Origin of the sequence: Streptomyces narbonensis (assembly GCF_014649015.1) — a bacterium.
GTDB lineage: Bacteria > Actinomycetota > Actinomycetes > Streptomycetales > Streptomycetaceae > Streptomyces > Streptomyces narbonensis.
Genome location: NZ_BMSF01000016.1, coordinates 1 through 55,213 on the forward strand (window position 1 = coordinate 1; position 55,213 = coordinate 55,213).

General features: G+C 72.4%; 55 protein-coding genes (1 of these 55 cut by a window edge). 20 read left to right on the top strand and 35 right to left on the bottom strand.

All coding sequences use genetic code 11. The features are described 5' to 3' along the window. From IE124_RS26540 to IE124_RS26580, 9 genes are all read right to left on the bottom strand, one after another. A partial coding sequence (locus IE124_RS26540) for an AMP-binding protein (RefSeq protein WP_189511106.1) occupies positions 1 to 524 on the bottom strand: 524 nt, incomplete at its 3' end. 113 nt (positions 525 to 637) lie between these two features. Beyond that, the gene (locus IE124_RS26545) at positions 638 to 853 is read right to left on the bottom strand and encodes an MbtH family protein (RefSeq protein ID WP_189511108.1); all 216 of its coding nucleotides are present in this window, start codon (positions 851 to 853) and stop codon (positions 638 to 640) included. 136 nt (positions 854 to 989) lie between these two features. Beyond that, positions 990 to 2,438 carry an amidase family protein gene (locus IE124_RS26550; protein ID WP_229832894.1) on the bottom strand — a complete coding sequence of 483 codons (1,449 nt, stop codon included), beginning with the start codon at positions 2,436 to 2,438 and terminating at the stop codon, positions 990 to 992. Beyond that, positions 2,431 to 3,843: an MFS transporter gene (locus IE124_RS26555; protein WP_189511110.1), complete on the bottom strand. Its 1,413-nt coding sequence runs from the start codon at positions 3,841 to 3,843 to the stop codon at positions 2,431 to 2,433. Before IE124_RS26555 ends, IE124_RS26550 begins: the two co-directional genes overlap by 8 nt. Then, on the bottom strand, positions 3,840 to 5,171 hold the full coding sequence (locus tag IE124_RS26560; protein WP_370468827.1) for a glutamate synthase-related protein: 1,332 nt from the start codon (positions 5,169 to 5,171) through the stop codon (positions 3,840 to 3,842). Before IE124_RS26560 ends, IE124_RS26555 begins: the two co-directional genes overlap by 4 nt. Before the next feature lie 314 nt (positions 5,172 to 5,485). Beyond that, entirely contained in the window at positions 5,486 to 6,505 is a 1,020-nt protein-coding gene (locus tag IE124_RS26565) for an asparagine synthetase A (protein ID WP_189511112.1), read from the bottom strand. A 7-nt stretch (positions 6,506 to 6,512) separates the two neighbouring features. Then, positions 6,513 to 8,015 carry a methylaspartate mutase gene (locus IE124_RS26570; protein ID WP_189511114.1) on the bottom strand — a complete coding sequence of 501 codons (1,503 nt, stop codon included), beginning with the start codon at positions 8,013 to 8,015 and terminating at the stop codon, positions 6,513 to 6,515. Further along, positions 8,012 to 8,449 (bottom strand): cobalamin B12-binding domain-containing protein, encoded by a 438-nt coding sequence (locus IE124_RS26575; RefSeq protein ID WP_189511116.1) that lies wholly within the window; start codon positions 8,447 to 8,449, stop codon positions 8,012 to 8,014. The genes IE124_RS26570 and IE124_RS26575 overlap by 4 nt, the downstream gene beginning before the upstream one ends. Positions 8,450 to 8,833: 384 nt before the next feature. Continuing rightward, on the bottom strand, positions 8,834 to 10,159 hold the full coding sequence (locus IE124_RS26580) for a helix-turn-helix domain-containing protein (RefSeq protein ID WP_189511120.1): 1,326 nt from the start codon (positions 10,157 to 10,159) through the stop codon (positions 8,834 to 8,836). Between the two features lie 305 nt (positions 10,160 to 10,464). Here IE124_RS26580 and IE124_RS26585 point away from each other — a divergent pair, with 305 nt between their 5' ends. The 8 genes from IE124_RS26585 (at position 10,465) to IE124_RS26620 (ending at position 25,257) form a co-directional block, all read left to right on the top strand. Continuing rightward, the gene (locus tag IE124_RS26585; protein WP_189511122.1) at positions 10,465 to 13,623 is read left to right on the top strand and encodes a type 2 lanthipeptide synthetase LanM family protein; all 3,159 of its coding nucleotides are present in this window, start codon (positions 10,465 to 10,467) and stop codon (positions 13,621 to 13,623) included. Positions 13,624 to 13,717: 94 nt separating this feature from the next. Beyond that, complete coding sequence (locus IE124_RS26590) at positions 13,718 to 13,948, top strand: hypothetical protein (RefSeq protein ID WP_189511388.1); 231 nt, start codon at positions 13,718 to 13,720, stop codon at positions 13,946 to 13,948. Between the two features lie 145 nt (positions 13,949 to 14,093). Further along, entirely contained in the window at positions 14,094 to 17,015 is a 2,922-nt protein-coding gene (locus IE124_RS26595; RefSeq protein ID WP_189511124.1) for a helix-turn-helix transcriptional regulator, read from the top strand. Positions 17,016 to 17,030: 15 nt separating this feature from the next. Beyond that, positions 17,031 to 18,173, top strand: a complete 1,143-nt coding sequence (locus IE124_RS26600; protein WP_189511125.1) for an AI-2E family transporter — start codon at positions 17,031 to 17,033, stop codon at positions 18,171 to 18,173. Positions 18,174 to 18,310: 137 nt separating this feature from the next. After that, positions 18,311 to 19,996 (top strand): GMC oxidoreductase, encoded by a 1,686-nt coding sequence (locus IE124_RS26605; protein ID WP_229832896.1) that lies wholly within the window; start codon positions 18,311 to 18,313, stop codon positions 19,994 to 19,996. Then, the gene (locus tag IE124_RS26610; protein WP_189511129.1) at positions 19,993 to 21,537 is read left to right on the top strand and encodes a patatin-like phospholipase family protein; all 1,545 of its coding nucleotides are present in this window, start codon (positions 19,993 to 19,995) and stop codon (positions 21,535 to 21,537) included. Before IE124_RS26605 ends, IE124_RS26610 begins: the two co-directional genes overlap by 4 nt. A gap of 13 nt (positions 21,538 to 21,550) precedes the next feature. After that, entirely contained in the window at positions 21,551 to 23,428 is a 1,878-nt protein-coding gene (locus IE124_RS26615; protein WP_189511131.1) for a hypothetical protein, read from the top strand. Positions 23,429 to 23,535: 107 nt separating this feature from the next. After that, positions 23,536 to 25,257 carry an alpha/beta hydrolase gene (locus IE124_RS26620; RefSeq protein WP_189511133.1) on the top strand — a complete coding sequence of 574 codons (1,722 nt, stop codon included), beginning with the start codon at positions 23,536 to 23,538 and terminating at the stop codon, positions 25,255 to 25,257. Positions 25,258 to 25,281: 24 nt separating this feature from the next. Here IE124_RS26620 and IE124_RS26625 read toward each other — a convergent pair whose 3' ends face one another. Beyond that, positions 25,282 to 26,025: a CPBP family intramembrane glutamic endopeptidase gene (locus IE124_RS26625; RefSeq protein WP_189511135.1), complete on the bottom strand. Its 744-nt coding sequence runs from the start codon at positions 26,023 to 26,025 to the stop codon at positions 25,282 to 25,284. Between the two features lie 89 nt (positions 26,026 to 26,114). Then, on the bottom strand, positions 26,115 to 26,297 hold the full coding sequence (locus tag IE124_RS26630) for a CsbD family protein (protein WP_229832897.1): 183 nt from the start codon (positions 26,295 to 26,297) through the stop codon (positions 26,115 to 26,117). 231 nt (positions 26,298 to 26,528) lie between these two features. Here IE124_RS26630 and IE124_RS26635 point away from each other — a divergent pair, with 231 nt between their 5' ends. Further along, a complete protein-coding gene (locus IE124_RS26635; RefSeq protein ID WP_189511138.1) occupies positions 26,529 to 27,302 on the top strand; it encodes a polysaccharide deacetylase family protein in 774 nt (257 codons plus the stop codon). Positions 27,303 to 27,387: 85 nt separating this feature from the next. Here the strand turns inward: IE124_RS26635 and IE124_RS26640 are convergent, their stop codons facing one another. The 3 genes from IE124_RS26640 to IE124_RS26650 all read right to left on the bottom strand — a co-directional run bounded on the left by IE124_RS26640 (position 27,388) and on the right by IE124_RS26650 (position 30,380). After that, positions 27,388 to 28,692 carry a glycosyltransferase gene (locus IE124_RS26640; protein ID WP_189511140.1) on the bottom strand — a complete coding sequence of 435 codons (1,305 nt, stop codon included), beginning with the start codon at positions 28,690 to 28,692 and terminating at the stop codon, positions 27,388 to 27,390. Between the two features lie 47 nt (positions 28,693 to 28,739). Further along, complete coding sequence (locus tag IE124_RS26645; RefSeq protein WP_189511142.1) at positions 28,740 to 29,741, bottom strand: GNAT family N-acetyltransferase; 1,002 nt, start codon at positions 29,739 to 29,741, stop codon at positions 28,740 to 28,742. Positions 29,742 to 29,837: 96 nt separating this feature from the next. Next, positions 29,838 to 30,380, bottom strand: a complete 543-nt coding sequence (locus tag IE124_RS26650) for a carboxymuconolactone decarboxylase family protein (RefSeq protein WP_189511144.1) — start codon at positions 30,378 to 30,380, stop codon at positions 29,838 to 29,840. Between the two features lie 80 nt (positions 30,381 to 30,460). Here IE124_RS26650 and IE124_RS26655 point away from each other — a divergent pair, with 80 nt between their 5' ends. Further along, a complete protein-coding gene (locus IE124_RS26655; protein WP_189511146.1) occupies positions 30,461 to 33,367 on the top strand; it encodes an AfsR/SARP family transcriptional regulator in 2,907 nt (968 codons plus the stop codon). A gap of 31 nt (positions 33,368 to 33,398) precedes the next feature. On the opposite strand, the gene IE124_RS26660 is transcribed toward IE124_RS26655, so the two are convergent. Further along, complete coding sequence (locus IE124_RS26660; RefSeq protein WP_189511148.1) at positions 33,399 to 33,623, bottom strand: DUF6458 family protein; 225 nt, start codon at positions 33,621 to 33,623, stop codon at positions 33,399 to 33,401. 461 nt (positions 33,624 to 34,084) lie between these two features. Here IE124_RS26660 and IE124_RS26665 point away from each other — a divergent pair, with 461 nt between their 5' ends. Together IE124_RS26665 and IE124_RS26670 are read left to right on the top strand one after the other, a co-directional pair. After that, positions 34,085 to 34,255, top strand: a complete 171-nt coding sequence (locus tag IE124_RS26665; RefSeq protein WP_189511150.1) for a hypothetical protein — start codon at positions 34,085 to 34,087, stop codon at positions 34,253 to 34,255. A 32-nt stretch (positions 34,256 to 34,287) separates the two neighbouring features. Next, positions 34,288 to 34,548: a GlsB/YeaQ/YmgE family stress response membrane protein gene (locus tag IE124_RS26670; protein ID WP_189511152.1), complete on the top strand. Its 261-nt coding sequence runs from the start codon at positions 34,288 to 34,290 to the stop codon at positions 34,546 to 34,548. A gap of 102 nt (positions 34,549 to 34,650) precedes the next feature. Here IE124_RS26670 and IE124_RS26675 read toward each other — a convergent pair whose 3' ends face one another. From IE124_RS26675 to IE124_RS26710, 8 genes are read right to left on the bottom strand one after another with little or no spacing between them, the layout of a single operon-like run. Beyond that, positions 34,651 to 35,049 carry a gas vesicle protein K gene (locus tag IE124_RS26675; RefSeq protein WP_189511154.1) on the bottom strand — a complete coding sequence of 133 codons (399 nt, stop codon included), beginning with the start codon at positions 35,047 to 35,049 and terminating at the stop codon, positions 34,651 to 34,653. Then, the gene (locus IE124_RS26680) at positions 35,046 to 35,318 is read right to left on the bottom strand and encodes a gas vesicle protein (RefSeq protein ID WP_189511156.1); all 273 of its coding nucleotides are present in this window, start codon (positions 35,316 to 35,318) and stop codon (positions 35,046 to 35,048) included. Before IE124_RS26680 ends, IE124_RS26675 begins: the two co-directional genes overlap by 4 nt. Beyond that, positions 35,315 to 36,187, bottom strand: a complete 873-nt coding sequence (locus IE124_RS26685) for a GvpL/GvpF family gas vesicle protein (RefSeq protein WP_189511158.1) — start codon at positions 36,185 to 36,187, stop codon at positions 35,315 to 35,317. The genes IE124_RS26680 and IE124_RS26685 overlap by 4 nt, the downstream gene beginning before the upstream one ends. Next, positions 36,184 to 36,615, bottom strand: a complete 432-nt coding sequence (locus IE124_RS26690) for a gas vesicle protein (RefSeq protein WP_189511160.1) — start codon at positions 36,613 to 36,615, stop codon at positions 36,184 to 36,186. Before IE124_RS26690 ends, IE124_RS26685 begins: the two co-directional genes overlap by 4 nt. Beyond that, positions 36,612 to 36,881 (bottom strand): gas vesicle protein GvpG, encoded by a 270-nt coding sequence (locus IE124_RS26695; protein ID WP_189511162.1) that lies wholly within the window; start codon positions 36,879 to 36,881, stop codon positions 36,612 to 36,614. The genes IE124_RS26690 and IE124_RS26695 overlap by 4 nt, the downstream gene beginning before the upstream one ends. 47 nt (positions 36,882 to 36,928) lie before the next feature. After that, positions 36,929 to 37,639 (bottom strand): GvpL/GvpF family gas vesicle protein, encoded by a 711-nt coding sequence (locus IE124_RS26700; RefSeq protein ID WP_189511165.1) that lies wholly within the window; start codon positions 37,637 to 37,639, stop codon positions 36,929 to 36,931. Positions 37,640 to 37,642: 3 nt separating this feature from the next. Next, positions 37,643 to 38,113 (bottom strand): gas vesicle structural protein GvpA, encoded by a 471-nt coding sequence (locus tag IE124_RS26705; protein ID WP_189511167.1) that lies wholly within the window; start codon positions 38,111 to 38,113, stop codon positions 37,643 to 37,645. A 30-nt stretch (positions 38,114 to 38,143) separates the two neighbouring features. Continuing rightward, complete coding sequence (locus IE124_RS26710) at positions 38,144 to 38,548, bottom strand: gas vesicle protein GvpO (protein WP_189511169.1); 405 nt, start codon at positions 38,546 to 38,548, stop codon at positions 38,144 to 38,146. Between the two features lie 183 nt (positions 38,549 to 38,731). Between IE124_RS26710 and IE124_RS26715 the strand changes: the two genes are divergently transcribed. After that, on the top strand, positions 38,732 to 39,712 hold the full coding sequence (locus IE124_RS26715) for a histone protein (protein WP_189511171.1): 981 nt from the start codon (positions 38,732 to 38,734) through the stop codon (positions 39,710 to 39,712). Positions 39,713 to 39,715: 3 nt separating this feature from the next. Continuing rightward, a complete protein-coding gene (locus tag IE124_RS26720) occupies positions 39,716 to 40,765 on the top strand; it encodes an SRPBCC family protein (RefSeq protein ID WP_189511173.1) in 1,050 nt (349 codons plus the stop codon). A gap of 99 nt (positions 40,766 to 40,864) precedes the next feature. Here the strand turns inward: IE124_RS26720 and IE124_RS26725 are convergent, their stop codons facing one another. The 3 genes from IE124_RS26725 to IE124_RS26735 form a co-directional block, all read right to left on the bottom strand. Further along, positions 40,865 to 41,038: a CsbD family protein gene (locus IE124_RS26725; RefSeq protein WP_189511175.1), complete on the bottom strand. Its 174-nt coding sequence runs from the start codon at positions 41,036 to 41,038 to the stop codon at positions 40,865 to 40,867. 76 nt (positions 41,039 to 41,114) lie between these two features. Next, the gene (locus tag IE124_RS26730) at positions 41,115 to 41,969 is read right to left on the bottom strand and encodes a DMT family transporter (protein ID WP_189511177.1); all 855 of its coding nucleotides are present in this window, start codon (positions 41,967 to 41,969) and stop codon (positions 41,115 to 41,117) included. Positions 41,970 to 42,048: 79 nt separating this feature from the next. After that, positions 42,049 to 42,399, bottom strand: coding sequence for a PRC-barrel domain-containing protein (locus IE124_RS26735; RefSeq protein WP_189511360.1), 351 nt, complete (start codon positions 42,397 to 42,399; stop codon positions 42,049 to 42,051). 341 nt (positions 42,400 to 42,740) lie between these two features. On the opposite strand from IE124_RS26735, the gene IE124_RS26740 reads away from it, so the two are divergent. Beyond that, positions 42,741 to 43,625, top strand: a complete 885-nt coding sequence (locus tag IE124_RS26740; protein ID WP_189511179.1) for a TIGR03619 family F420-dependent LLM class oxidoreductase — start codon at positions 42,741 to 42,743, stop codon at positions 43,623 to 43,625. Positions 43,626 to 43,725: 100 nt separating this feature from the next. Here IE124_RS26740 and IE124_RS26745 read toward each other — a convergent pair whose 3' ends face one another. From IE124_RS26745 to IE124_RS26755, 3 genes are all read right to left on the bottom strand, one after another. Then, the gene (locus IE124_RS26745) at positions 43,726 to 44,433 is read right to left on the bottom strand and encodes a pyridoxamine 5'-phosphate oxidase family protein (RefSeq protein WP_189511362.1); all 708 of its coding nucleotides are present in this window, start codon (positions 44,431 to 44,433) and stop codon (positions 43,726 to 43,728) included. 95 nt (positions 44,434 to 44,528) lie between these two features. Then, positions 44,529 to 45,797 carry a globin domain-containing protein gene (locus IE124_RS26750; protein ID WP_189511181.1) on the bottom strand — a complete coding sequence of 423 codons (1,269 nt, stop codon included), beginning with the start codon at positions 45,795 to 45,797 and terminating at the stop codon, positions 44,529 to 44,531. Between the two features lie 439 nt (positions 45,798 to 46,236). Further along, positions 46,237 to 46,833 (bottom strand): DUF1349 domain-containing protein, encoded by a 597-nt coding sequence (locus tag IE124_RS26755; protein WP_189511183.1) that lies wholly within the window; start codon positions 46,831 to 46,833, stop codon positions 46,237 to 46,239. Positions 46,834 to 46,995: 162 nt separating this feature from the next. Here IE124_RS26755 and IE124_RS26760 point away from each other — a divergent pair, with 162 nt between their 5' ends. Further along, entirely contained in the window at positions 46,996 to 47,256 is a 261-nt protein-coding gene (locus tag IE124_RS26760) for a hypothetical protein (RefSeq protein WP_189511185.1), read from the top strand. Between the two features lie 122 nt (positions 47,257 to 47,378). Here IE124_RS26760 and IE124_RS26765 read toward each other — a convergent pair whose 3' ends face one another. The 6 genes from IE124_RS26765 to IE124_RS26790 all read right to left on the bottom strand — a co-directional run bounded on the left by IE124_RS26765 (position 47,379) and on the right by IE124_RS26790 (position 52,975). Beyond that, a complete protein-coding gene (locus IE124_RS26765) occupies positions 47,379 to 49,103 on the bottom strand; it encodes an acyl-CoA dehydrogenase family protein (protein WP_189511187.1) in 1,725 nt (574 codons plus the stop codon). A 154-nt stretch (positions 49,104 to 49,257) separates the two neighbouring features. Beyond that, positions 49,258 to 49,815: a PadR family transcriptional regulator gene (locus IE124_RS26770; RefSeq protein ID WP_189511189.1), complete on the bottom strand. Its 558-nt coding sequence runs from the start codon at positions 49,813 to 49,815 to the stop codon at positions 49,258 to 49,260. Between the two features lie 128 nt (positions 49,816 to 49,943). Continuing rightward, complete coding sequence (locus IE124_RS26775; protein WP_189511192.1) at positions 49,944 to 50,774, bottom strand: ATP-grasp domain-containing protein; 831 nt, start codon at positions 50,772 to 50,774, stop codon at positions 49,944 to 49,946. A gap of 322 nt (positions 50,775 to 51,096) precedes the next feature. After that, positions 51,097 to 51,492, bottom strand: coding sequence for a hypothetical protein (locus IE124_RS26780; protein WP_189511194.1), 396 nt, complete (start codon positions 51,490 to 51,492; stop codon positions 51,097 to 51,099). Positions 51,493 to 51,606: 114 nt separating this feature from the next. After that, positions 51,607 to 51,750, bottom strand: coding sequence for a hypothetical protein (locus IE124_RS26785; protein ID WP_189511390.1), 144 nt, complete (start codon positions 51,748 to 51,750; stop codon positions 51,607 to 51,609). Positions 51,751 to 52,009: 259 nt separating this feature from the next. Further along, entirely contained in the window at positions 52,010 to 52,975 is a 966-nt protein-coding gene (locus IE124_RS26790; RefSeq protein WP_189511196.1) for a pirin family protein, read from the bottom strand. Positions 52,976 to 53,078: 103 nt separating this feature from the next. Here IE124_RS26790 and IE124_RS26795 point away from each other — a divergent pair, with 103 nt between their 5' ends. The 4 genes from IE124_RS26795 to IE124_RS26810 form a co-directional block, all read left to right on the top strand. After that, positions 53,079 to 53,423 carry a tetratricopeptide repeat protein gene (locus IE124_RS26795; protein ID WP_189511197.1) on the top strand — a complete coding sequence of 115 codons (345 nt, stop codon included), beginning with the start codon at positions 53,079 to 53,081 and terminating at the stop codon, positions 53,421 to 53,423. Positions 53,424 to 53,537: 114 nt separating this feature from the next. Further along, entirely contained in the window at positions 53,538 to 53,930 is a 393-nt protein-coding gene (locus IE124_RS26800) for a DUF6153 family protein (RefSeq protein WP_189511199.1), read from the top strand. A 114-nt stretch (positions 53,931 to 54,044) separates the two neighbouring features. Further along, positions 54,045 to 54,710 (top strand): DUF305 domain-containing protein, encoded by a 666-nt coding sequence (locus tag IE124_RS26805; RefSeq protein WP_189511201.1) that lies wholly within the window; start codon positions 54,045 to 54,047, stop codon positions 54,708 to 54,710. 91 nt (positions 54,711 to 54,801) lie between these two features. Then, positions 54,802 to 55,213: the beginning of a F510_1955 family glycosylhydrolase gene (locus IE124_RS26810; RefSeq protein WP_189511203.1), read on the top strand. It continues 521 nt past the right edge of the window; 412 of the gene's 933 nt are visible here — the first part of the coding sequence; the start codon lies at positions 54,802 to 54,804; the stop codon falls past the right edge of the window.

The following is a 55,213-nucleotide window of genomic DNA, read 5'->3' on the forward strand; positions in this document are numbered from 1 at the left end:
CGATGAGGAGCCACCACACCCTTCGGCACACCCGTCGAACCCGACGTGAACATCACACACGCCACATCCTCAGGACCCGCCACCCGCCCCAGATCACCACCCTCCAGAGCAGCCACCACCCCCGCCTCCGCGTCCACGGAGACCGGTCGCACGGGCGTGCCGTCCCAGTGGCCGGCGTACCGGGCGAGGGTGACGACCCGGGTGACGCCGGCCGTCGAAGCGACGGCGCGGACGCGCTCGGCGGGAAGGGAGGGGTCGAAGAGCGTGTATCCCGCGCCCGCCTTGAGGACGGCCAGGACGGCGACGACGAGCTCGGTGTCGCGCTCCAGCAGGACCCCGACGGTGTCGCCGCGCCGCACGCCGTGCGCGACCAGGTGGCGGGCCAGCCGGTTCGCCCGGGCGTTCAACTCGGCGTATGTGGTGTCCCGTTCCCCGATGACCACGGCGGCGGCATCGGGGGTCCGGGCCACCTGCTCCTCGAAGACCTCGTGGACGCAGTCCATGGACACCTTCATCAACTCCATCACTCGGGCGATCGGTCGGGGCGTGTGGTGTGGGAGGGGCGGGTGGGGCACGAGAGGGTGGGTGGCGCGCAGGGGGCGTGACAGGCGGCGGCCGCGTCAGGCCCGGGGGCGAGTCAGCTCGCGGCGGTCTCGGCGATGAGGCTCGCCGGGCGCATGTCGGTCCAGTGCGTGTCGACGTAGTCGAGGCAGCTCTGCCGCGAGGCCGCTCCGTGGACGGCGGTCCAGCCGTCCGGGACGTCGATCTCGGCCGGCCACAGCGAGTGCTGGTTCTCGTCGTTGACGAGGACCAGGTATTCGGCGTCCGCGTTCTCAAAAGGATTGGTGGTCATCGGAACTCTCCCGTTCTCGAAGCAATTCATATTCTTCGGGGACAGCGAAAAACTATCGCCGCAGTGAATTCAGAAAGGGCAGAAACCCGGGCAGCTGGGCGGCAGTTGTGCGGCGGCGGCAGTCGAATGCCGCGGCTCATTGGAGAGGCAGGTCGCGCAGGACCGCCGGTGTGCGGCGCTCGCCGCAGCAGCGTTCGGCGAGGAGCGCGTAAGGCAGCAGTGACGCCAGGTCGGGTGGGCCGAACAGCGAGATCCCGATGGGCAGTTCGCCGGAGAATCCTGCCGGTACGGCGATGTTGGGGTGGCCGGCCAGGGCGGGGAGGGTGGAGCTGGTCCGGGTGAAGGGGTCCGGTCCGTCGTCGATGCGCCAGGCCGGGCCGCTGGTCGCGGCCATCAGGACGTCCACACCGTGATCGGCCAGGGCCGTGGCGAGCAGGTCCCCGGCCCGCTGCCGGGAGCGGCGCCGCCGGTCGGGGGCGAGTCTTCGGTCCTCTTCGGTGAGCGCGGCGCACAGCTCGAAGAGGTCCTGACCGAAGAGGCCGAGTTCCACGGGGTCCCGGCGGTTCGCGGCGATGATCTCGTCGAGGGTGGCGGGGACGTCGCGCCGCCCGCTCAGATACCGCTCCAGGGACGGTGGGAACTCCGCGCAGAGCGCGTCGAGTCCGTCGACGAGCATGTCCCTGGGCAGGGCGAGCTCGACGGGTACGACGACGGCGCCCGCGTCCCTCAGTCGCTCGGCGGCGCGTTCCAGGACGGCCTGGGCGTCGGGCGCCATGCCCTTGACGTGCCAGAGTCCCACCCGTACGGACTCCGGTGGGGCCGGGGCGGCGGGTAGCGGGCGGCCGGTCAGCACCGCGAGGCAGAGCGCCGCGTCCTCCAGCCGTGCCGCGAGCGGCCCGATGGTGTCCTGGACCGTGGAGATCGGCACGACCCCGGCGGCCGGGAGGGTGCCGGGGGCGGGTTTGATGGCGGCGACTCCGCAGACGCCGGCCGGGCAGACGAGGGAGCCGTCCGTCTCGGTGCCGAGCGCGAGCGGGGCCATTCCGGCCGCGACGGCGGCCGCCGAACCGGCGGAGGAGCCCCACGGGCTGTGGTCGGGATCGTGCGGGTTGCGGGTCTGGCCGCCGACGGCGGACCAGCCCTCGATGCTGCCGGTGGAGCGGAAGTTGCCCCACTCGGTGAGGTTCGTCTTGCCGAGGATCACGGCGCCGGCGGCCCGCAGTCGCGTGACGACCTCCGCGTCCCGGTCGGGTGGGGTCCCGGCGAGCAGCCGGGAGCCGGCGGTGCCGGCGAGGCCCGCCGTGTCGATGTTGTCCTTGAGGAGGACGGGGATGCCGTCCAGGGGGCTCAGGGAGCGGCCCGCGGCGTGGCGGCGGTCGGCGGCGCGGGCCTGGGCCATGGCCGTGCCGTCGACCGCGAGGACGGCACGGACCACAGGGTCGACGGCGCTGATCCGGTCCAGGCAGGCCCTGACCAGCTCGGTACCGGTGAGCTCGCCGGAGCGCAGCAGCCGCGCGAGCTCGGCGACGGGACGGTCGGTCTCGGCGGCAGGACAGCTCTTCTCGGCTGCGGGGCGGTCAGTCAAGGCGGGCCTCCCGCAGGAGCGGGGTGAACGCCACCATGACGACGGCGATCAGCGCGACCAGGGCGTGCAGCAGCAGCGCCCACGTCATTCCGGCCCACTCGACGAGCACCCCGATGACCAGGTTGCCGAGGGGGGCGGCGCCGAAGATGAGGAGCGCCTGGATCGACACGACCCGGCCGCGTACGGCTTCGGGGGCCCAGCGCTGCACGCAGGACACCAGCACGGTGCCGACCAGGGCCGAGACGAAGCCCAGGCCGACGTACGGGGCGAGTGCGGCGACCATGGAGGGTGCCCACGCGAGCGCCCCCAGGCACAGGGTCTGCCCGACGGTGCCCAGGACCAGGACGCGGCCCGCACGCCGGCGGGCCGGCCACACCAGGGACAGCAGGAACCCGGCGGCGGCGCCGACGGTGAAGGCGGTCAGGAGCAGGCCGGCGCCGGCGGCGGCCGAGCCGTTCCGTCCGGCCATCAGCGCCACGCCGATGTTGATCGGTCCCGCACCCGCGAACTCGGTCAGTCCGATCACGGTGATCACGGCCCGCAGCCGTGGCTCGGCGGCCACGGCCCGGAGCCCTTCGCCGATCCGCGCCGCCAAGGAGGCCTGCGGCGCGGCGGGATGGACGGCGGCGGCGCCGCGGCCGGGCGTGCCGGCGGTGGCACCACCCGGCGCGTCCGCCTTCCCGCCGGTCGGCACGGCGCCGTCCGGACCGCCTCGCGCCGCGTCGCCGTCCGGACCGTCCGCGCCGTCGGGCTTCCCCGGTGTCGCGGAGCGCGGGTCCGGGACGCCCCGTGCCCGTACGCGAAGGACGGCGAGGGCCGAGATCGCGAACGTCACGGCGTTGACGGCCGCGACGAGCGGGATGCCGCCGAGGGCCATCAGCACCCCGCCGAGCGGGCCGCCCGCCGCCTGGCCGCCGCGCAGGGCGCCCAGGTAGAGGGCGTTGCCGCGGACCAGCTGGCTGTGGGGCAGCAGCCCGGCGCGCAGCGATCCCGAGGCCGGGATGAAGAACGCGCCGAACAGCGAGAGCCCGGCAGCCGCCACCACGAGCAGGGGCACCCCGGGGCCCAGGGCGAGGGCCCCGGCGGTCGCGAGGACCATGACCGCGCAGCGGGCCAGGTCGGCGCCCACCATGACGCGGCGCGGGCCGATGCTGTCGACGACGGCGCCCGCGCCGAGCAGGGTGACCAGCCTCGGCAGGGAGGCGAGCGCGAGGACCGCGCCCGCCCGTGCCGGTCCCGTGTCGGCGGTGACCGACCAGGCGAGCGTGACGTACCAGGCGGCGTCGCCGAGCGCGGACAGGCCCATGGCTAGGGCGAATCCGAGGTAGCCGCCGTCGGTGAGCCCCGGGCCCCCGGTCCGGGTGCCGGTGGGCGCGGTGGACCCGGTGGCGGTGCCGCCGGTCACGGCTGGGTGCCCAGGGGTGCGGCGAGCGAGGGATCCGGGTGCGGGAGGCCCGTGCCGGCCGCCCACACGTCCTCGTACGCGAGCGCGCTCGCCTCGTACTTGCCCAACGCGCTGATCAGCAGCCGCAGTTCCAGGGCCAGGGCCTCGACGAGGCGGACGAGGCCGCGCTCGGGATCCTCCTCGACCGCGAGGAGCGCCGCGCGGCCGAGCCCGACGGCGGTGGCGCCGAGAGCGAGCGCCTTGGCGGCGCGGGTGCCCTCCCACATCCGGCCGGACACGAGCAGTCCGGCGGCGGGGCGGCCGATGCGGCGGAGGCATTCGCCCAGCGGTAGTCCGACCGTGTCGAGGAAGCCGAGCGGGGCCCAGCCGGTGCCGCCCTCCGCGCCGTCGACGGTGACCGCGTCGGCGCCGGCCGACCAGGCGACGGCGGCGGCCTCCCGGACGTCCCGCCCGGGGTGGAGCTTCACCCAGACCCGGGCGCGCGGGAAGTTGTTGCGCATCAGGCGGATCTGCTGGCGCAGGATCTCCTCGGTGAAAGTGCCGGGGCTGCTGCACCGCAGGACGCGCTCCTCGCCGCCGAGGACGTCGTCGACGGCGTACTGCTCCGCCACGCGGGCGGCGGCTGCGCGGTCGAGGACGGTCATGCCGCCGAGGCCGGGCTTGGCCCCCTGGCCCACCTTCAGCTCGAAGGCGAGCCGCCCCGATTCCAGCAGCGGCCGGGCGGAGGGGTCGCTGTAGACGAGGTTCCACACCTCGGCGTCGGCGTCCTCGGTGCTCTGCTGCACGGCGACGCCGCCGGCGCCGTCGGGGAGTTCGTCGAGGTAGGCGCGGATGCGGCCGAGCAGGGAGCGCTCGGCTTCCCCGGAGGGTGCGGTGCCGATCCGGCCGTATCCGTTGACGGGGACGACGTTCTCGCCGATCACCATGGGGAGGCCGAGCCGTCCGGCCTGCCGGCTGGCGGCGGTGCCGAGGTCGGCGCTGGCCACCTGCGTCGACCCGAAGGCGGAGAGGTAGGCGGGCAGTGGGGAGTGGAGGGCGCCGACGACGGTGGTGAGGTCCACGTCGTGGTGCATCGGCTCGCGGGCGAGGTCGATGAGCTTCTCCAGGCGCCGCGGCATGAAGACGGGCGGCACGAGGCGGAGGGCGTCGAGGAGGTCGGCGTCCGGTGCGGTGTGCGCCGAGGTCCGCGCGGCACCGAACAGGGTCCGCCCGTACGCCTCCACGGGCGGGAAGAGCGCGGCGGTGCCGCGGCGGGCGCGGTCGCGCACGGAGTCGGCGGGGAAGGCGTCGGCCCGCAGGCCGGGGTCGTCGGCTCGGCGGCGGTCCACGTCGGCCCGCAGGCCGGGCGCGTCGGCTCGGCGGCGGTCCGCGTCAGCCCGCAGGCCGGGCGCATCGGCTCGGCGGCGGTCCGCGTCAGCCCGCAGGCCGGGCGCATCGGCTCGGCGGCGGTCCGCGTCAGCCCGCAGGCCGGGCGCATCGGCTCGGCGGCGGTCCGCGTCAGCCCGCAGGCCGGGCGCATCGGCTCGGCGGCGGTCGGCGTCAGCCCGGAGGCCGGGCGCGTCGGTCCTGGGGCCAGAGGCCTCGGTCCGCAGGCCGGGAACGTCGGGGCTCTCGCCAGGGCTGCCCTCCGTGGGTCGTCCGTTCACGGGGCGATCACTCCCGGCACCTTCGGGTAGGCGCTGGCCTGCCACACCGAGTCGAGACCGGCGAGGTAGCGGGTGAAGCGTTCGAGGCCGATGCCGAAGCCCGCGCTGTCCGGTATGCCCTCGCGGACCATCTGGAGGTACCAGCCGTACTTGGCGGGGTTCTCGCCGGTCTCCCTCATCCGGGCGACGATCCGGGCGTACTCGAACTCCCTCTCGCTGCCGCTGCACAGCTCGCCGTAGCCCTCGGGCGCGATGATGTCGAAGTTGCGCAGGGTGCCGGGCTCGTCGCGGCTCTCGCGGTCGTAGAAGCCCCGGGATCCCTTCGGGTAGTCGGTGACGAAGAAGGGGCGGCCGGACTTGGCGGAGAGCATGGCCTCTCCCTGCCAGTCGATCTCGGCGTCGGCGCTCTGGTCGTGCCCCATGTCGCGCAGCTCGGCGACGGCCTCGGCGTGGGTGCGGTGGCCGAAGGACTGGCCGAGGAGCTCGGTGAAGGCGCCGGTGTCGCGGCCGAGGGCCTCGAACTCCTCGGCCTGGTGCTCGGTGACCTCGCGCACGATGTGCCGTACGAGGTCCTCGCCGAGCCGGGTGATCTCCTCGCGGGAGGCGCCCGCGACCTCGACGTCGATCTGGTGGAACTCGGCCAGGTGGCGGCTGGTGTTCGCGGTCTCCAGGGGCTCCAGACGGACGCAGGGCGCGATGGAGAAGATCTTGTCGAAGGCGAGCAGGGAGGCCTGCTTGTAGAGGATGGCGCTGGTCATCAGCTTGTAGCGGTGGCCGTAGTAGTCGATGTCGACCTGCTTGGAGCCGCGTACGCCGGGGTCGGTGACGGGGCCGATCATCGGCAGGAGCATCTCGGTGAACCCGTGAGCGCGCAGGAAGTCGCGGGCGGCCGTGAGCACGCCGTTCTGGAGCCGTACGACCGCACGGGTCGTCGGGTCGGTCAGGTGCCGTGCGGGGGCCTCGGGCAGGCGCTCGGTGGCGGCGGGGCCGGCCGCCGTGTCCGTGGTGTGCAGCATGGGGTGTCTACCGTCCTTCTTCGAGGAGGGCCGCGCGGGCCGGCGGGCGGTGCCCGTCGCCGAGGGGCCGGTGGGTGGGCGAGGGGTCGAGGGCCGCGGCGTCGAAGCGCTGTTCCACATGGCGGAGGGCGCTGAGGAGACCGCCTGAAGTGAGGCGTGGTTCGTGGGCGAGTTCGACGATGCCGCCGAGCGGCATGGAGCCGATGGCCGACCAGCGCAGGCGTCCGTCGGTGTCGAGATAGCTGCGGGTGCGCTGGGCGTTGTCGGGGTGGAGGCAGTAGGGGACGTCGAGGTAGCCGCGCTCGAAGGCCAGCGGGAGGGCGCGGCCGAGGTCGGGCGAGATCTCCAGGACGGCCTGGACGAGGGCGGACGCCTCGGCGTGGATGCCCGTGTCGGGGACCGGCCGGACGGCGAGCCGGGAGGCCGCGGCCTCTCCGGCGCCCGGCCTCGAAGCCGCCTCGGCTGGGGCTGCCGCCGCTCGGGCTGCCGCCGCCTGGGTCGCCTCCGCCCGGGCCGTCTCCGCCCGGGCTGCCGCCGCCTGGGCCGTCTCCGCCTCGGCGGCGCGCGCCGCCGCCTCCAGGGCGGCCGCGTTCTCCCGTACGGTCGGAATGCGGTGCGCCTCGGCGGCGGTCTTGACGATGAGGCGGGCCGCGCCGGTGCGGACCGCGAGCCTGGCCGACTCCTCCAGGAGGAGCCGGGCTCCGTCGGGGGTGCGCGGATAGACGCCCATGTACGTGTAGACGACGATGTGCCGGTCGAGGTCGGGCAGGAGCACGTCCGCGAGCCGCCGCAGGGCGTGCAGGGCCTCCTCGTCCTGAGCCGGGTCGGTCCCCTGGGCGTAGCTGAGGGAGACGCTGCGCAGTCCGTGCTGGGCGAAGAAGAGGGCTTCCAGGACGCTGAGCGCGACGAGCAGGCTGGGCGGGCACAGCTGGCCCATCATGCAGCCGCCGAAGGTCTCCAGGTGGGGTTCGACTCCGTGGTCGCGGGTCCGGGCGAGCAGTTCGCAGCTGCGGACCCAGTTCTCGACGGAGGCGGTCAGCGGCGTACGGCCGTAGGGCAGGCAGTAGGAGACGGGGCCACCCTCGGTGGCGTCGAGCCCGGCGAGGAGGAGTGCGGCGACGATGTCCTGCGGGGCGGCGGAGCCGTGGCGGACCTGCACGGGGAAGGTGTGGTCCTGGATGCCGTCGAGGACCGAGCGGGTGACGGCGGGGTCGTAGGTGACGAGGGGGTAGCCGTTGAGGGGGACGCCGTCGGCCAGGGCGCGGCGGGCGGCGGCCTGGTCGCCGACGCGGGTGTAGCTGTCGATCGTGAGGGTGCCGACGGTGGTGGCGTCGGCGGCCCTGGTGGCGGCGAGGCCGGCCCGCATGGCCCGTGGGTCGCTCATGCCCATGCGGGGCTGGACGACGAGGCGGCCGGCTGCCCGCGCGGCGGAGACGAAGGCTCCGAAGGAGCCCGGGGGCAACGGCTGCGGCGGGGCGGCGGGGGCGGGGCGGCGCGCGGGTACGGTCATGTCGTCACGCCCGCCGGGATGGATCTGAGGAACGACCCGAAGGACGCGAGGCTCGCGCCCTCTTCGAAGACGGCGTCGAAGCCGGCTTCGAGGAGACCGGCCTGATCGGTGCTGTCGGCGCCGTCGATGCCGAGCTTGCCGCCGATCACGACGGGGATGGCGGCGGTCTCGGGATGGCCGCGCAGCTCACGGATGACCCGCCGTCCGTCGTTGGCGCCATGGCCGTTGACGCTGCTGATCACCACGAGGTCGGGGCGCTGGCGCCGGCATTCCTCGACGAGGAGCTCGTCGGGCACGCAGGCCCCGAGGTTCGCGACCCGGTGGCCCAGCTCCTCCAGCAGCAGTTGCAGAAACACGAGGTTCCAGGTGTGCGCGTCCGACGCGACGCTGGAGACGATCACCTTGAGTCCGGATGCGGACGGTAATTCCGTCATCGGGGTCTTCACCGGGGTGACCGGGGTGCCCACTTTCATAGCCTGCCTTCGTTCGACATGACAGATGGCGTCTTCTTCTCGCCCGCGATTCCCGGTCGTCTCCGAATTCCCGGTCGTCTCCGATTCCCGCCGCATTCCTCACCTGTTTCCGGTGACGGCAGGAATGTCCGATCGGGGCGCGGTTTCACCGTAGGGGCGGCTCCGGGGGCCGGAGGGAAGTCCGAGCGGCAGGTGTCCGGCAGAATGGGCCGCGGACTCCTGACGGAACGCCCAGCGCGCAACACATGTACGGCTGTCGCGGCCTGAACAGCGCGTACGGCACGCACGGCACGCACGGCTCGCACGGCACGTACGGCGCGCACGGCACGTACGGCGCGCACGGCATCAGGCCATCGCGCAGGCGACCGGCGAGGCCGAGGTGTACTCCGCCTGCATTCCCTTGCCGTCGGGGGCTGGACGCGGGGCCGAGCGGGACGCGAGGACCGACCGGACCCGGTGCAGGACCCGGAAGCGGTCCCGGCCGTCCTCGTCGGCGGTGCGGACCAGGCCGTGGATCAGCAGGCCGTACACGGTGGCGGCGGTGTCGGCGAGGGAGGTCCCGGCGAGCGGTGCCGCCTCGTCGAGGGTCCAGCTTCCGGGCAGCGCGCTGAGGACGAACAGCCGCTCGCGCAGGGCGGGTTCCAGTACGGCGAGGCTGCGGGCGACGGGTCCGGAGCCGCTGCCGGAGGCGGGGCCCCAGGCGGCGGGAGGCGCCGAGAAGCGCTCGGGGTCCCTGGCGAGGGAGTGCAGCAGCTCTTCGGGGGCGTGTACGAGTCCCCAGGCGGCGGTGGTCTCCAGCGCGCCCGGGATGCCGTCGAGAGCGCGGCACAGCTCGGCGACGGCGGGGGTCGCGGCGGGACGCGGGGCGTACGGGCGCAGCCGTCGCAGGTGGGACAGGAACAGCCGGACGGAGGGGAACTCGGCGAGCGCGGCGGCGTCGTGGTCGAGCGCGCGCCCGGGGACGGGCAGCGGCGCGATCGGCATGACCTGTTCGCCCCCCAGGCAGGACGGGGTGGGGCCGGTGACGACGACGCGCAGGCCCGGGCGGCGCGCGAGGAGATGGTGGATCAAGGACCCTTCGGCCCTGCGGGCGAGTCCGTCCAGGACGAGCAGCACGTCGTGTCCGTGGCCGCCCCCGGCACCCGTCGCGTCCGGTGCGAGGCGGGGCAACTCCTTCAGGTCGGGCGAGAGTCCGGCGCCCTGGACCCAGAGAACGCGCCAGCCGTGACCGTCCCGCAGGAGGCCCGCCGCCTCCCGTACGACACGGGTCTTCCCGACCCCTCCCAGGCCGACGACGCTCACGAGCCTCTGCTGATCCACCGTCAGGAGTTCGACGAGGGAGCGGATCTCGTGCTCGCGCCCGACGGTCGTGCCGAGCAGCGCGGGCGGCGTGCAGGTCTCGGGCCCGGCGGCGTCGGGGCCTTCGGAGGGAAGGTGGCTGCGCGCCGCTTCGTGGAAGGCGTCGCGGGTCGCGCCGGTGAGCCGGAGGACGTCGGCGAGCAGCCGGGCCGTCTCCTGCCGGGGGCGGCGGGCGCGGCCGCTCTCCAGGTCCCGTATCGCCCTCACGCTGAGTGTGGCCAGATCGGCCATCTGCTGCTGGGTCATGCCGCTGCGCCGGCGGTGGTGGCGCAGCAGCCCGCCGAACTGGTCCGTCCCGATGGCTGTGGTCATGGGTCCCCTCCCTTGATCTGTCCTGGCGTCACCCATGGTCGGAAGGGTCGGGTGCGCACCGCATGGGTCGGCCGCCCCCAGATTTGGGAGCACGGTCGGCGGGGGCTTCGCGCCGGGGCGTTGCCGGAGTGTCCACGGTGCGGCGCGGGGCCGAGCGGGGCCTTACGGGGTCACACGCCGCCGTTCGGAGTCGGGCGGGGGAACGGGGTGCGGCGGGTCCGCGGGGGTGGGGTGGGGGGTGCGGAACAAACATGGGGGCGATGCCCCCATGTGGGACCGGGGGATGTCCTGCCAACGTTGCACACGTGACCATCACCACCTCCACACAGGACACCACGACGGGCCTCGCCCCCGGATGGTGGGCTCCGGCCCTCCATCTGCGGGAGCGGCTCGCGGCCCCCGGTGCTCCCGGCGGCGCGCTCTCCCGCCGGGCGGCGGAGCGGCTGGCGGACCGGGTGACGGCCCTGGGTCAGGACGAGGCGTTCCTGGCGCGGCTGGCCGGGCTCGGCGTCGACGTGCCGACGGTCGCCGCGCTGGCGGCGGAGCCCTCGGCGCGGCTGGCGGCCAGGACGGAGCGGCCCGCTTGGGCGGAGTTCGTGGAGCGCGCCGTGGCCTCGGCCCCGCTGTGGCCGGTGCCGGGCACGTACGGATCGGCGTCCGCCCAGGGCGCCGCCGCCCCGCAGGACACCTGGCGGCGGGACTTCGCCGGCGCGCTGGCTCCCCTGACGCGGGCGGCCGGGCGTGCGCTGGACGAGCGGCTGCGGGCCCTGCGGCCCGGCCAGATCGATCAGGACTCCGTACGGGAAGGGTTCGAGCGGCAGCTCGGCGGGCGGCTGGTGGCCCCGGCGGCGCGCACCCTGGTTCTCGAACTGAACCGCGCGCGGGTCGAGGGGCGGCTCGAAGGGGCCACGCCTGAGGGCCGGTTCGCCGGCTTCGCCGCCGGACTCGGCACCCGTGAGCCCCTGTCCGGGCTGTTCGTCCGGTATCCGGTGCTCGCCCGCCTACTGGGCACCGAGTGCGTCCACGCCTCCGCCGCCACCGCCGAACTTCTCGAACGGTTCGCGGCCGACCGGGCCGCGCTCGTGGAGGGGCTCCTCGGGGGCGTCGACCCCGGCGCGCTGACGGGCGTGGACCTCGGCCAGGGGGACACCCATCAGCGGGGCCGCTCGGTGGCGATGCTCCGCTTCGCCGACGGCCGGACGGTGGTGTACAAGCCGCGCCCACTCGACCAGCACGCCTGCTTCGACCGGCTCGTGGCCTGGCTCGACGACCGGCTGCCCGGCCTCGGCCTGCGCACCGTGGCGGCGGTGCGCCGCGAGGGGTACGGCTGGCTGGAATTCGTCGGCCACCGGCCCTGCGGATCGGTCGGCGAGGCCGATCTGTTCTACCGGCGGCAGGGCGCGCTGCTGGCTCTGCTGTACGCGCTGGACGGCGCGGACATGCACTGCGAGAACCTCATCGCCTGCGGGGACCAGCCGGTGCTCGTCGATGTGGAGACGCTGCTGCACCCCTCGGTGCCGGCGGCCACCACGGCGGGCCCCGACCCGGCGGCACTCGCCCTCGCCGCCTCCGTACACCGGACCTGCCTGCTCCCCCAGCTGCTGATCGGCGAGCACGGGGCGCTGGACATCTCGGCCCTCGGCGGCGGTCAGGCCGCGCTCTCCCCCGCCGACGCCGTCGACTGGGCGGACGCCGGCACCGACACGATGCACCTGGTACGCCGACGGGTCCCGTACTCCGGAAGCCCCAACCGTCCTTCGCTGGACGGCCGGGAGATCGACCCGGGTGCGTACGGCGCGGCGCTGCTGACCGGATTCCGGCTGGGTTACGACATCTTGGTCGCCTGCCGGGACGAACTCCTCGCGAAGGACGGCCCCTTGGCCGGGTTCGGCACGGCGCCCGCGCGCTTCGTGGGGCGGGCGACCCGGCTGTACGCGACGCTCCTGGACGAGTCGGCCCATCCGGACGTACTCGGCGACGCCGTCGACCGGGACGTGCTGTTCTCCCTGCTGTACGCCGAGTCGGCGGGCGACCCGGTGCGGGGGCGCCTGGTCGAGCACGAGATCGCGGACCTCTGGGACGGCGACGTCCCGGTCTTCGTCCACCGGCCCGGGAGCACCGACGTCTGGTCGTCCCGTGGGGCGCGGCTGCCCGGCCTGCTGGCGACGCCCGCGCTCGTCGCCACCGAGGAGAAGATCTCCGCCCTCGACGAGGTGGACCGGCACCACCAGGAATGGCTGATCTCCGCCGCTCTGTCCACCCGCCGGGCCCGCCGCGTCACGCACCGCGCCGACGCGCCGGTGCTGCCCACGGCGCCCGCCGCGGTGCCGGAGCCGCGCCGTCTCCTGGCGGCGGCCTGCGGCATCGCCGACGAGATCGTGGGGCGCGCGGTCCGCGACGACTCCCGGGCCAACTGGATCGGCCTGGAGCTCGTCGACGGCAGGCACTGGGCGGTGACCCCGATGGGTGCCGGACTCGCCGACGGCTACACCGGAGTGGCGCTGTTCCTCGCCCAGTTGGGCCGGCTGACCGGCGTCGGCCGCTACACGGACCTGGCCGCGCGGGCCGTTCTGCCGCTGCCCCGGCTCATCCACGCGCTCGCCTCCGAGCCCGAGTTGAGCCGTGCGGTCGGGCCCGGCGGATTCCACGGCCTCGGCGGGCTCTGTTACGCGCTCGCCCGGCTGGCCACCCTGCTCGGCGACGACCGGCTCGGCGACTGCCTGCCGCTCGCGCTGCGGGCCCTGGCCACCTCGGCCCGCACGCACGACCCGGCCGGCCCCCCGGCGGACGTCGGCACCGGGCTCGCGGGAGGCCTCGCGGCGCTGCTCGCGGTCCACCGGGAGACCGGGCTGGCCGAAGCCGCCTCGCTCGCCGCGGAGTTCGCCGACCGGCTCCTCCCGGCGGCCGGCGGACTCCCGGACGGGTTCCTGCGGGGGCGGGCCGGCGCGGGCTGGGCACTGTGCCGCTACGAGTCGGCCGCGGCCCCGCCCGGGGGCACGTACGCGGCCGCCGGCCGGGCCCTGCTCGGCCGGACAGCACGGGGCGCAGAAGCAGGCACCGACCTCGGCTGGTGCTCGGGACTCTCCGGCACCCTCCTGGCCTGCATGGCCGACACCGCCGCCTCGGCCCCGGCCGTCCCCGCCACCGCGTGGGACCGACTCGCCGGGGACCGCCCGCCCCTGAGCGACCTCAGCCTGTGTCACGGGGAGCTCGGCACGGTGGAGGCCCTGGCCGTCGCCGCCGCACACGGGCTTCCCGGGGCCTCGGCCCGGCTCACCCATCGCGCCGGGCTGGTGCTCGGGGCGCTGGACGGGTACGGACCCCGTTGTGCCACTCCTGACACGGTGCCCTCTCCCGGACTCCTCACCGGATTGTCCGGCATCGGCTACGCCCTGCTCCGGCTGGGCTTCGCCGAGACCGTCCCCTCCGTATTCCTCCTCGACCCCACTCCTGGGGAGCGCTGACCCCGCCACCCCTCGCACCACCCGCACGGCACACGCAGAGCGCACGGCACGCACGGCATGCACGTCCATCCGACCGCACCTCGAAAGGATCTCCATGAACCCGCAGAAGCCGTCCCGCGAGACCGCCACCGCCCTCACCGACACGACCGTCGAGGGCCCCGGGGCCACCGGCGCGGTGGAGCCGGCCGGGCGTATCGCGCTCTCGGGGCGCGACCGGGCCACGGCTCGGGCCCGGGCCCTCGCGGGTCTCGCTCTCGGCACCGGACTCGTGGCGATCCTCAACGACATCGACACGACCGTGAGCATCCCGATCCTGCCGATCTGACGTCCCGGTCCGACGCACCGACCTGACATCTCCGCCCCCGGCGGCCGCCCTCCGATCCCTGCGGAGGCGGCCGCCGGCGCCGTGCGCGCGGGTACCTGATCGAAGCGTCACTTATGCCCTGGCATGAACGGGTAAATTCGCGGGTATGCATCCCCGAGCTCCTCTCCTCGTCGGACGTGACGCGGAAATCGCCCAGTTGGACCGCGCCCTCGACACCGCTCGCGGGCGGCGCGGCAGCACGGTGTTCCTGGTCGGCGACGGAGGCATCGGCAAGTCACGGCTCGCGGCCGAGGCGACGGGCCTGGCCTTCTCCGCCGGAATGCGGGTGCTGCGCGGCCGGGGCAGCACGATCGGGCCGATGGTGCCGTTCCGCCCGCTCACCGAGGCGCTGATGTCGCTCTTCCGCGGCGGTGAGCCGTGGGAGGAGGCCGAACTGGGACCGTACCGGCCGGTGTTGGGGCGTCTGGTCCCCGACTGGGCGGGCGAGGCGCAGAACGGCGGCTCGCTGGTGGTGCTCGCCGAGGCCGTGCTGCGACTGCTCTCCGTGGTGTCGAGGGAGCACGGCGCCCTCGTGGTCCTGGAGGATCTGCACGACGCCGACACCGAGACCCTGGTGGTGCTCGAATACCTGGTGGACAATCTGGAGCACCTGCCGGTGGTCCTGCTCGCGACGACCCGCGCGGAGCCGTGCGCCGCCCTGGACCTGGCGCACTCGGTGGCCCAGCGGCGCTCCGGCGTCCTGCTCGGTCTGGGTCCGCTGGACCGTTCCGAGGTCGCCCGGATGATCGCCTCCTGCCTCGACACCGAGGCGGAGGAGGTGCCCGGCGAGATCGTGGAGCGGCTCTGGGACACCAGTGTCGGGAACCCGTTCGTCGTCGAGGAGCTGCTCCACGGCATGATCGGCAACGGCTGCGTGGTCCACCGGGGCGTCTCCTGGGAGGTCGTCGGCTCGCTGCGCACCGAGGTGCCGAGCACGCTGGTGCGTGGCATCGCGCACCGTACCGACCGGCTGGGACCGCAGGGCCGGATGCTGCTGTCGGCGGCTGCCGTGCTCGGCCGCCGCTTCCCGCTGCCGGTGCTCCAGCGGATGTCCGGCATCGACGACCACGGGCTGCTGAGTCATCTGCACGCCGGTGTGGCAGCCCAGTTGGTGGTGCCGGACGAGCCCGCCCCCGACTGGTACGCGTTCCGGCATCCGCTGACCGCCGAGGCGCTGCTGGCCCAGCTCACCCCCACCGACCGGGCGAAGCTGTCCGGCCGGGCGGCCGAGGTGGTGGAGGAGCTCCATCCCGGGCTGCCGGGCGAGTGGTGCCCGCTGGTGGCGGCGCTGCGCCGGGACGCCGGTGACCGGGTGGGGGCGGCGCGGCTGTTCGCGGAGGCGGGCCGGCGTGCGCTGGCGGACGGTGCCGTGGGCTCGGGGGTGTCGCTGCTGCTCGGTGCCGACGAGTTGCTGGCGCCCCGTCAGGACTGGCCGGTGCGGGCCGAGGTGCTGGAGTCGCTGCTGCCCGCGCTGGCGGAGAGCGGCGAGTTCGACCGGGCCTTCGAGCTCGCGGAGGGTCTGCACGAGCTGGTCGGCGCGGGGGTGGAGGCCGGCCGGCTCGCCGCGCTCCACACCCGGCTGGCCAAGGTGGCTCATCTGGCGGGCCGTTGGGCCGACGGCAATGCGCAGATCGCCGAGGCCCGGGCGCTCCTGACGACCGTGCGCGACCCGGCGCAGTCGGCCGCCGTCGACGTGGTGGCCGCGTATCTGGCGCTGGACACTCCGGGCCCCGACCGGACGGAGACGGCCGAGAAGCTGGCCCGGGCCGCGGTCTCGGCGGCCGAGGCCGGGCCGCAGCCGGCGGTGGCCTGCCAGGCCTGGGAGCTGCTCGGGGTGCTGGCCCGGGAGCGCGATCTGGACGAGGCGCGGCTGTGCTTCGAGCGGGCGCGGCGGATCGCCGAGCAGCACCGGCTGCCGATCCCGCGCGCCTACGCGCTGGTGCGGGTCGGCGGGAACGAGTGGCTGGCGGTCGGGGAGACGCGGTCCCTGGAGCTGGCGCACGAGGAGGCGTTACGGCTGGGCGCGGTCACCATCGCGTACTCGATCGACGCGATACTCGTCCTCCAGGCGGTGCTCTGCGGCCGGTTCGAGGAGGCCGCGCGGCTCGGCGAGGAGATATCGACGACGGCTGCCCGGCTGCGGCTCGCGCCGGTGGCGCGGTACGTGCTGATGACTCGGGCGACGCTGGCGGCGCACCAGGGCGACCGGGCGGCGATGGAGGGAGCGCTGCGGGAGTTCGCCGGCTGGGACGGGGCCGGCTCGCAGGAGGAGCCGCTGTGCATCGGCCTCGCACGGGCGTTCTGCGCGCTTCTGGAGGAGAACCGGCCACTGGCGCTGCGGGAGCTGGACCGGGCGCGGGCCCAGGAGCTGGACAGCCCGACGACCTTCCATCTGAGTGGTCTGCACGGGCTGCGGCTGCTGCTGGACGTGCTGGCGGGTGAGGCCGACTGGGACCATTACCACCGTACGGCCGCCACCTCGGCGAGCCGGATGCGCTGGAACCGCCAGTTCGTGCTGCTGGCCCACGCGGTGCTGCTGGGCCGCTCGGGCGAGGCGGAGGCGGCGGTGTCGGCCGTCGCCGAGGCGGAGCTGCTGGCCGCTCCGTATCCGACCGCGCTCCATCTGGGGCTGCGGCTCACGGCCGAGGCGGCCCTGGAGAGCGGCTGGGGGGATCCGGCCTCGTGGCTGCGCCGGGCGGAGGAGCACTTCCACGCCGCCTCGGTGCCGGACGTGGCGGGTGCCTGCCGGGCGCTGCTGCGCCAGTTCGGGGTCTCGGTCCGGCAGCGGCGCAGCGGCGCGGACCGCATTCCGGCGCCGCTGCGGGCGCTGGGGGTGACGGTCCGTGAGTACGAGGTCTTCCAGCTGCTGGCGGAACGCTTGAGCAACAAGGCCATCGCGGGCCGTCTCTACATCTCGCCCCGGACGGTCGAGAAGCACGTGGCGGCCCTGCTGACGAAGACCGCCCGGCAGGACCGTGAGGCGCTGTGCGACCTGTCGGCCTCGGAGACGGCGGCGCAGAGGCACTGACCCAAGGGTGCTTGGATGTCCCCCATGTTGAGTTCCGCGAAATCCGCTGCCGCGCTCCGGACAGCCGCACGTGTCTCCGCCGAATCGCTCCTGGTGCTGCTGATGGCCGCGGTGACGCTGTGGCTCGTGGGCCGTATGTGGTCCATAGTGTGGCCGTTGATCGCGGCCCTGTTCCTCACCACGCTCACCTGGCCGCCGGTCCGGTTCCTGCGGCGGCACGGCTGGCCCCCCGCTCTCGCCGCGGCCACGGTGACCGTGCTCTTCCTCCTGTCCGTCGCGGGCATCGTCGCGCTGATCGCCGTGCCGATGGCCTCCCAGTCCGGTGAGCTCGGTGAGGGCGTCGTCGACGGGATCCAATGGCTGCGCGAGTGGGCTGCCGGGCCTCCGCTGAACATCAACGACACCCAGATCACCGGGGCGCTCGACACGGCCGTCGCCCGACTCCAGGACAGCATCGGCAGCATGGTCACCGCGCTCGCGACGGGGCTCGGCACCGTCTTCAACGGCGTGGTCACCGCGTTCCTCGCGCTCTTCCTCATGTTCTTCTTCCTCAAGGACGGGCCGCGTTTCCTGCCGTGGCTCACGCGTCAGCTCCCCGGCCGGCTCGCCACCGACATCCCGGCCGTCGCCGAGCGCGGCTGGGAGACCCTCGGCGCGTTCGTCCGCTCGCAGGCGTTCGTCGGTCTGATCGACGCCGTCCTCATCGGTCTGGGGCTGTGGATCCTCGACGTGCCGCTGGTCCTTCCGCTGGCCGTCCTGACGTTCGTCTCCGCGTTCGTACCGATCATCGGCGCGCTGTTCGCGGGTCTGGTCGCGGTGCTCATCGCCCTGGTGTCGAACGGTCCGACCGACGCGCTGATCGTGCTCGCGCTCATCGTGGTCGTCCAGCAGTTGGAGGGCAACGTCTTCCAGCCCATGATCCAGAGCCGCGGCCTGGGCCTGCACGCGGCGGTCATCCTGCTGGCCGTCACGTTCGGCGGCAGCGCGGCCGGCATCGTGGGCAGCCTGCTCGCCGTCCCCGTGGCCGCGCTGATCGCGGTGGTCTGGAACTACGTACGCTCGCAGCTCGAAGACCCCCACCCGGCGACGGTCCCCGAGCAGCCGTCCGCGCAGGAGCCGCCCTCCGGCGCGTCTCTGGGCACGACGGCGACCCCGTAGTCGCGGCGGTTCGACGTGCGCGTCACCGACCGCTGGTGAACCATTGAAGAAGGTCGTGCCCGCGGCATCGGGGTGCGGGGGAAGGCAGGCACGGACTCCGGCTACCAGTGGTGGCGAGCCTTCCAGAGGTGACGAGCGTGGACGTCTTCGATGCCGTGGTCGTCGGGTCGGGTTTCGGCGGTTCCGTGACCGCCTTCCGGCTGGCCGAGGCGAAGCTGGACGTCCTCGTGCTGGAGCGGGGGAAGCCGTTCCCGCCGGGCTCCTTCCCCCGTAGCCCCCACGAGGCCGCCAAGAACTTCTGGGACCCGGAATCCCGCCTGTACGGGATGTACGACATGTGGAGCTTCTCGAAGCTCGACGCGCTGGTGTGCAGCGGGCTCGGCGGGGGCTCGCTGATCTACGCCAACGTGCTGATCCGCAAGCCGGAGAGCTGGTTCGTCCACGAGTCGTTCGACGGCGGGTACGAGCACTGGCCCGTCACCCGCGCGGACCTCGAACCGCACTACCAGTGCGTCGAGGACATGCTCGACGCACAGCAGTACCCCTTCGGCGTGCAGCCCTACGATGGCACGCCCAAGACCCTCGCCATGAAGCAGGCGGCCACGCAGCTGGGTCTCGAGTGGGAACTGCCCAAGCTGGCCGTCTCGTTCGGGAATCCGGCGGTGCCCGGCGCACCCATCGAGGGCGGCGAGGAGAACTACCACGGCACGCCGCGCTACACGTGCAGGCTCGTCGGCGAATGCGACCTCGGCTGCAACTTCGGCAGCAAGAACAGCCTCGACCTCACCTACCTCAGCGCCGCGCAGAATCTCGGCGCGGAGATCCGGCCCCGCTGCGAGGTCCGCTCCTTCGAGCCGGTCCCGCAGGGCTTCCTGGTCACCTACATCGAGCACGACACCTCGGACGCCGCGGATCCGCTCGCCCCTCCCGAGCTGCACACCGTCCGGGCCAAGCGGCTGATCCTCTCCGCCGGCACCCTCGGCACCACCTATCTGCTGCTGCGGAACCGCAGCGCCTTTCCCGCCCTGGGTCCGGCGCTGGGTACGCGCTTCTCGGGGAACGGCGACTTCCTCGGGCTGGTGCTCAAGGCCCGGCAAACGAGTCCGGACCAGCCAGGGGAGACGGTGCCGCGCCTCCTCAAGCCCAGTTTCGGCCCGGTCATCACGAGTGCGATGCGCGTGGAACGCGACGAGGACGACGAGGGCGCCCGCGGTGCCTACATCGAGGACGCCGGCTACCCGGAGTTCCTCAACTGGCTCGTCGAGCACAACGTCCTCACCATGTCGAACCGGGTCGGAAGGTTCCTCCTGCGGCGCGGCTGGTCGCAGTTGACGGGGACCGCCCGTAGCCGGGTGGGGCGGCAGCTCGGTGACGCCATGGGCAAGGGGCTGTTCACCGCGACGTCCATGCCGCTGCTCGGTATGGGAAGGGACGTCCCCAACGGCCGCATGTTCCTCCGGGACGGACACCTGGACCTCGACTGGGAACTGGCCGCCTCCGACCCGTACTTCCGGCAGATGAACAAGACCATGCAGCGCATCTCCCAGAGCGTCGGCGGACGCTACGCCTCGAACCCCCTGTGGTGGCTCAACCGTCTCATCACCGTGCACCCGCTGGGCGGCGCGCCGATGGGACACCACGCACAGGAAGGCGTGGTGGACTCCTTCGGGCGCGTGTACGGCTACCCGGGCCTCTCGATCGCCGACGGCTCGGTGATGCCCGGCCCCGTGGGCCCGAACCCCTCACTCACCATCGCGGCGCTGGCCGACCGGTCGGCCGTCCAGATGATCGAAGATCCCGGGAACTCCACGGAGACCTCATGACGACCGGCCAGGGCGGCGAGCGCCGCGGCGACTCCCCGCGCAGATCCCTCATCCTCGCCGGCGGCGGCCTGAAGGTCGCCTTTCAGGCGGGTGTCCTCCAAGTGCTCCTCGACGAGGCCGAGTTGGAGTTCGACCATGTCGATGGGGCGAGTGGCGGCGTGTTCAACCTCGCGATGTACTGCCAGGGGATGTCCGGGCGCGAGATCGCGGACAACTGGCGCACGCTCTCGCCCTTGAAGGGCGTCACCCCGAACTGGCGCGAACTGCCGAAGGGGCCGTACGCCCGTTCGCTCTTCACCCTCGACGGCTACCGGCGCCGCGTCTTCCCCGGCTGGGGGCTGGACTGGGACCGGATCCGGGCCACCGACCGCGAAGCCACCTTCAACCTCTACGACTTCAGCTCCAACGAACTGGAGGCGGTGACCCCGGACCGGATGGACGAGGAGCGCTTCTGCGCCGGGGTGGCGCTGCCGATGTGGTTCCCTCCCGTCGTGATCGACGGGCGGACCTACATCGACCCGGTCTACCTGACGGACGGGAACGTCGAGGAGGCGATCCGTCGGGGTTGCGACGAGCTGTGGGTCATCTGGACGGTCAGCCGGCGGCACCGCTGGCGGGACGGATTCGTGGCCAACTACTTCCACATCATCGAGACCACGGCGAACGGGCAGTTGAAGCACTGGCTGCGCCGGATCGAGGTCAGCAACGCGGCCATCCGCGCGGGAGAGCACGGGGAGTTCGGGAGACACATCGATGTCCGACTCCTCAGTGGCGAGGTCCCGTTGAACTACCTCGTCAACTTCAGCAGGGACCGCTTCGCCCAGGCCGTGGAACTCGGAGTCCGGCGCGCCCGCGAGTGGTGCACCGCCCAGGGCATCCCCTGGCGACCGTGTACTCCTCCGGACCGCGCCGACCCCACTCGTATCCGCTTCACCGAACGCATGGTCGGACGCGTGGCGTTCGGCGAGCACGACGTCCAGGAGATCCCCGCGCCGGAGCGCGGCGCCACCGCCGATCTGGCCCTGCACGTGACCGTCGACATCCAGGGCGTGGACCGCTTCCTCGCCGACCCGGAGCACGAGGCCGCGATCCGGGGCGAGGTCGTCTGCCAGGCGCTGGGCGGACGGCTCCCGGTCGAGCGAGGGTCGTTCCAGCTGTTCGTGGAGCGCTCCGACCCGCAGCACCTGCGGATGAACTACCGCCTGCACTTCACCGACCGGGCCGGCCATCCGCTCACCCTCAGCGGGTACAAGGACGTCGACGAGGACTCCCGGCGGGGAGTGTGGCAGGACACGTCCGTCCTCCACACCCGCGTCCTGCGCGGCCACGTCGGCGCCGACGAGGAGTCCGAAGCCCAGGTGGTGGCCTGCGGTGCCGTACGCATCCGCCCGGCCGACTTCCTGAAGCAGCTCACCACCTTCCGGGTCGAGGCGCCGACGCTCCCCGGCAGGGTGACCACGCTGGGCCGCTTCGGGCAGTTCTTCGCCGGCAAGCTGTGGGACGTGTACGCGCAGAACGTCCTGGCCTGGTCACCCCTGTGAACGAGGAGGCGTCGTGGACCTCCGTGAGTTGCGCGAGCGCGCGGCGGAGCTGCTGTTCACCCCACAGGAGCCGGTGCGCTGGCTCGCACCGACGGAGCTGGCGCGTACGGCGGTCAAGGTCGGACTGGCCGCCGTGTTCGCCGACTACGCGGACAAGCGCGAGGTACAGGGCGCGCTCCCTGCCGGGCTCCTGCACGCGCCGTTGACGCGTCCCGACGCCGAGGAGGTCTGGATCGATTTCGCCGCCGACCTCGGCGACGGCTTCGAGGCGACGTCCTCGGTGGCGAACGCGCTGGCCGCGGCCCGGCTCACCGTCGCCGAGGACGTGTCGTGCCCGCGGGGCTCGCTGCTCGTCCTCGGCGGAGACCAGGTGTATCCGGTGGCGTCGACGACGGCGTACGAGGACCGGATGAAAGGGCCCTACCGGGCCGCGCTCCCGTCGGCGCCGGACCACCCGCTCATGGTGGTGCTGCCGGGCAACCACGACTGGTACGACGGGCTCACCGCGTTCCTGCGGATGTTCGCCCAGGGAAGGCGCATCGGCGGCTGGGAGACCCGGCAGACCCGGAGCTACTTCGCGGTGCGGCTGCCGCACCGCTGGTGGCTGGTCGGGCTGGACAGCCAGCTCGGCTCCTACGTCGACGATCCGCAGCGGCGGTACTTCGAGACCGTCCTCTCACCGCGGCTCCTGCCGGGCGACAGCGTGATCCTCTGCTCCGCCGCGCCCACCTGGGTCAGGAGCGACGAGGAGCGCGACGCGTTCAACACCCTGCACTGGTTCGACCGGACGATCATCCGGACGCGGCCCCACCCCGAGACCGGGAAGCCCGTGGAGACGGGCGCGTCGATCCGGCTCTGGCTGACCGGGGACAAACACCACTACGCCCGCTACGCGGAACGGCTGCCCGAGGACCCGCCCGGCTCCGCCGAAGCCCTGCCTCCGGACCCGCGGCGACGCCAGCTGGTGACGTGCGGCCTGGGCGGCGCGTTCCTGGCCGCCACGCACAGGCTCCCGCGGACACTGCCGCTGCCGCCGTCCACCTCGCGCATGCGGGACAGGGACGACCCACCGCCGGTGTTCGAGCTCGCCCCGCACACGTACCCCGACGCACAGAGGTCCCGCTCGCTCTCCGGCGCCATCGCCAATCCCCTGTCACCGCACTGGCTCCCTCGGCGCAACCCCGGGTTCGCCGTCCTGGCCGGTGTGGTGCAGCTGCTTCTCGCGCTGGTGCTGAGCGGGGTGTTCGCGCTGGCCAAGGGCGGCCACCATCCGCTCGACACCGTACGGAACTCCGGCATCGACGACGTCCTCGGGCTGCTCGGCACGAGCGCCGTCCTCTTCGTCCTGCCTTTCGTGATGGGCGGGGGACGACGGCTGGTGAGCGCGGGGCGCCCCAGGCGGCGGTCCGCCCTCGTCGCCGCGTTCCTCCAACTGGCGGTCGGCGTCGGGGTCCTGGCCGCGGTCATCGCCGTGGCCAGTGCCCTGCCACAGTCGTGGCACGGAATCTGGGCGCTGCTGATCGCGCTCGCCGTGGCCGCGGTGACGGGCGCCTTCTTCGGCTCCCTGGTCTTCGCCCTGTGGGTGCGGTGGACGGACCACGGCCTCGTCGCCGAATGGCAGATGTCCGGGCAGTCCATCGACGACAGCACGGGATTCGTCCGGATGCACATCGCCCCGGACGGCTCGCTCACCCTCTACCCCCTTGCGCTCGACGTCACCTGCCGGGAGTGGGACATCAAGGAGGTCCCGGACGAACCGACCTCATGGCACCGGCCGACGCCCATGACGACGCCGACGGTGCGGCTCATCGAGGAGCCGGTGGTGATCGCACGGCACAGGGACCCGGGCGGCGCCCCGCGCGACGACCGGGCGGACGCCGACGACGGGTGAACCGGCGCGGCCTTCTTCTCCCTGCGGATGTCCCTCGGCCCGGCATACGGTTCTGCACGGGTGGCACGTCGGGGCGGACCTTGGGATCATTCTTCCGGAGGTCGGCTATGGCTCCTGACGTGCACCAGTCCCCGCCGGAGGGCTCTCCGGGCCACGAGGAGGCCGAGAGTGCCGAGCCGGCGGCCGCCTCCGGAAAGTGGCGCCGATCGGTCCGGCTCACGCTACCCGGCTGCTGGGGCGCGCTCCTCTTCGCCTGCCTCTCCTTCACTCCGTCCCTGCTGCCTCGCGGCGGGGTGCTCCAGGGGCTGATCTGCGGTATCACCGCGGCCATCGGCTACGGGCTCGGCGTGATCGCGGCCTACGTGTGGCGCGCCTTCGCCGACCGGGAGGCGCGAGACGCCTCGCGCGGGTCGTGGCGCGTGTTCGTCATCTGCGCGGTCGTGCTGTTCGGCCTGGCGTTCGGGCTCGGCCAGTACTGGCAGCACGAGATCCGCCGCCTCATGGACGTCACCGACTACGACGTCCTCACCACCGTCGCCTGCCCCTTCGTGGCCGCGCTCGTCTTCTGGCTCATGCTGCTCGCCGGCCGGGGACTGCGGGGCCTGTACCGGTGGCTCGCCCGCCACCTCCGCCGCTGGATCGGGCCGCGTGCGGCCGGTGTGGTCGGCTGGATCGTGGTGGCGGCCCTGGCGTGGTCCGTCGTCAGCGGCGTCCTGCTGGCCGGGATCGTGAACGGGGCCAACGAGGCGTTCTCCCTGCGCGACACGGAGACGCCGGAGGGTGTGCACCAGCCGACGTCGGCGCTGCGCTCCGGCGGCCCGGGATCGCTGGTGCCGTGGGACACGCTGGGCTACCAGGGGCGGGCCTTCACCGGAACCGGTCCGACGGCCCAGGAGATCGGCGCGTTCACCCACCGCCCGGCGCAGGAGCCCGTACGGGCCTACGCCGGCCTCGCGACCGCCGACGACACGGAGACCCGCGCCGAGCGGGCCGTCGCGGACCTCCGGCGGGCCGGCGGCTTCGAGCGCGCGAACCTGCTCGTCATGACGACCACGGGCAGCGGCTGGGTCGACCCCGCCGCCGTGGACTCCTTCGAGTACCTCGGCGACGGCGACTCCGCCGCGGTGGCCATGCAGTACTCGTACCTGCCGTCGTGGCTCTCCTACCTCGTCGACCAGTCCAAGGCGCGCCAGGCCGGCCGGGAGCTCTTCGACGCGGTCTACGACGTCTGGTCCAAGCTGCCCCAGGAGCAGCGACCGCGGCTCTTCGTCGCCGGCGAGAGCCTGGGGTCGTTCGGCGGCGAGACGGCCTTCAGCGGCGAGTACGACCTCCGCAACCGCACCGCCGGCACCCTGTTCGCCGGTCCACCGAACTTCAACACCCTGTTCCGGGAGTTCAGTGACGCCCGCGACGCGGGGAGCCCGGAGATCGAGCCCGTCTACAAGGACGGGCGGACCGTGCGGTTCACCGACGACCCGACCACCGGCATCACGCCCGAGGACGAGCAGTGGAACGGCACACGGGTGCTGTACCTCATGCACCCGTCCGACCCGATCGTCTGGTGGAGCCCCGAGCTGGCCTTCTCCGAGCCCGACTGGATCGGCGAGGCGCCCGGCAGCGACGTGCTCGAGGGGATGGTCTGGATCCCCTTCGTCACCTTCTGGCAGGTCACGGCGGACCTGCCGTTCTCCACGGGCGTGCCGGACGGCCACGGTCACACGTACAAGGCCGCGTACGTCGACGGCTGGAACGCCGTCATGCGGCCCTCGGGCTTCACGCCGCAGGACCTGGAGCGGTTGCGGGACATCATCCAGCCGCCGGAGCACTGACCGTCGTACGGGAGCACCGCGCGCTCAGCGCAGCAGGAAGCCGGCGACGTAACCGAGGGCGTTGACCGCCCAGTGCAGCCCCATGGGGGCCAGCAGGCTGCCGCTGCGGCGTCGCAGCTCGCAGAAGAGGACGCCCGAGGCCGCCGTGAACAGCACGGCGCCCACGACCGCGAGGACGGAGCCGAGCGCGGAGTCCGCCAGGACCGACGTCAGCGCGGGCTTCGCGGTCGCCAGGTGCAGGGACGGCAGGACGTGCCACAGGCCGAACAGCAGGCTCGACACGGTGGTCGCCCAGACGGGACCCCGGGCCCGGAGCACCAGCCCATAGAGCACCCCCCGGAAGGCGACCTCCTCCACCAGGACGGTGCCGACGGGGACCACCACCAGGACGCGCGCCGCCAGCTCGCTCCCCGTCATCCCGTCGTACCGGCGGTCCTCGAACAGCGAGCGGGTGTCCGGCAGCAGCACACCGACGGCGTAGACGAGCCCGACGATGCCCATCAGGACCAGCGCCCACCGCGCGCCGCGGGCCAGCGTCCCCGGGGCCAGCCCCGCGTCCGCCAGGGTGCCCCCCGCCCAGCGCAGCACCCCGAGCAGCAGGACGCTGACCGCGACTGCCGTCACCAGGCGCAGCGGGCCGGTCCAGCTGTGCAGCAGCAGATTCGCCGCGGCGAGCACGAGAACCGAGAGGACGACGGCCGGCCCGGTGCCGATCGGCCCGCGCCACCGGCTGCGCTCCCGCGCGCCCCCGGTACGGTGCCTCGGCACCGGGGGCGGCTCGGCACCGTCCGGATCGCGGCAGGGCACTGGAGTGGTCCCGTCCTCGGCGTCAGCACCAGCGGGTCAGCGGGTCGCCTTCACCTGTCGTGTCTGAACGAGTCCCTGATGCCTTCGGCGCGGTGTCGAGCGTTCGTCACCGTCCGGCGGATCTTCCCTCTCATCTGGTCCGTCTTGCCCTCGGCCTCAAGGCGTTCATGGCCGGTGATCTTTCCGGTGATCTCCTTGAGCCTGCCCTTGGCCTTGTCCATGGCGCCACTCATGTCCGTGGTCCCTCCGTCGGATCGGTTCCCACCTACCACGCTAGGTTTGGCCGCCCCGAGGCGCTCGTCGGCGCCGAGCCTCCGCCGCCGGCGGGGCCGGTTGTCCCCGAACTCCCCCGGAATTGTCCGTGATCGGTAACGGACGCATCCTCCGGCCGCCGAGCGTCGTCCTGACACGTGGTCGCATCGCGATCAGGGCCGGTGGGGCAGCGCGAGAGAGTGGGGCGGGACATGGCACGGCACAGTGGTGGGCGGAGCTGGTACGGCAAGCTGGTCGGGGCGGCACTGGGAGTGACGGTGCTGGCCGCGGGCGCCTCGGTGTGGACGGCACAGGCCGGCCCCAAAAGCGACGCGCCGCCGAAGGCGAGCAAGCCCGCCGCACCCCGCAGCGTGGTCAAGCCGGTCTCGGTGACCATCGTGCACGCCTCGGACGCCGGCCCGCGGGGCGTCAACATCACCATCGACGACGGCCCCGACCCGATATGGACCCCTCGCGTACTCGACGTACTGAAGGAGTACGGGGTGAAGGCCACGTTCTGCATGGTGGGGACGCAGGCGCAGGCCCACCCCGACCTCGTCAAGAAGGTCGTCGCTGACGGACACCGGCTGTGCAACCACTCCGTCTCGCACGACACCGCCATGGACAAGGCCTCCCAGGCCTACCAGAAGCAGCAGATCCTCGACGCCGAGCGGATGATCACCAAGGCGTCCGGAGGGGTTCGCCCCGTCTACTACCGGGCACCGGGCGGGGCGTTCACCCCCTACAGCCGCGAGGTCGCCGCCTCGCGCGGCATGCGGCCCCTCGGCTGGAACGTCGACACCAAGGACTTCGAACGCCCCGGCACCGCTGCCATCGTCGCCACCGTCGAGCGCGAACTCCCCAACGGGCCGACACTCCTCTTCCACGACGCCGGCGGCGACCGCTCCCAGACCGTCCAGGCCCTGCGCCGGCTCCTGCCCGAGCTCAAGGAGCAGGGTTACGCCTACGGGTACCCCGTCCGCTGACCCCTCGGCCCCCGAGTCTCGGCCTCGGCCGGCCACCCCAGGAGGCCGGCGGCCCGCCCACCGCTCGCGGGCCCGCCCCGGACCCTCAGCCGACGGTGCCGGCCGTGTCGGCGGTGGCTGTGGCCGCTGCGGTCGCTGCGGTCGCTGCGGTGGCTGCGGTGGCCGCGGTGGCCGCTTCGGCGATGTCCAGGAGCAGCCTCGCCGCCGTCATCGCCCCGTCGGTGCGGACCGCGCCGGCCAGGGTCTTCGCCCGGTCGCCGGTCTCCGGGTCCAGGGCCGTGTCGAGCGCGGCCGACAGGGACTCGACGGTGGGAACCGGGCCGTCGTGGGCCACGCCGACGCCCAGCTCGGCCACCCGGGCGCCCCAGTACGGCTGGTCCGCCAGCTGGGGCACCACGACCTGCGGAGCGCCGGCCCGCGCGGCCGTCGTCGTCGTCCCCGCGCCGCCGTGGTGCACGACGGTGGCGACGCGTCCGAACAGCCGCTGATGGTTGACCTCGCCGACGGCGAAGCAGTCGTCCCGGTCGTCGATGAGGCCCAGTTCCGCCCAGCCACGCCCGACGAGGACCCGGCGGCCCTTCGAGCGGACCGCCTCGATGGCCGCCCGGGCCGCTTCCTCGCCCGCGCGCACGGCCATGCTGCCGAACCCCACGTACACGGGCGGCGCGCCGGCGTCCAGGAAGGCCACCAGATCCGCCGGGAGCGGCCGCTCGTCGGGCAGCGTCCACGCCCCGGTCTGGACGACGTCGAGGTCCGGCGTCTCCCGCCACGGGTCCAGCATCGGGTCCGTCGCCAGCCACGGCCGGTCGCCGAAGGCGTAGTCGCGGACGTTGTCCACCGGGGGCAGTCCGATCGACGCCCGGCCGGTGTTCAGCGCCTCGCCGAACAGCGCGTCGATGCTCTGGGCGTCCAGCTCCCACAAGGCACGGTTGTCGGTGACCTCCGGCGGGAACGGCCGCCCGGGGTACGCCATGGGCGGGCGGTGCGGCGAAGGCAGGGTCAGCTGCTGGAAGATCGCGGACACGTAGCGGATGCCCAGCTTCTCCGCCACCGACCGCGCACCGGCGATGGCCGGCGTCGCCCCCGTCGCCACCAGCACGTCGCACCCCTCTGCCGCCGCCGGCATCACCCGCAACTGACTGGCGATCAGTTCCGCGGCGCGCTGCGGCAGATTGTGCTTCGACGGCGGTGGAGCCGCGGTCGTCAGCGCGCGTGCCGACTGCCCGACACCCACCACGGACACGCCCACCCCGGCCAGCCGCTCCGCGAAGTCCTCGTCCGGCGGGGCGCACACCCGCACCTCCGCGCCGAGCTCCCGCAGCCGCACGGCGAGCCCCACCAGCGGCTCGACGTCCCCGCGCGACCCGTACGTCGACAACAGCACACGCATGTCACACATCTCCTGCTTCTTGATTCCCGTGATGGGGTGGATACGGATCAGGTGGTGGGCACGTCGAGCTGGAACTCGCGCGTGCGCCGGTAGGAACGGAACCCCAGGCGGTGGTTGACCGCCAGCATGTGGACGTTGTCGTCGGCGTTGTCCGTCTCGACCTCGACGACGTCGGGGTGCTCGGCGCGCAGCCGGCACACCATGGCCGCCTTGACCCACAGTCCGAGGCCGTGGCCCCGGTGCGCGGGCACGACCGCCGTGTCGTACTGCTGGGCGCGCGGCGCCGTGCCCCCGGGAATCAGGATCTCGGTGTAGCCGGCCATGGTGCCGTCGTCGTGGACGGCGGCGATGGTCAGCAGGGTGTCCCCGCGGTCGGCGACCACCTGGCCCATGGCGCGGACGCGGTCGGCGTCCCATGCCACGCTGCCGTAGTCCAGGTCTCCCACGGGCATGTCGTTCATCGCGTTCTTGGCCGCGGCGAAGACGTCGGCGAGGTCGTCGGGGACGGTTCCGGTCCAGCCGGTCAGCCGGTAGCCGGGGTGCTCGGCGTCGGCCGTCCGCAGGTGTTCGGACGCGTCCGGTTCGTCGAGGCGCAGGACGAGATGGTCCAGGGTGAGTGCCCGCCGGAAGCCGTGGCGTTCGCTGAACGCCTCGCCCGGACCGTCGGCCGGGGCCTCGGCGATCAGGCTGCGCCGGTTCTCGGTGCGGCAGGCCGCCACGGCCGCCGCCAGCAGGAGGGAGCCGGTTCCCCCGCGGCGGTGTGCGGGGTCGACGTGGAGTTCCAGTTCGGCCAGGTGCTCCTGGCCCGGGGAGGTGAACACCCGCAGGCCGGCGACGCCGACCGGGGTGCCGTCCACGCCGGTGGCCAGCCAGGTCAGCCGGTGGCTGCCCAGGGCGGGCTTGGTGAGCCGGGCGTGGATCTGTCCGGGGTCGGGGATCGGTGCTCCGGGCAGGTCGTGGGCCGTCGAGGCCGCGACGACCCGGTGCCACGCTGCGGACTCGACGGCCGAGACGCGCTGGAGCGGGTTGACGTGTACTGATGTGGGCAAGGTGATGGCCTTCGTGTTCGGGTCGGTCGTTCTTCTGGATGGTGTGAAGGGGCGCTCTCGTCGGCCCGGGGTTCCGGGTCGCAGGGGCTCGGGCTTTCAGTCGGTGTGGCGCACGAGCGGCCAGTCGACGTCGACGCGGGCGGCCGTGGCAAGGTAGTTGGTGAAGACGTGGAGGGCGACGTGGGCGACGACCTCGACGATCTGCCCGTCGGACAGGCCGGCGCGCCGGGCCGCGGCCAGCTGCTCGTCGGTGAGCGTCCCGCGGTCACGGACCACCACGGCGGCCAGGTCCAGGACGGCGGCCGTCCAGGGGTCGTCGGCCTGCCCCCGGCGCGCGCGGGTGGCCTCGGCGGCACTCAGCCCGGCGGTCCTCGTCCCGCGGAAGGCGTGCACGGACAGGCAGTAGTCGGACCGGTTCTCCTGCGCCACCAGCAGCGCGATGCTCTCGCGCACGTCCGCCGCCAGGCTTCCCTCCGCGCTCAGGGCGGTGACGACGCCCAGGTAGCCCTTCAGTACGGCCGGACTGTTGGCCATCACCCTGGCCAGGTTGGGGACGACTCCCAGGGCCCGGTGAGTGGCGGTGAACAGCGCTGCGGCTTCATCGGTCGTGGTCTCCGGTTCGACGGGGTGGAGGGGCATGCCGGTAACCCTGCCGGTTGATCTTGATACATTCCCGATGCTTCTTCGATGCACGCACTGGTGACCCCTGGAGTGACGGCATGCGGTTCACGGTCCTCGGCCCGGTGGAGGCCGTGGCTCCCGGTTCGGCCGCGCCCGGCCTGGCGCCCCGCCATCGCGCGGTGCTCGCCTACCTGTTGCTGCACGCCGGGGTCGCGGTCGGCACGGATCGCCTCATCGGCGCGATGTGGGGACCGCTCCCGCCGGATTCCGCCCGTGCGCAGATCCAGACCACGATCGCCGCGATCCGACGGATGCTGCGCGCTTCGGACGCCGACCGGATGCTGGCCACGCGGCCGGCCGGGTACGTGATCACCCCCGAGCCGGGACAACTCGACCTGGACGAGTTCACCAGCCTGATCGCAGCGGCGCCGGCCGACTCCGACGACCCCGCTGGCACCGCGGACCGGATACGTGCGGCGCTGGCGCTGTGGCGGGGAGAGCCGCTGGCCGGCATCACCGCGCCCTACGTCGAGGGCGCCCGGGCGCGTCTGAACGGGCAGCTGCTGACCGCCGTCGAGCGCCTGGCCGAGGTGGAACTGGCCCGGGGGCGGCACGACGACCTCATCGAGGAGCTGTCCGCCCACGCGGCGGCCCACCCCTTGCGGGAACGGCTCTGCTGCCAGCTGATGCTCGCCCTCCACCGCGCCGGACGCCAGACCGACGCGCTGGACGTGGCACGGACCTTCCGGGCGACCCTGGCCGAGGAGCAGGGGCTGGACCCCGGCCATGCGTTCGGCAAGCTCGAACAGGACATCCTGCGGGACGCCCCCGATCTCCGGCCGCCGGTCACCGCGCCGGCCAAGCCGCAGGGGATCAGCTTCCTGCCGTACGACCTCCCGGACTTCACCGGACGCGAGGACGAGCTCGACGGGCTGGTCCGCCTGTGGTCGGGCAGCAACGGCGGCGTCGTGACGATCTCGGCGATCGACGGCATGGCCGGGGTCGGCAAGACGACGCTCGCGGTCCACGCGGGACACCGCCTCGCGGAGCACTTCCCCGACGGACAGCTCTTCGTCGACCTGCAGGCGCACACCGCCGGCCAGGCCCCGCTCGACGCGGGTGCCGCGCTCGAGGTCCTCCTGGGTCAACTCGGCGTACCCACGCAGCAGATACCCGCGTCCGTCGCCGGTCGCGCGGCGCTGTGGCGGTCCGAACTCTCGGGCCGGCGCGTTCTGGCCGTCCTGGACAACGCCCTCGGCGCCGACCAGGTACGCCAGTTGCTGCCCGGAGCCTCGCGCGCCCTCGTCCTGATCACCAGCCGCCGGCGGCTGACCGACCTGGACGGGGCTCACGCCCTGTCCCTGGACGTGCTGCCGGCCGCGGACGCCATGGAGCTGTTCACCGCGGTCGTCGGCGATCGGGCGGCCGCAGAGCCCCTGGCCGTCCTCGACGTCCTGCAGTTGTGCGGATTCCTGCCGCTGGCCGTCCGGATCGCCGCCGCCCGCCTGCACCACCGGCCCCGCTGGACCGTCGCCCACCTGGCCGACCGGCTCCGCGACCAGCGCCGCAGACTCTCCGAGCTGGCCACCTCGGAGCGAGGGGTGGCAGCGGCGTTCACGCTGTCCTACCAGCAACTGACTCCGGACCAGCAGCGCATGTTCCGGCTGCTCGGGCTCCAGCCGGGCCGTGACATCGGCCCCGAGGCGGCGTCCGCGCTGACCGGCCTCCCGCTCGACGAGGCCGAGACGCTCCTGGAAGACCTCCTGGACGCCCATGTCCTGACCCAGCACCAGCTCGGCCGCTACACCTTCCACGACCTGCTGCGCGAACACGCCCTCGCCACCGCCGCCACCCAGGAGACCCCCGACGCCCGGCGCGAGGCCCTCGGCCGGCTGTTCCACCACTACCTCCACACCGCGAGCACGGCCGTCGACCACCTCTACCCCGAGGGCAGGAACCGCAGGCCGCGCATCCCCGCGCCGGACACCCCGGCCCCTCCTCCCCAGGACGAGGCCGAGGCGATCGCCTGGCTCGACGGCGAGCGCGCGAACCTCATGGCGACCGGGCAGTACGCCGCCCGGCACGACTGGCGCCCGCACACCGGCCACCTGGCCGCCACCCTCCACCGGTACCTGCTGGGCCATGCCCACCAGGCCGACGCGATGGCCCTCCACGCCCTGGCACTCGAAGCCGCACGCCGAAGCGGCGACACGGCCGCCGAAGCACGCACGCTCCTCGATCTCGGCGAGGTGCACTTCTGGTGGCACGGCGCCTACGAGCAGGCCGCCGAGCACTACCGGCAGGCCCTGGACCTCGCACGCGGGATCGACGACCGGGGAGCCGAGGCCCGCGCACGGCAGAACCTCGGCACCCTCACCACACGGAAGCGGGAGTACGACGAGGCCCACGAGCACTGCGCACAGGCCCTCGCTCTCTTCCGCGAGCTCGGCGACCGCGGCGGCGAGGCCAGGTGCCTGACCGACCTCGGCATCGTCCACGAACGCCGGGAACGGTACGAGGACGCCCATGAGTACCACCGGCAGGCGCTGCACGTGTACCGCGAGACGGGGTCCCGCATCGGCGAGACCATCGTGCTGAACAACATCGGGCTGCTGTACCAGCGGCAGGGCCGCTACGAAGAGGCCCGGAGGCAGCACCGCGACGCCCTGGAGCTGTGCCGGCGCTTCGACTTCCCCGGGGACGAGGCCGAGTCGCTGAACGCGCTGGCGGAAGCCGCCCGGTCCATGGGCGACCTCGGCCGGGCCGCGACGGAACACGAGGCCGCGCTGGCCCTCGCCCGCGAGTTCGCCTACCGCCCCGAGCAGGCCCGATCACATCGCGGTCTGGCGCACGTCCACCGCGAACTCGGCCGCCCCGGCCTCGCCCACGACCATGCCCGCCAGGCCCTCGACCTCTACACGGCCCTCGCCGTCCCCGAGGCCGACGAGATCCGCGCCTTGCTCACCGGGCTACCGCCGGCCACGGACGAACCCGAAGCGTCGTAGGCCTCTCGCCACGTGCCTCGTCGGGGCCGGCTCAGAGCAGCTTCCGCCGGTCGTCATCGGTCACCGTCGGGGCGACAGGGGGAACGACCACCCGGCGCCGTCGCAGGATGCTCGAGTACACGGCGGTTCCGATGAGGCCGACGGCCATGAAGATCAGCCCGACCAGGTCGAGGTCGGCCCGCTCCAGCTCCCAGTCGGTCGCGAAGGTGAGTATGGCTCCCACGGCTATCAGGATGATGCAGATTCCCAGACCCATGTTTCCTCCCTCTGTCGAGTCGAATGTCCCTCGCGTACCCCGGTCCGCAGCTCCCATCCCCCTGCTGCTTGAGGCCGGCCCCGTCGGCGCACGGGTCTCCACACCGCGAACCGACAAGCCCCTCCATGTTTAAAGTCCAACGGACGGCGCAGATGAATCTGCAGACGACAAAGTCCGTAATCCGTTCCGTCACGCATTTCGGCAGGAACGCGAGGAGGCACCGGTGAAATTCGGTGGAGGCCGCCACGGCCACAAGTGGGGCAGACACCGGGCGCACGCCCGGTGGACTCCCCGGGCGCTTCGCCGCCGTCTCCTGATGCGCATGACGAAATGGGGGCTCCTCCTGATGGCATGGGGCGTGCGGATGGCGTTCCGACGGGCCCTCCACGCCGTGTTGCCGACGACTGTCCTGCACACGGCCTAGGCCGGCTCGCGGGCCGGGATCTGCGAAAGGACGCGACATGAGCACCTGGGAAAAGGCGAAGGCGCACATGGAAGTAACGGCGGGTAAAGCCGTCATGAAGTCCGCGCACGCCGTGGGCAAGGAGAAGCTGGCGGCCAAGGGCGGGGCTCTGCAGGCACGCGGCAAGGCCCGGAACCTGAAGGAGAAGGGAAAGGACAAGCTTCACTGACGAGTGCTTCACATCGTGAGACAGAAGGAATCATGGGAATTATCGCTTGGATCCTCCTCGGGCTTCTCGCTGGCATCATCGCCAAGATGTTGATGCCCGGAAAGGACCCGGGCGGCATCATCATCACCACGCTCATCGGCATCGCCGGCGGGCTGCTCGGCGGATGGCTCGGAAAGGTCATCTTCGACGTCGACTCCATCGACGGGTTCTTCGAACTCTCCACCTGGGTCGCCGCCATCGTCGGGGCGCTCATCCTCCTCGCGGGGTACCGCCTGGTCGCCCGGCACAAGTGACACGTCCACGATCCAGCACCGCACCCGACCATCCCCCAGCGTGGCCCAGCGGCTCCCCTTGCCGGAAGGGGAAGCCTCTGGGCCACGCCCCGTGCGGGCCGGTCAGCGAGCGGGAGGCAGTAGCGGGCCCAGAGGGCCGAGGTCCAGGTTGAGGTCCTCAAGGGTGTAGCCGTGCTCCGCACACAGCTCGACCATGCGGTCGTGCAGGGCGAGCAGGGTGGCGCCGAGTTCCTCTTCCTGTTCGTCGGTCAGGTCACCCGAGTCGGCGCGGCGCAGGGCCTGGCGCTCGATGAGCTGCCGCAGGAGTTCGACGACGGTGAGGACGAGCTTGAGGAGGTCCTCGCCGACGGCCTGGGGATCGGTGCGGAGGCGGTGGGCCGGAGGCTGCGTCGCGCCGGGCGCGGCGGGGGGCTCCTGGACCAGCCGGAACGCGCGCGCCAGGGGGGTGCCGATGCCGTCCTGCTCGGGACGCGTGGGTCGCGCGGCGCGCTCCGCACTCATGGCCGGTCCTCCGAGACGAAGGGGTCGCCGTCGGGGACGAAGGGGTCACCGTCGGGGACGGACGGGTCGCCGTCGAGGGCGAACGGGTCGCCGGAGGCCGTGACGGAGGTGACGAGGGCGCGCAGGGAGATACGTACGAGGTCGATGTCGGCGATGGACAGGACGATGTCGCCGGTGATGACGACTCCGCCGGCCAGGAGCCGGTCGAGGAGGTCGACGAGGGCGACTTGTCGGCCGGGCAGGGGCTGCTCTCGTTCGGTGAGGGTCATGATCGTGCACCGGGACTGTCGGTCGGATCGGTGGGCGGGGCCGGTTGCATGGCGAAGGAGTAGGGCGCCCAGGGGCCGGTGATGTCGATGCGGATGCCGGGTAGGTCCCGGCCGGCCTGCTGAAGGGCCGCCCGGAAGTCCTCGGCCTGGTCGTCCGGGACGAGATAGGCGTCGTTGAGGACGTTCTCGCCGCTCTCGCCGCGGCTGAGCGGGCCGGTCTGCGCGGGGTGGTGGACGGCGTGGGTGGCGTACCGCGCCGCCGTGGCGGCGATACGGTCCGCTGCCTGACCGGCTTGCAGATAGCGGTCCTCGCGGGCGTGGTGCTGGGCTCGGCGGGCTCGGAGGTAGGCCTTGCCGGGGCTGGGCGCGGACGCGGGCGCCGGCGTGCTGTCGGCCGTATCGACCTCGGCTACGGCTTCGGCTTCGGCTTCGGCTTCGGCTTCGGGAGCGATGTAGACCTTGACACCGTATTCGGTGTGGTGGGCGAGGAGAGCAAGTCGGGCCGCGAAGGTGTTCTGTTGCTCACGGAGGGCTTCCCGTGCGCGGTCCACGTCCTGGTAGAGAGTGGCCATCCGCAGGGGCAGGACGACGGTGTGCTCCGCGAGGGCCTGGATGACCTGGTGGTGGGCCCGGGCGGTGGCCTCGAGCCAGTCGAGGTCCTCGAAGCGGGATCTGAGGGCTTCCTCTCCCCACTGGCCTTCGGGCACCTGGCTGGTGACGAACACCGGGGTGGCCTGGCCGGCGCCGGGAAGGGACAGGCGGGCGACCGGGGCGCCGCCGACTCCACGCAGGCCGGCCAGCGGCTCGTCCAGCCGAGCGACGGGGCCGGCGACGGCGTACACGTAGGTGAGGCTCGGTTCGCCGTTCATGGCGCAGGCCTTTCCCTCTTGGCCTCGCCGCGGCGGACCGGATCGGGCCCCTCCTGGCCCTCCTCGGCGGCGGTGGCCGGGCCGGCGTCCAGCTGGTCGCGGCGCAGCGCGTCCAGTTCGGCGCGCAGGCGGCGGTTCTCCTCCAGGAGCGGGTCGCCGCTGTGGCGGGAGGAGAGCGAGGGGTCGTGCTCCCACCAGTCGATGCCCATTTCCTTGGCCTTGTCCACCGACGCGATCAGGATGCGCAGCTTGATGGTCAACAGCTCGATGTCGAGGAGGTTGATGCGGATGTCGCCGGCGATCACGATGCCCTTGTCCAGGACGCGTTCGAGGATGTCCGCCAGGCTGGCCGACGAGGACGGCGGGTACGCCGCGGGCGACGCCCGGGACGGCAGCGGGGGGATCCGGTGGGCAAGCGGGTCAGTCACGGTGCCCGACCTCCTGGGTCTGACAGGTTCTGCCGGAACTGCGCGATCTCGTCGAGACGGTCGAGGAGTTCGTCCTCCTGGCGGTCGAAGTCGGCCTCGTCGATCTCCCCGTCCCCGAGCCGGCGCTCGAGCTCGGCGAGGGCGGCGTAGACGGGCGCGGGGTCGTAGTACTCGTCGTTGGCCTGGTCCACGGCCCGCTGCGCCACCCATGCCACGAGCCGTACGGGCAGCAGCGGCGCGGTCAGGAGTTGCGTCAGCACTCCCATGGCTCCTCCTCGGCTTCTCGTCTCGGGCTCGGTGGATCCGCTCCCGCCTACACGAAGCTGTAGGGCGGCAGCGGCCCGGTGAACCGGAAACGGACGTCCTCGGACCGTTCGGCGAGGCCGGCCTCCGCCCGCAGGAAGGCCGCCTTGTCGTCGCCGTGGACCAGGAGGGAGATGTTGAGGATGTCGCCGTCGGCCGGAGCGCGGACGCGATGGTCCTCCGCCAGCGAGAGCAGCGCATCTATCAGGCCGGCGGCCAGGTCCTCCTGCCGCTCCCGCACGTCGGTGGCGACGATCTCACCGAGCTCCAACGGCAGTCTCGGGTCGTCGTCTCCCGCCCGGATCCGGTCGTTGAGCTGCCGGGCCCGGTCCGAGTCCTGCAGGACCTCCAGCAGGAGCGCCTCCTCGTCCTGCGAGGCCTTCACCTGGTACTCGGCGCAGCCCTGCAACTTGTCCAGCGCGGCCAGGTAGTCCTCCGCCCGCTCGCGGAGCACCTGGGTGACCGCCTCGTCGTCGGGGGCTGTGTAGCCGAACTGCAGCGGAAGGACCGTTCCGTCGGCCATGAGCCGGTCCTGCACCTCCTGATGGGCGGCCAGGTCCCGGCGTTTGGGCCGGATCTCCTCGTCGATGTCCGAGACGACCGCGCACAGCGGGCCTGCGGTAAGGGCGCGCACCGGCGCGGGCTCGGCTCCGACGCCCGTGAGCCCGTCCAGGCGGCACGGGTGCGTGGCAGCGGTGATGGAGTACACGTAGAGAGGCATCGTCTACTCCTTCTCCCGGCGCGCGGAACGCCTGGCGGGCCGACGCCGGCGGGGGGCCTCTTCCTCCTGCGCCTCTTCCTCGGGCTCTTCCTCCGGCTCCTCCTCGTCGTCGGACCCTCCGGTGAGAGACTGCGTCACCGCCTCCATGACGCCGCCGATGGCGCCCTTGGACTTGCCGCGAGCTCCGCTCTCGACCGCGTCACCGACGACGTCCGTCAACTGCGCGGGGGCCTTCCTGCCCGCTTCCAGGTCGAGGCGGTTGCAGGCCTCCGCGAACCGCAGGTAGGTGTCGACACTGGCGACGACGATCCGCGCGTCGATCTTCAGTATCTCGATGCCGACCAGCGAGACGCGCACGAAGACGTCGATCACGAGACCGCGGTCAAGGATCAGTTCCAGAACGTCGTAAAGGCTGCTCGTGCCTCCGCCGGCACTTCTGCTGAGGTTGCTTCCGCTCTGCGGCACCACGGTCATGGCCGCTTCCCTTCACGGGGGCCGACCCGGTCAGGCCGGCCGGTCGATCATGCCCCGGCTGTAGCGCCGGGTGCGCTCGTACGAGATCAACTCGCCCTCCTCGTCCATGGTGACCTTGTAGCTGGCCAGGATGCTGGTGGTGTCAGGGATCCGCTCCAGTTCGAGGACCTCGACCTGGGCCTCCCAGCCGTCCTCGCTGGGCCGGAGCGACGAGACCGACTCGGGGGTGCGTCCCAGCAGCTCGGAGAGCTGCTCCACCGCGGAGCGCATCGCCGCGGCCGCACCGGTCACGCCGCGGCGTGGTGCCGCCTTGCGCGCCGTCGTCCGGCGGGCCGGCGTCTTGCCGGTCGTGGTCTTCCGCGCGGGCCTGCTCGCCCGTTCCTCGCCCTCCTCCGGCGGAGGACGTCGGCTGCGGCCCGGCTCTGCAGCGGCCATGAGCCTGCTCCCCTCGCGAACTGACCGGTGCGCCTGCCCCGCCACATGTGCAGCAAACGCCCCCATTCCTACAAGATCTCTGTTTTTGGCACATTTCACGCATATCTCCAGCAGAGCAGAGCAGTCCCCGTAGTAACCGTGCGAGCGAGGAGGGGCCGCTGGCACCCGGCGAAGGGAAGGCTCATGGAGGACACGACCAAGATCGCCTTGGCGGCCGCGGTCGCCGGAGGCTACGTACTGGGGCGGGCGAAGAAGGGACGTCTGGCCTTCTCCCTGATCACGTACGCCGCGGGGCGCCGTCTCGGCCTCGATCCACGCGAGCTCGCCACGCAGGGTCTGAAGAAGCTGAGCGAGATGCCGCAGGTGGCCGAGCTCGGCGAGCAGATCAGGGGTGAGGCGCTCGACGCCGGGCGCAAGGCTCTCGTCGCCACCGCGAACCGCCGGATGGCCGGACTCGCGGACTCGCTGCGCGAGCGCACTCTCGCCCTCGAACAGGGCCAGGAGGACGACTCGGACGGGGAGGGAGAGGACGAAGAGGCGGAAGAGGGCTACGAAGAGGAGGACGAGGAGCCCTACGAGGACGAAGAGGAGGAACCCGAGGAGGAGGAAGAGGTAGAGGAGGAAGAAGAACCCGAGCCCGAAGAGCCCGCGGCCGAGGAAGAGCCTGCGGAAGAGGACGAAGAGGAGGGCGAGGAAGAAGCGGAGGCCGAGGAGGAACCGCCGCCCCGCCGCCGGACCGCCCGTAGCACCTCCAAGGCCTCACCCACCAAGGCGCCTCAGCGCCGCACCGCGGCCCGCAAGGCCGCCCCGGCGAAGAAGGCCTCCCCTGCCAAGAGGACGCCCGCCGCCAAGAAGGCCGCCCCGGCCAAGAGGTCCTCCGGGTCGAGGGCGCCGGCACGGAAGACGAGCGCGAGTGCGTCGGAGAAGAGCACCACGAGCACGTCGAAGCGCGGCACCCCCGCCAAGAAGACCGCGGCGAAGAAGACCACGGCCAGGAAGACGGCATCGAAGCCGGCCGCGAAGAAGACGGCTGCGAAGAAGACGGCGGCCAAGAAGACCGCTGCGGCGAAGAAGGGTGCGGGGCGCGCCCCGGCGTCCAAGCCCGCGGCGAAGAAGACCGCTGCCACCAAGACGGCACGCCGCAAGCCGACCACGCGGAGGTGAATCATGGCCACCACACGTGACACCGGCAGCGACAAGTCGGGGTTCGACCGGCTGATGGAGGAAGCCTCCTCGTATCTGGCCAGTCAGGCCGGCCACCTCGCGGACAAGGCCGTGGACAAGCTGGACGACGTGACCGACGGTCTCTACGACGTCGCCGAGAACGGCGGCAAGCTCTCGGACCTCGGCGGCCGCCTGCTCAAGGGCGACTCCCCCGTGAAGGCCGTCCTCGGCCAGACGTTCGGCGGACTCAAGGACAAGGTCACCGACAAGGCCTCGGGGCTGCTCGGCGGCAAGAAGAAGAACCGCAAGGGCGGCGGCAAGGCCATGAACATCGTCGAGACCCTCGACGTCGGCCTGCCGCTGCGTACCGCCTACGACCACTGGACGCAGTACGAGAACTTCAGCAGCTTCGCCAAGGGCGTACGCAGTGTCTCGCAAGGTGACGACACGACCAGCGACTGGAAGGTCAAGGTCGGCCCGTCAACCCGCAGCTGGAAGGCCTCCGTCCAGGAGCAGGTACCGGACGACAGGATCGTCTGGACTTCCGAGGGGCCCAAGGGAACCACGCGTGGCTGCGTGAGCTTCCACGAACTCGCCCCTTCCCTGACGCGGATCCTCCTGGTGGTGGAGTACTACCCGGCCGGGCTCTTCGAGAAGACCGGGAACGTGTGGCGGGCGCAGGGCAGGCGCATGCGCCTGGACCTGAAGAACTTCGGCCGTTACGTCTCCCTCTCCACCGAGGAACCGGAAGGCTGGCGCGGGGAGATCCAGGACGGCGAGGTCGTCCGCACGCACGAGGAAGCCCTCGAAGAGGAGGACGAGGAGAACGAGAACGAGAACGAGGGCGAGGGCGAGGGCGAGGGCGAGGGCGAGGGCGAGGAGGAAGGGCAGGAGGAGGAGTACCCCGACGATCAGGAAGGCGAGGAGGGCGAGGAGGACGAGGAAGGCACGTACGAGAACGAAGACGAGGCCGAACCCGAGTATGAGGAAGAGGAAGAGGACGAGGACGAGGACGAGGACGAAGCGCCCCGCCCCGCAAGGCGTCGACGCTGAGCCACGACGGGCGGGTCCCCCGACCCGACGCCTCGACGGTACGGAAGCAGGAAGAAGGCCGACAGCGGCGCTGTCGGCCTTCTTCCTGCTTGTCACCGGTCAGTGCTTGAGGGCGTCCTTGGCCTTCTGCGCGGCCTGCTTCGCGTCGCCCGCGACCTGCTCGGCGCGACCCTTCGCCTCCAGGCTTTCGTTGCCGACGGCCTTGCCGGTGACCTCCTTGGTTTTGCCCTTGAGGGTCTTGCCCATGTTCTTGGCCTTCTTGCCCGTGGCCATCCCAGTCACCTCCCTGAGGAACTACTGGCGCGCTACCCGGATAAAAGCGAACGAATCATTCCGATGCAGGAACGGGTCAGGAAGTCCCGACCCCACTACGGGCCAGCGCGAACACCCCGAGGACGATGAGCGCGACGCCCGCCGCCATGGGCAGCAGCCACCAGCCCGTCCGCACGTGCTCCTCGTACAGCAGGACGCCCAGGCTCAGGCTCACGGTGGCGTCGCCGAGGGTCAGGGCGGGCTGCGAGGCGACGAGCGGACCGCCCTGCATGGCGTGCTCGAGCAGCAGGACGGCCGCGATTCCCGCCGCGCAGAAGGCGTAGGTCTGCCAGGCCGTGAGGAAGGCGCCGATGCCACCGTCGCCGAGGAGGTGCATGGACGTCTTCATGAGGGCGGCGGTGAGCGCGTAGCAGATCGCCGTCGCCGCGCCGAGACAGCCCGCCCTCGCGCGCCCCGGCGGTCTGCGCAGGCCGGTGGCGGCGAGCGCCACCACGACGGCGGCGCAGACCACCAGCGCGGGCACCCAGCGGTCCAGTTCCACATGCGTGCGGTTGCCGGTGGGCGAGGCGGCCATGAGCGCCACCCCCAGTCCGGCCACGACCGCCGCCACGGCCGCCCAGAGCCGGCCGGGCAGGCGTTCGCGCGTCAGGAGGGAGGCGATCAGGAGGGCGAGGGGCAGTTCGAGGACGAACAGGGGCTGTACGAGGGCCAGCGGGCCGGTCGCGAGGGCCGCCGCCTGTCCGACGCCGGCGGCGATGACGGCAAGGATGCCGGCCAGCCACAGCGGGCGGTGCAGCAGGTCGAGGATCAGTCCGGGCCGGAAGGAGTCGGACTGCGGGACGGTGAGCGCTGCTCGCCGCTGAAGCACCGTGGCCAGCGCGTTGCTCAGCGCGGCGAACAGCGAGAAGACGACGGGCAGGACGACGCCCATGGACCAGCACCCTTTCGCACGGCCCGCACCTCCTCCACAGAAGCACGGGCCCACCCGTCGGTCGGCCTCGCCGCAGAGGTCACATGTGCGGCATCCCGTAGTACCTGGCGAACTGCTCGAGGTAGCTGGGGTCCCGGGGCTGCTTGTTCCGCTCGAAGTCCGGGGCGTCCTTGATCTGGTCCTTCGTACGGTCGACATGGACCGTCTCGTCGTCACGGTCGACGCGCCGGATGACACTGGCGGGGAGCAGTACGTGCCGGCCGAAGATCCAGACGCCGATGTCGACGACGATGTAGCCCCGCCCGGCCTCGTCCGTGTGCTCGTCGACCTTGCCGATGCCTCCGTCGGTCGCCTCGACCTTGAATCCGATCAGGTCGTTTCCCGTCTCGTAGCCGGAGTCGGTGCGGTAGCCCCAGGACTCTTCGTTCATCATGCTCGCTCTCCTCGCTCTCCTCGCTCGCCCCCGCTCGCCCCACCCTGCCCCGCACGCTCGCCCCCGCACGCGCGGCGCTCCGGCGCCTCCCCTGTCCAGCCGCACGCAGCAGCGGGCGGGGGCCGTGCGGACGGCGCGGGCCCCGAGTCCGACCGGCCCCGCGTCCGACCGGCCGACTGACCGACCGGCCGACTGACCGACTGACCGACCGGCCGACTGACCGACTGGCCGACCGGCCGGCCCACCAAGCTCGGCCCCCACCCACGGACAGGCATGTGTCGGGGGCCACACGTCGAACCCTTCGTGTCGCGGGCCGTCCCGCTGCCCAGGATGAGGTCATGGAGATAGGCATCGCACTGCCCCAGTACGGGACCCACGCCCGCGCGGACCGCATCGCGGCCTTCGCGCGGGACGCCGAGGACGCCGGGTTCGACTCGTTCTGGGTCGGCGACCGCGCCCTGACCCCGGTCGCCCCCGGCGACCTCTATCCGGGGCACACCCCGGAGAACCCGTACCCCCACCAGTACAAGACCTTCCTCGACCCGCTGACCGTGCTCACCGTCGCGGCCGGGGCGACTTCCCGCGCCCGGCTCGGCACGAGCACCCTCAACGGCCCCTGGTACCCGCCGGCCCTGCTCGCCCGCTCCCTCGCCTCGCTCGACCAGGTCAGCGGCGGACGCCTGGACGTCGGTCTCGGCATCGGCTGGCTGCGGGACGAGTACACCGCCGTCGGCGCCGACTTCGGCCGGCGCGGCGCCCTCCTCGACGAGCTGCTCGACGTCCTCCACGGCTTCTGGACGCAGGAGGAGTTCGGTCACGAGGGGCCCCGCTGGACGATCCCCGTCTCGTATGTGGGTCTGCGCCCCGTGCAGCCCGCGGGACCACCCGTCCATCTCGGCGGCTTCAGCCCGGCCGCCCTGCGCCGGGTCGGCCGCCGGGCGGCCGGCTGGGTCGGCGCCGTCCTGCCGCCGGGGGCGGCCGAGGGCCTCTGGGACGTGGCGCGGCGGGCCGCCGAGGAGGCGGGCCGCGACCCGGCGGCGCTGCGCCGGCAGATCCGGCACAACCCCGCGCCCGGCGCCACGGCGGACGCGATCGCCGCCGTGCTCGCGGGGGTGCGGGACACGGGCGCCGACGGCTGCTTCGTCGACCTCCAGCAGTCGGTCGACTCGCCGGACGAGGCCCTGGAGCTCGGGGCCAAGGTCCTGGGCCTGCTGCGGGGCTGAGCACGGCGGAGGTCCCCGGACGTCCGGGGACCTCCGCGTGTCCGCCGCCACCGGGTGCGGTCCGGCGCGCACGCTCGCGCACCGGTCCGGGAGGGCTCGGTCAGGCGGAGACGCTTCTGGTGAACCAGCCGCTGAACGCCTGCTCCTTCGCCGCGGGCGCGCACCTCTCGGCCCGTGCGAGCACCCTTTCGGCCTCCGCGCGCCAGATGGCCGCGTCGGCGCGGGGCGGTGGCAGAAACGTGCCGCGCTCGGCCGCTTCGGCGGCGGCTCCGAAGAAGTCGCCCCCCTTGCGCTTGACGTCGTCCGTCCCCCACGCGCGGCCGGCGTCCCGCGGGGGCACCTTCCGCAGGTGGGGAATGTGTTTGGCGCAGTGGATGTACGCCTCCTCCACGGTGACCTCCACCCAGACCCGGGCACGGCGGCCGGGGACCGGGTCGTACGCGAGACCGACGTGCGTACGGCGCATCTCGTCGTCGGCCACGATCCGCGCCGTGCCGTTGACGTGGAGCCCGATGCGGTCCTGGAGGAAGTCCATCATCAGGATGCCCACATGGGGGTTCTCCTCGATGTTGCCGAGGCTGGCCTGAACGCCGTTGCCCCGGTACTCGGGGTAAGCGAGGGTCCGGTCGTCCAGGACGTGGAGAAATCCGGGCGGCCCGGCCCGGAAGGTGTTGTCGCATTCGCCGTGCCCGTCGGCGGTCGCCAGGAAGAACATCTCCTGGCGTGCCGCGAACTCCCGCATCCGGGTGTTGAGCCGGTCGAGGACCTGGTCGGCATAGAACCTGTCGGCGCGTTCGGTGGTGCCCATGCGCTGCTGGACCCGGTGCTCGCCGGCGCTCCCCGGGCGGGTGGTGCGTACCGGCGCCGCCTGTCGGAGCCCGGTCTGTTCGCGTTCGAACGTGCTCAATTCCTCGCTCCGACCAGTTCCTCGACGGAGTCGTGCCGTATGCGGTGGGCGGGTATGCCGATGTCCACCAGGGTGTCGACGCCGCGGCGGATCATGCCGGGCGGTCCCGACAGGTACGCGTCGTAGGTGTGCCACGGGCCGTACTCGTACACGGCCTCCGGGAGCCGGGCGCCCAGGCCGCCGCCGGGGCCGTCGTCGACGACCGGACGGACGGAGAGCCAGGGGTGCGACTGCTGCATCCGGAGCATGGTCTCGATGTCGTACAGGTCGTGGTCCCGGCGGGCTCCGTAGAACACCTGGACGGAGCGGTGGCGGCCGTGCTGGGCCACGTCCTCGACGAGGGCCTTGATGGGTGCGATGCCGGTGCCGCCGCCGAGGCACAGCAGCCCGTTGTTCGTGCTGTGGTCCACGGTCATGGATCCGGCGGGGGGACCGAGCCGGATGACGTGCCCCGGGCGCACGCGGTGCACGAGGGCGTTGGAGACCCAGCCCGCGGGCACGGCCTTGACGTGGAAGGAGAGCAGGCCGTCGGAACGGGGCGCGCCGGCGAAGGAGTAGTGCCGCCAGACGCGCGGCCACCAGGGGGTCTCAAGGGTGGTGTACTGCCCGGCGAGGAAGGGGTACGGCTGGTCGGGCCGGACCGTCACGACCGCGACGTCGGGCGTACGCATGTCATGGGCGACCACCTCCGCCCCCCACCAGGCGGGGGCACGCAGCGCGTCCTCGGCCGCCGCGTCGATCATGATCTGGGAGATCGTGGTGTAGGCGGCCACCCAGGCGGACTCGGTCCTGGGCCCCCAGCTCCGCGGGGCGTAGCGGGAGAGGGCGCCGATGAGGCATTCGCCGACGGCGGGATAGTGCTCGGGAAGGGTGCCGTACTTCCGGTGTCCGCGGCCCAGATGGGACAGGTACGCGGCCAGGGTGGCGGTGTCGTCCGCGTGGGTCGCGGCGGTGAGCAGCGCCCTGAAGAGGCGGTCGCGCTGGGTGTCCATGGCAGCGGGGAAGAGCGCCCGCAGGTCGGGGTGACGGAGGAAGAGCAGGGAGTAGAAGTGCGAGGTGACCTTGTCGGCGATCGGCTCGATCTCGGCCATGGTGCGCTGCAGGAGACCTACGTCGGACGTGGGGTCGGCGTCCCGGTGCTCGTCCCGTCGACCGTCACGCTGCGCGTCCTGAGGATGCTGCGGGCTTGCGCCGAACCAGCCGGCGCCCCGTCTGCCTCCGCCGGAGCTGTCGCCATCGGCGGACGTGGTGGTCGGAGCGTCCATCGGTTTGCCTCGCCTCGAACATGTTTCGATCGTCTGCATACGGGGGGCCCGAGTGTGTCTCGATTTCCCTCTCCGAATCGGAATTCCCGGTGTTTCCCCCAGCTGTGAAATCCCCTGACACGTACCGCACATGATTCGCGACGGCACCCGAGCGTTCGAACGGGGTCGACCATACCCCCGTCCTCGCGCACTCATGAACGGACGCTGAAGCCGCCACGGCGTCACGACACCTCGGCATTTGAGCAGGTCAAGGCGGTGCACGGGTGGGGAGCTCGGGCACCGCGACGAGTTACCGGCGAGTTCGAGCGATACGAAGAGCCGTTCGCCATAGGCTCCTGAGGAAATTCCCGACGGAAAAGAAGAAGGGCGACCCGAACCTCTCACACGGCACTCTCGGATTCTTCACTTCTCGGCGAGACCCGTCGGGCGGCGGTACCGGTCAGCGCCCGTCGAAGAGATGGGGCAGCCGCGACGGCGTCAGCGTCATGCGGTCGAATCCGACGGCGCAGCCGTCTCCGACCGGGGACTGGACCTCGATCCCGACTCGCACGTCGGGCGCACCGTCCAGACCGAACTGGCGTGCCAGGCGCCAGGAGTCGCCGTCGAGCGACGCGTGGAAGGCGAATCCGCCGTCGACGCGGCTGATCCGCAGCCAGACCGGACCGTGGTGGAGCGGCCACCCCACGGCGTCGTCCGAGAGTCCCCGTGTGACGACCGAGTACAAGGTGGGCGGGCCGTCGGGCGACTGCTCGAAGTTGAGCTTGGCCCATACGTCCGGTGCCGACCAGACGACCAGGGCGCCGGCGTCCCACGGCGCTCGGAAGTCCACGCGGAGACGGGCCGAGAACTGCCAGTCGCCGGAGGGAGGGACCAGGAGAGCACGTGCCGCGTCGTTCCTGACCTCTCCGGTCAAGGGATTGGTGAAGACGTCCGTCCTGGGACCCGCCTCCACGGTCAGCACGTCGTCGTCGAGTCGGAGGGCGGCCGGGGGCTCTACCCAGCGGTGAGCGTTCACCAGGAGGGATTCCAGGGTCATGACACCCACCCTGACGACGTCGGTGGGCTCTCTCAAGAAGTAGCCACGAAGATCCAAGAGTTGACCCGAAAGTCCAGGTCTCGCACCGCGGGTACGAGCGGGTGCGAGCGGGTGCGAACGAGAGGCCGTACTCCTTGCCGGGACTCTCGGGTCCTCCGCCGGGTGGGGACCGACCGGGCACCGCACCGCCTCGGGGACGCCGTCGAGCGGGATGTGGCGATGCTCGGCCGAGGCATGCGCATGCGCACCCTGTACCAGCACTCGGCACGGGCCGGCCTGTCCACCCAGGGGTACGTGGAGCGGCTCACCGAGACCGGCGCCGAGTACCGCACGGCCGCCGAACTGCCCGACCGCGCCGTGGTCTTCGACCGGTCCGTGGCTCCGCCGCCGGGACGGCCCCGTGGCCTGGGACCGACCCGGTGACCTGGGCCGGCCCGGGACCTGGGCCGGCCCGGGACCTGGGCCGACCCGGGACCTGGGCCGACCCCGTAAGACGTCCCTCAGAACACCTCAGGAACCTCAGGAACCTCAGGCCACGTCACCACTCACGGCGTCATCTCGTACGCCCCCGACAGCGCCTCGACACGCTGCCAGACTCGCTCCGACCGCGCCTCGTCGACGACGGGGCGCCGGACGGCGCCGAGCGCCCAGAGCTGCTGCGGCTCGGTGGCCGAGTCCTTGCCATGCAGCTCGACCGCGTGCGCGGAGAAGTCACGGACGAGGACGGCGAGCAGCTCGTCCAGGACGTCCTCGTCGAGACCGGTCAGAGCCGCCTGCTCCAGGACCAGCTGCCCGTGGACGACGAGGGCGAAGAGCTGGCCGACGGAGAGGAGGAGGTCGAGGTCGCGGCTCTGCTTCTCGTCGGGGGCGGCCTTGAGCACGAACTCGCAGAGGGCGTCGGCCTGTTCGCGGAAGCGCGCCACGTTGGGCAGGTGGGCGTACGCGTCGTAGGCCGCGCGCCAGTCGTGGAAGCGGACCGAGCCGAGGCCGCGGGCCGGTCCCTGGCGGAAGAGGAAGGTGTCGTCGGCCGCGTCCAGACGCGTCGGAACGGGCTCGTACGCCACCGGGTCGAGGAGGTGGTTGCGCATGAACTTAAGGATCAGCGCCAGGTTGACGTGGACCGTGCCCTCCAGCTTCGGCAGACCGCGGATCTCCACGGCGGCCTGGGCGAAGTAGTTGTCCTTCTCGAAGCCCTTGGCGGCGATGACGTCCCACATGAGGTCGATGACCTTCTCGCCCTCCGTGGTCACCTTCATCTTCGTCATCGGGTTGAAGAGGAGGTAGCGACGGTCGTCGGGACCCGCGGTGCGGAAGTAGTCGACGGCGCGGTCGCTGAACAGCTTCATGCCGACGAGCCGGACGTACGCGTCGGTCAACTCGCGCCGCACGTGCGGGAACGCGGTGACCGGCCGGCCGTACAGGATGCGGTTCTGCGCGTGCGTGACGGCCTCGTACATCGCGTGCTCGCAGATGCCGATCGAGGCGGTGCACAGGTTGAACTTGCCGACGTTGACGGTGTTCAGGGCCGCGTCGAAGGCGGCGCGACCGGTGTGCAGGACGTCCTCGGCGGCGACCGGGTACTCCTCCAGGCGGAACTCGCTGACGTACTTCGAGGAGTCGACGACGTTCTTGACGAGGTGGTACGCGGGGTGGCGGCTGTCGGCGGCGAAGAAGACGTAGGCGTCGGGACCCTCGACGTCGGTCCGGCGGCCGAAGACGGAGACGAGCCCGGCCGCGTTGCCGTTGCCGATGTAGTACTTGGAGCCGGTCGCACGGAAGCCGCCCTGGCCGTCCGGCTCCAGGAGCATGTCGGTGGAGTAGATGTCGGCGCCGTGGGACTTCTCGGAGAGGCCGAAGGCGAACACCTCGCCCTGGGAGAGGAGTTCGGCGGTGCGGTCCCGGGCGGCGGCGTTGTCGCTCTGCCAGACCGGGCCGAGACCGAGGATGGTGACCTGCCAGGCGTACCAGTAGTCGAGGCCGTAGAAACCGAGGATCTCGTTGAGGGCGGCGATGCGGGCGGTGTCCCAGCGCTTGTCGTCCTCGTGCTCGCCGGCGGAGGAGGACGGCGTCAGGAAGGTCGCGAAGAGCCCTTCCTCGGCGGCGAAGGCGAGGAAGTCGCCGAGCCAGGCCCGGGTGCGGTAGTCCTCGATGATCCGGCGCTTGCCGCGCGCCTCGAACCAGTCGACGGTGGCGCGCAGGAGCCGGCGGGTCTCCGGGTCGAAGTGCGCGGGGTCGTAGGTGTGCGGGTTGAATAGCAGCGGGTCGGCCATGACGTCCGCCTTTCCGGCTCGGGATGAGGGTGGTGGTGCTGGATGTGCTGGTGCGGGTGTGGTGGTGCGGGTGTGCGGGTGTGGCGGTGCGGATGTGGTGGTGCGGATGTGGCCGTACGAGGGAGGTCGTGCAGACCTGGCCGTACGGCTCGGTTCACTGCCCTGCGCGGAACCGGCCGAGTGTGGCGAGGACGTCGTCGAGCCAGGCGATCATCATCCGCTCGTAGGCGATGCCGCCGCGCAGCACGGCGTGCTGGAGCTCCCGCTCGGCGTCGAGCGGACCGCTCTCCGGCGGCTCCCCGAAGTCCCGCGCCTCGCCCGCGAGGTAGTGGGCGAGCCGCTCCGTGTGGGCCTGCCGGTGCCGCTGGACCTCGCTGATCAGCGCGGCGGGATCGTCGAAGGCGGCACCCCGGATCTTCACCGCGAGGTCGTGCCGCACGCTCTCGGGTTCGATGGGTTCGTGCAGCCACGTGGAGAGCGCGTCCCGACCGGGCCCGGCGACGGAGTACTCCTTCTTGTCCGGGCGCCCCTGCTGCGGCACGTCCCGGACGTCCACCCAGCCGTCGCTCTCCATGCGCTTGAGCACGCGGTAGATCTGCTGGTGGGTGGCGGTCCAGAAGTACCCGATGGACCGCTCGAAGCGCCGGGCCAGCTCGTAGCCGGACCCGGGCTTCTCGAGCAGGGATACGAGGATCGCGTGGTCGAGCGCCATGCGCCCGATCTTGCTATGCAACGAGTTGCATAGCAAGACCGACAGGGCCCGCTGAGACGCGGCTCACCCCCGGCCCGCGACGGGCGGCGGTGCCGGAACTCCGTGACGGGTGCCGGATTCCGCGGCGCTCAGCCGACTGCTTCGAGACGGCTGCGGCAGGCGATGGCGATGGCTTCGGCGACACCGGGCATGTCGGGCCGCCAGGTGGGGTTGCAGTTCACCTCGCACACGACGAAGGAACCGTCCTCTTCGAAGAGGAGATCGACGCCGGCGACGCCGAGACCGATGGCGTCCGCCGCTTCGACGGCCAGCGCCTCGGCGTCCGGATACCGCCCCGTACAGACGGTGTGGGTCCCGCCCTGCGCCAGGTTGGAGACCAGGCGGTCGTCACCGGCCGCGCGCACGGCTGCGGCCACGGCCCGGCCGTCGACCACGATGACGCGCAGGTCCCGGCCGTGGGAGTGGGCGACGTACCGCTGAAGGAGGTACGGGTGCCGGTCGTCCAGACTGCCGGCCACCCCTCGCAGCGCCTTGTCGTCGGTGGCGAGGAAGACCCGTCGGCCACGGTGGCCGCGCACGGCCTTGACCACGCACGGCTGCGGCACACCGGCGTCGAGCATGTCCTCCAAGGGTGCGTCGGTGTGGGTGCGGGTGTCGGGGACGGGGATGCCTGCGGCGGCGAGCTGTTGCAGTTGCCAGAACTTGTTCACCGAGGCCAGGACCGCCTCGGCGGGGTTGATCAACTGCGTGCCCATCGCGGCCAGATGCCGCAGCAGGGTGACTTCCCTGTCGGGTGACAGTCGAGGCGTCGACAGGCGGGCGTAGGCCACGGCGGGCGCGGGGAGGGATCGCCCGCCGGTGTCGGCGAGCGTGAGCCGTCCGCCGTCCACACCGAGCACCAGCCGACGGCTGTGGACGACCACGGCCCGGTGCCCGAGCTCCGCGGCGAAGCAGGCCATGAGTGACGACGTGACCGGACCCGGCCCACCGCCGGCGGCACCGTCCAAGCCCCGGCCTAGCCCGGGACACAGCAGCAGCCAGGCATGTGCTTCGTTCGGCGACGACGACATGCCGGTCCCTTCTCCCACGGGTGCCCCTGTCAGCCACGACAGAATAGGGCGAGCGTCCACCGGCCACAGCTACCGCGCCGCCATACTCGAAGCCGCGAGACAAGCGATCCGATCGCCCGGCCGGCCGACCGGCCGACCGGAGGAACCCACCCCGCGTCTGACGACCCGCCGGTCACCTCACCCCTACAGCGGGGAGGCCTCCCGGAGCCGCTCATTCACTGAAGAAGTAGGCCAGCACGGCCACCGACACCAGGAGCCCGGCACCGGCCATCGCCTTGGCCGCCGCCGGCCGGCGTCGCGGGTCCGCCCCGGCGGCCAGCCAGAGCTGCAGCACCGAAGGAAGGAAGAAGAACATCCCGCCCATGGCGCCCACGAAGGACCACGGCAGCAGCAGCGCCGAGACGCAGGCGATGGACCAGCCGAAGCCCGACGGCCGGGCATGCAGCGACAGCGGGACGGCAGCCACTCCGGCGGTCACGAAGGCCAGGGAGAGAATCGTGTAGCCCTGGCCCGACCAGGAGATCAACGGAATCAGCGGAGTCATCGCGGCGAGCAGCACAAGGCCGAACTGCCACGGGTGGACCCCCTCTCGTACATCGGCCTGCATGACCCACCCCCGGCTTCGACGACTTGAACACGTTCAAACCATCGTAACCGGTCGTGGTGCAGGCGTCGGGCGCCCTCCCGGGTAGGGGCTCAGGTGCGGGGTGCGTTCCTGGCCCTACAGGATGTGACGGGTGCCGAGTCCCGCCCTCCCGGGCCGGAGTTCGATCTCCTCGACCACCGCGCCCGCGTCGGTGAGCGATCGGGCGACCTCGCGGGTGTTGGCCTCGACCTCCGGGTGCACGTCGTACGCGACGGACATCGGCGCCCCGTGGGCCCCGGTCCACACCCGTCCCGCCGACCTCCTCGCGGACCCGCACGCCTCGGCCCGCGAACTCTTCGACGCCCGAGCAGGGGCCGCCCCTCAAGCGCGCTTCCCCGTCAGCTTCGGAGCCGGCGTCGAAACCTTCCGCCGCCCGGCCCCCGCCCTCGGCGAACACGACCCGGGAGGTGGTCGGCGAGTTGTCGGCGTAGGACCGCGTCCGGAGCGAGTTCGGCAAGGGCGAGGGACCGACCCCGGGTCAGCGCACCCGGCCTCGCGCCTTCAGCTGGGTCGCCGGGACCTCGGGCGCGCCGAGGCGGTCGCCGTCGTAGCCCTTCACCTCGCCGAAGCGGGAGCCGCTCATCCAGTCCTCCCGCGCCTGGCGGATCTCCTCGTCCGTGCGGCCCACGAAGTTCCACCACATGACGATCTCCTCCTCGAACGGCTCCCCGCCGAGGAGCATCAGGCCCGCGTCCGACACCGCGCGCAGGGGGAGCTCGGTGCGGCCACAGCCGAGGTACAGCATGGAGCCGGGCAGGACCGGGACGCCGTCGACGTGGGCCTCGCCCGACATGGACAGGACCGCGTACTCGAAGTCGGGGTCCAGCGGGAGGTTCGTCTCGGTGCCCGCCGTCAGCGCGAGGTCGGCGCCGACGAGCGGGGAGTACGTGGTGCCGGGCGAGGCGGCACCGTCGAGGGTGCCGAGGATCACCGTGGCCGTGAGGCCGGGGGCCGTGACCAGGGGCAGCTCGGCGTGGTGCTGGAAGTGGGGCTCCACGTGGCGGTGCGCGTCGGGGAGCGCGACCCAGAGCTGCGCGCCGTGGAGGAAGCGGGCGTGCGGGCGGGGGCTCTCCTCCGAGTGGGAGATCGCCCGGCCCGAGGTCATCAGGCCCAGCTCGCGCGGGCGGATCGTCTGGAGGCTGCCGGTGGAGTCGCGGTGCAGGACCTCGCCCTCGTGGAGCCAGCTCACGGTCTGGAGCCCCATGTGCGGGTGGGGCGGGACCTGCATGCCCGGCTCGTCGGCGATGTCGTCGGGGCCGTAGTGGTCGACGAATGCCCAGGCCCCGACCATGCGCCGGCCCAGGTTGGGCAGGAGGCGGCGGACCTGGGTCGACTCGCCGAGCTGGACGCGGCGGGGGCTGAGCAGCTCCCGCACCGGCTCGGCGACGACGAAGCCCCGACCACCGCACACCGCCAACGCGGCCTGACGATCAAGATTGCTCATGACGCTCAACCTATCGTAGTGGAATGTTCAACCATCCAGGCTTGTTGACCTGGTCGACCGTCACACAGAGTGGCAGATCCGGGAAGCCGGAAGGGAAGAGCAAGTGAGCGACACGTACTACGAGTTCGGAACGGCCGGGGAACGCTGGGACCGCGCGCGGCTGTTCTTCGACGCGAAGGAGTACCCGACCGCCGTCCGCATCCTGCGCGGCCTCGTCGCCGAGCACCCGGAGCAGACGGCCCAGCGGCTCCTCCTCGCCCGTGCCTACTACCACTCCGCGCAGCTCTCCCGGGCCGAGACCGAGCTGCGGGCCGTCCTGGACCGCGACCCCGTCGAGCACTACGCCCGGCTGATGCTCGGGCGCACCCTGGAGCGCCAGGGACGCGCGGACGAGGCCGCTCCGCACCTGCGGATGGCCGCCGCGATGGCGGGCGAGACACCTTCCTGACGTCGGTGCCGTCGGCCGTGTCGGAACCGCCACTGACGCGGATCTGATACCCCCGCACGGTATGGTCGGGGGCAGGAGGTCCTGGTCTTGCAAACACGTCTGGCGGTACGCGGAATGCGAGCAGGAGGTGCCGTCGCGCACCTCCTGCTCGTCGTCGTGCTCGCGCTCGGGGTGTTCCTGATGCACGCCGTCGGCCACCCCGAAGGCTCCGGCGGTACGGCGGAGACCACCGCCTCCGTCCACCACGGCGCCTCGGAGATTTCCCCGCCCGCCGCTGACGGCGGCGGCTCCGACGCGCGACACGACCCCGGTGCGGGGATGGACATGACCACGCTGTGCGTGGCCGTCCTCGGCGCCTGGCTCCTCGCCGGGCTCGTCAGGGCCGCCCTGGCCCGGCGTCCCGACCGGCTCGCCGTCGTGCTCGCGCGGCTCGTCCCCGCCCTCGGGCCCCACGCGCCGCCGCGCAGACCTCCCGACCTCGCCCGGCTGTCGATCCTGCGGATCTAGGCCGTATCGCCGCCGCGGGCGCCTCGCGCTGCCCGTGAACGCCTTCGACCTGCCCTTTTCCGCCCGTGCGGCACACGTCCCGTACGGACAGACAGCACACGAGGTATCACTCCCATGCGCACCTTCACGCGTGTCAACACCAAGCAGTTCGCCCTCGCCGGCGCCGTCACCGCCACCGCGCTCCTGCTCGCCGCCTGCGGGACGGAGGACGACGGGAACAGCGGGATGAGCGGGATGGATCACGGCGGGAAGTCCGCCTCCGCCTCCGCCACGCCCTCCGCAGCCGCCACTGCAACCGACTCCGACTCCGCCGAGGCCGGCGCCCCCGGGGCCTTCAACGACGCGGACGTCATGTTCGCCCAGATGATGATCCCCCACCACGAGCAGGCCCTGGAGATGGCGAAGCTCGCCGACGGCCGCGCCAACGACCCCGAGGTCAGGAAGCTCGTCGCCGCGATCGAGCGGGCGCAGGACCCCGAGATCCGGAAGATGAAGGCCTGGCTGGAGGGATGGGGCAAGCCCGAGTCCGCAGGTGCCGGTCACGGCATGGCCGGGATGATGTCCGAGCAGGACATGAAGGACCTGGCGGCCGTCAAGGGCGAGGCCTTCGACCGGAAGTTCGCCGAGCTGATGATCGCCCATCACGACGGCGCCGTCGTCATGGCGGAGGACGAGCAGAAGAACGGACGGAACGCCTCGGCGAAGAAGCTCGCCGACGACGTCGTCCGGACCCAGTCCACCGAGATCGCCGAGCTGCGGAAGATCCTCGACCGGCTCTGACCCCGGTCCCTACGGCGCGGCCGGTCCCCCACGGGGGCCGGCCGCGCCGCCCCCGTGCCTTCCTCCCTTCCTCTCCTCCGGCGAAAGAACGATGAAGAAGTACTTCCCCGGGCCCTCGGCCGCGACCACCACCGCCGCCGCCCTCGCCCTGACCCTCGCCCTCACCCTGACCGCCTGCTCGCAGGCTCCGGCCGCCGACGACTCCCCCGGCGCCGGCGCCCTGAGCCACATCCACGGACTCGGCGTGCGCGGGGACACCCTCTACATCGCCACCCACGAAGGCGTCCACACCCCGGACTCCGCCGGCCGCCCGACCCTCGTCGGCGACCGCAGGGACGACTTCATGGGCTTCACGGTCACCCCCGCGGGCGTCTTCCTCGCGAGCGGCCACCCCGCCCCCGGCACGGGCGGACCCGCCGACCTCGGCCTCGTCGAGTCGACGGACTCCGGGCGCACCTGGCGCGAGAAGTCCCTCGGCGGCGAGGTGGACTTCCACTCCCTCG

What these genes read in the sequence shown, in the direction of transcription:
- IE124_RS26545 (WP_189511108.1), bottom strand. Translation starts at nt 853, where the DNA reads ATGACCACCAATCCTTTTGAGAACGCGGACGCCGAATACCTGGTCCTC.
- IE124_RS26565 (WP_189511112.1), bottom strand. Translation starts at nt 6,505, where the DNA reads ATGCTGCACACCACGGACACGGCGGCCGGCCCCGCCGCCACCGAGCGC.
- IE124_RS26570 (WP_189511114.1), bottom strand. Translation starts at nt 8,015, where the DNA reads ATGACCGTACCCGCGCGCCGCCCCGCCCCCGCCGCCCCGCCGCAGCCG.
- IE124_RS26575 (WP_189511116.1), bottom strand. Translation starts at nt 8,449, where the DNA reads ATGACGGAATTACCGTCCGCATCCGGACTCAAGGTGATCGTCTCCAGC.
- IE124_RS26580 (WP_189511120.1), bottom strand. Translation starts at nt 10,159, where the DNA reads ATGACCACAGCCATCGGGACGGACCAGTTCGGCGGGCTGCTGCGCCAC.
- IE124_RS26590 (WP_189511388.1), top strand. Translation starts at nt 13,718, where the DNA reads ATGAACCCGCAGAAGCCGTCCCGCGAGACCGCCACCGCCCTCACCGAC.
- IE124_RS26595 (WP_189511124.1), top strand. Translation starts at nt 14,094, where the DNA reads ATGCATCCCCGAGCTCCTCTCCTCGTCGGACGTGACGCGGAAATCGCC.
- IE124_RS26600 (WP_189511125.1), top strand. Translation starts at nt 17,031, where the DNA reads ATGTCCCCCATGTTGAGTTCCGCGAAATCCGCTGCCGCGCTCCGGACA.
- IE124_RS26610 (WP_189511129.1), top strand. Translation starts at nt 19,993, where the DNA reads ATGACGACCGGCCAGGGCGGCGAGCGCCGCGGCGACTCCCCGCGCAGA.
- IE124_RS26620 (WP_189511133.1), top strand. Translation starts at nt 23,536, where the DNA reads ATGGCTCCTGACGTGCACCAGTCCCCGCCGGAGGGCTCTCCGGGCCAC.
- IE124_RS26630 (WP_229832897.1), bottom strand. Translation starts at nt 26,297, where the DNA reads ATGAGTGGCGCCATGGACAAGGCCAAGGGCAGGCTCAAGGAGATCACC.
- IE124_RS26635 (WP_189511138.1), top strand. Translation starts at nt 26,529, where the DNA reads ATGGCACGGCACAGTGGTGGGCGGAGCTGGTACGGCAAGCTGGTCGGG.
- IE124_RS26640 (WP_189511140.1), bottom strand. Translation starts at nt 28,692, where the DNA reads ATGCGTGTGCTGTTGTCGACGTACGGGTCGCGCGGGGACGTCGAGCCG.
- IE124_RS26650 (WP_189511144.1), bottom strand. Translation starts at nt 30,380, where the DNA reads ATGCCCCTCCACCCCGTCGAACCGGAGACCACGACCGATGAAGCCGCA.
- IE124_RS26655 (WP_189511146.1), top strand. Translation starts at nt 30,461, where the DNA reads ATGCGGTTCACGGTCCTCGGCCCGGTGGAGGCCGTGGCTCCCGGTTCG.
- IE124_RS26660 (WP_189511148.1), bottom strand. Translation starts at nt 33,623, where the DNA reads ATGGGTCTGGGAATCTGCATCATCCTGATAGCCGTGGGAGCCATACTC.
- IE124_RS26665 (WP_189511150.1), top strand. Translation starts at nt 34,085, where the DNA reads ATGAGCACCTGGGAAAAGGCGAAGGCGCACATGGAAGTAACGGCGGGT.
- IE124_RS26670 (WP_189511152.1), top strand. Translation starts at nt 34,288, where the DNA reads ATGGGAATTATCGCTTGGATCCTCCTCGGGCTTCTCGCTGGCATCATC.
- IE124_RS26675 (WP_189511154.1), bottom strand. Translation starts at nt 35,049, where the DNA reads ATGAGTGCGGAGCGCGCCGCGCGACCCACGCGTCCCGAGCAGGACGGC.
- IE124_RS26680 (WP_189511156.1), bottom strand. Translation starts at nt 35,318, where the DNA reads ATGACCCTCACCGAACGAGAGCAGCCCCTGCCCGGCCGACAAGTCGCC.
- IE124_RS26685 (WP_189511158.1), bottom strand. Translation starts at nt 36,187, where the DNA reads ATGAACGGCGAACCGAGCCTCACCTACGTGTACGCCGTCGCCGGCCCC.
- IE124_RS26695 (WP_189511162.1), bottom strand. Translation starts at nt 36,881, where the DNA reads ATGGGAGTGCTGACGCAACTCCTGACCGCGCCGCTGCTGCCCGTACGG.
- IE124_RS26700 (WP_189511165.1), bottom strand. Translation starts at nt 37,639, where the DNA reads ATGCCTCTCTACGTGTACTCCATCACCGCTGCCACGCACCCGTGCCGC.
- IE124_RS26705 (WP_189511167.1), bottom strand. Translation starts at nt 38,113, where the DNA reads ATGACCGTGGTGCCGCAGAGCGGAAGCAACCTCAGCAGAAGTGCCGGC.
- IE124_RS26710 (WP_189511169.1), bottom strand. Translation starts at nt 38,548, where the DNA reads ATGGCCGCTGCAGAGCCGGGCCGCAGCCGACGTCCTCCGCCGGAGGAG.
- IE124_RS26715 (WP_189511171.1), top strand. Translation starts at nt 38,732, where the DNA reads ATGGAGGACACGACCAAGATCGCCTTGGCGGCCGCGGTCGCCGGAGGC.
- IE124_RS26720 (WP_189511173.1), top strand. Translation starts at nt 39,716, where the DNA reads ATGGCCACCACACGTGACACCGGCAGCGACAAGTCGGGGTTCGACCGG.
- IE124_RS26725 (WP_189511175.1), bottom strand. Translation starts at nt 41,038, where the DNA reads ATGGCCACGGGCAAGAAGGCCAAGAACATGGGCAAGACCCTCAAGGGC.
- IE124_RS26730 (WP_189511177.1), bottom strand. Translation starts at nt 41,969, where the DNA reads ATGGGCGTCGTCCTGCCCGTCGTCTTCTCGCTGTTCGCCGCGCTGAGC.
- IE124_RS26735 (WP_189511360.1), bottom strand. Translation starts at nt 42,399, where the DNA reads ATGAACGAAGAGTCCTGGGGCTACCGCACCGACTCCGGCTACGAGACG.
- IE124_RS26740 (WP_189511179.1), top strand. Translation starts at nt 42,741, where the DNA reads ATGGAGATAGGCATCGCACTGCCCCAGTACGGGACCCACGCCCGCGCG.
- IE124_RS26745 (WP_189511362.1), bottom strand. Translation starts at nt 44,433, where the DNA reads ATGGGCACCACCGAACGCGCCGACAGGTTCTATGCCGACCAGGTCCTC.
- IE124_RS26750 (WP_189511181.1), bottom strand. Translation starts at nt 45,797, where the DNA reads ATGGACGCTCCGACCACCACGTCCGCCGATGGCGACAGCTCCGGCGGA.
- IE124_RS26755 (WP_189511183.1), bottom strand. Translation starts at nt 46,833, where the DNA reads ATGACCCTGGAATCCCTCCTGGTGAACGCTCACCGCTGGGTAGAGCCC.
- IE124_RS26765 (WP_189511187.1), bottom strand. Translation starts at nt 49,103, where the DNA reads ATGGCCGACCCGCTGCTATTCAACCCGCACACCTACGACCCCGCGCAC.
- IE124_RS26770 (WP_189511189.1), bottom strand. Translation starts at nt 49,815, where the DNA reads ATGGCGCTCGACCACGCGATCCTCGTATCCCTGCTCGAGAAGCCCGGG.
- IE124_RS26775 (WP_189511192.1), bottom strand. Translation starts at nt 50,774, where the DNA reads ATGGCCTGCTTCGCCGCGGAGCTCGGGCACCGGGCCGTGGTCGTCCAC.
- IE124_RS26780 (WP_189511194.1), bottom strand. Translation starts at nt 51,492, where the DNA reads ATGCAGGCCGATGTACGAGAGGGGGTCCACCCGTGGCAGTTCGGCCTT.
- IE124_RS26785 (WP_189511390.1), bottom strand. Translation starts at nt 51,750, where the DNA reads ATGTCCGTCGCGTACGACGTGCACCCGGAGGTCGAGGCCAACACCCGC.
- IE124_RS26790 (WP_189511196.1), bottom strand. Translation starts at nt 52,975, where the DNA reads ATGAGCAATCTTGATCGTCAGGCCGCGTTGGCGGTGTGCGGTGGTCGG.
- IE124_RS26800 (WP_189511199.1), top strand. Translation starts at nt 53,538, where the DNA reads ATGCGAGCAGGAGGTGCCGTCGCGCACCTCCTGCTCGTCGTCGTGCTC.
- IE124_RS26805 (WP_189511201.1), top strand. Translation starts at nt 54,045, where the DNA reads ATGCGCACCTTCACGCGTGTCAACACCAAGCAGTTCGCCCTCGCCGGC.